The organism is Portibacter lacus, from assembly GCF_021533215.1.
GTDB lineage: Bacteria > Bacteroidota > Bacteroidia > Chitinophagales > Saprospiraceae > Portibacter > Portibacter lacus.
The window spans coordinates 173,015-230,685 of sequence record NZ_JAJNKA010000001.1 but is presented as its reverse complement, the minus strand read 5'-3'; the positions used below and the strand labels follow the sequence as shown (position 1 = coordinate 230,685).

Sequence of the window (57,671 nt, the reverse complement as noted above, 5' to 3'; positions counted from 1 at the left end):
GAGGAAGAGTATGATCCTTTCGATAAGTACTTGCTATTCACTGAATACTGGCAAAGCCCTCGATCCCAATTAGATACGACTACTACTCAACCAAAAATACCTTTCCAAATTACGGAAGAAGGAAATGCACGGTTTTTCCTAAAGGGGAACCAACGAGCTGAAAAAGTAATTCTAGCTGGAACTTTTAACCACTGGAATGAAGAAGAAATCAGTATGATTCAAGTAGATAATGGATGGCAGATAGATCTAGAATTAGCTCCTGGCATTTATGAATACAAATTCATAATTGATGGCAAATGGACTCATGATGTTCTTAACTCTCTCAAATTAAGAAATGAACATCAGACATGGAATTCGATCCTTTTAATCGGAGAAAAAATTAAATTCTCATTCACTTCAGATGAAAATATCAGAAAGGTTTTTCTTGCTGGTAGTTTTAACAATTGGGATGATCAAAGCATTCCCTTAGAAAAGAATGGAAATACCTGGACTACAACTTTAGAACTACCACCAGGCAAACATTATTATAAGTTTATCGTTGGTCGTGAGTGGGTTTTAGACCCTGAAAATGACTTAATGGAGGTAGATAATGAAGGGATTTCTAATTCAGTATTGATCATAAACTAAAAAAGTGGTCATCTATTACGAATGACCACTCCTTTACTAATACGATATGATTTATTTTAAAATATTAATTTTTTGATTTAGTAATACATTCTGATTACTTCCTAGAATTCTTAGTATATACATACCATTATCTAAATCAGCAACTGAAACATTACTATTGTTTGAAACCATTCCGTTTTTAACCAATTGGCCTAACTCGTTGTACAACTGAAATTTCGCCTCTTCATCCAACTCTCTCGATGAAGTTTTGATCACAATGTGATCACTCGCTGGATTCGGGAATACATAATAATCACCATTAGCTCTAAAATCCAGTGTTCTTACATCAGAATATTCGAATGCTCCATTCAGGTCAACTTGTTTCAATCTATAGAAATTGATACCTGTAAAAGGCGCTCTATCTACAAAGTCATAGGTTGACAAGTCGGAAGTAGTACCAGCTCCTAGCACAACACCAATCTTTTCAAAGTTTTTTCCATCGTTAGAACTTTCAACTTCAAAATGCAAGTTGTTTAATTCACTAGAAGTTGCCCAATGCAGCATTCCATAGTCTTTTTCTTTCTCTGCTTCGAACTTAGTTAGTTCTACAGGTAGTAAAGAGCACGATGTAAATGAATTATTTAATGTCAAGCAGGTTTCTGTGGCCACATCATCATAAGTTACATCTGAAAAAGTTACCGTAGTCGTTAGCGCTCCTCCCGCTTGACTTCCACCTACACATATCATTTCTCCATTCAGAGCTCCTGGTGGTGTATTAGCCTCCACAGCAAAACATATTGTATGTACAGTTGCAGGCACATTTGCAACCATGTTAAACGAACCCTCTATTCCAGCTACACGCCATGCACCTTGACTCTCTTCCAAATCCGTATCCTGAGCACCATTACTCATTATGCATGAGTTATCTCCATCTCCTGAATTATCATTAAGAGCCAAATTGTCCCTAGATAACTTACTCTGATCATAAGTTACCCAAATATTATAAGCCTTTAATTCCTTAGCTTCCGAAATCGTCATTACAATGTCGACACACAACACATCATTTTCACAATCTGTTGCTAAACCACATGCACCTCCTGATTCCTCTAGATTAATTGTTAATACCTGTCCAAACAAATTACCTATAGGTAGCGTTAAGGTGATGATTATTATTAGTGTTTTTATACTTTTCATAGTTCTTTTCTTTACTTAAAATATTTTAAACTTCGCAATTGAAAATTGCTATTCTATTTTTTTGTTCTGATTAAAAATTTAATATGTTGAAACGGCTAACATTAATTATGTACAAGAAAAAATCAGCTGAATTCACATCTGCATTTAAATCAAAATCACCATATTTATATTGAAAAATTGTTGAATTATCTTGTAACCAAATTGAGTTATCCGATGAATTAATATCTGTTCTCCCTGATCCTTGAATGCCATTTGCTGCATACATTAAAAACTTTCCATTTGTCAATTTTTGGGTAACTTCTTGAGGAGACCCAATATTAAACTTCCATGAATCCGTAGTTGTGAAGTCTATACTCAAGTTGCCCAATGCCGGACTAATTGCGTTACTCATTATCGGTAGATGATTTCTATGCTCTACTACGACATGGTACACTTCTGACGGATCAAGTTCTAAACATGGACACTCTTCTGGGAATTCAACTGAACCATTTGAAGCTAACATTCCAGCACAAGTCCACATTACATTCGCCGCTGAAATTCCTGCCTCTCTAACTGAAACTAAAACCCAATCAGTTATATTACTTGGGTAAGGTGTGCTACCTGGATTAGTGCTTTCTTCCCCATAATTATTACCTTCTGTCCCATTATAATTCCAAGGGGCAATATTATATGGCTGTCCGATAGGTGTTACAACACCAAGTCCTGGGATAAAATTATCTACATCCTGTCCAGGCAAAAGATGAAATTCATTCAATTTAGTAGTCATTAACCCAGTATTGGCATCATACGGCCCCTCTAAGAACACGCTCAATTCTAGTTCATGACACATTCTCTCAAAGACTGTGAAGTAAACCGTTGCTGTATCACAAACCGTAGGTTCTAAGTCATCACATATCCTATAGACTAATTCATCATTTCCAGAATAATCATTTCCTGGAGTATACGTAATTGTTGAATCTGCATTCACTACAGCGGTACCATTACTAGGACCAGAAATGATTTCAGGGATGGTTGGTGTATCACCTTCTGGGTCAGTGTCATTTTCTAGCACAGGTATGTTAATACTGGAATTAGACCACCCCATCCCTGAATCATCATTGCAGTAGATTTCATTCTCACCATCTGTTTCTGTAACTACTATTGTAAGTATTGCATTATCACACTCACTAGGAGTTCCATCGTCGCAGATTTCGTATTCTACTTTATCTTTACCTACAAATCCAGAATTTGGTGTATAAACAAAATCACCATTTGGATCTATAGTTATTGTTCCGTTCGTCGGTTGCGTTACTACTTGGGTTACGCTAATAGCATCGCCATCTATATCATTATCATTCGACATTACATTTCCGGATAATGCTTCATCATTTGGAGTACGTCCATTATCATCATTAGCTATTGGTGCATTATTCATTTCTATTGGCAGTGGTGAAACATTGATCACCACATCAGCAGTATCACATTTTTCTGGTTCACCTTCATCACATATGATGTATGAAAACTTTTCTTCTCCTATAAATCCAAATAAAGGTGTGAATACGTAGTTACCTCCTGAACCCATAACAAGTGAATTTCCGCTCGGTAATAATATAGAAGAACCTCCTGGGCTAGGATTTAGCGCTCCACCAGTAATGATTTTTGTAATTTCGAAACCATCATTTTCAGGATCACTATCATTTGTCAATACATTTCCTGTTACTGGAATTCCTTTAATGGTTACATTGATATCATTCATAGCATATAGTAAATTACAACCGCTTTGATCAGCTGTTACCGTTGCGGATATATCATCTACGTTATAATCACATGCATCTAATGGATTAGTATTATCACCTCCAGTGCTATAATCGCTATCTGTTCCATTAATCTCATCTGCATCCGTTACGCCATCTCCGTCACAATCGCCTGTGCTTGTTGCATTCTGACTTACATCCGCCAAGTTCAAACTACATGCATCATTTGGATCTGTGTTATCTCCTGGAGTGCTATAATCACCATCTGTTCCATTAATCTCATCTGCATCCGTTACGCCATCTCCGTCACAATCACCTGTGCTTGTTGCATTCTGACTCACATCTGCTAAGTTCAAACTACATGCATCATTCGGATCTGTGTTATCTCCTGGAGTGCTATAATCACCATCTGTTCCATTAATCTCATCTGCATCCGTTACGCCATCTCCGTCACAATCGCCTGTACTTGTTGCATTCTGACTTACATCTGCTAAGTTTAAACTACATGCATTATTCGGATCTGAGTTATCTCCTGGAGTGCTATAATCACCATCTGTTCCATTAATTTCATCTGCATCCGTTACTCCATCTCCGTCACAATCGCCTGTACTTGTTGCATTCTGACTTACATCTGCTAAGTTCAAACTACATGCATCATTCGGATCTGTATTATCTCCGGTGGTTGCTGGATCATCATCTAATCCTGCATACTCATCGCCATTCGTCACACCATCTCCATCACAATCACCTCCTAACCATGCGGCTGACGGTGTGCCTTGATCTGCTACATTGTATTCACATGGATCTAGCGGGTTAGTATTATCTTCTGTTGTTAAAGGATCATCATCTAATCCTGCATATTCATCGCCATTTGTCGCTCCGTCTCCATCACAATCTGCTGTTAACCATTCGGCTGAAGGTATGCCTTGATCAACTAAATTATAATCGCATGGATCTAATGGATTAGTATTATCTCCAGTGGTTGCTGGATCATCGTCTAATCCTGCGTATTCATCACCATTTGTTACGCCGTCTCCATCACAATCTGCTGTTAACCAACCTGCTCCAGGTGTACCTTGATCTTCAATATTAAAATCACATGGATCATTCGGATCGGTATTGTCTCCTGGAGTACTGTAGTCATCATCAAGTCCATTGATCTCATCTGCATCCGTTACGCCATCACCGTCACAATCGCCTGTACTAGTTGCATTCTGACTTACACTTGATAAAACAAAATCGCAAGGATCTAAAATATTAGTCAAATCTGTAAGCTCATCTATATTTGTTACTCCGTCTCCGTCACAATCAAGGTCATCAAAAGCTAATTCTGGTGTAAGCGTCACACTTGTTGGATCGAACTCACAAGGATTATTAGGATTGGTTTCATCGATTGCTTCATCTCCATCCGTTACTCCGTCTCCATCTGTGTCTGGATCATCTGGATCTGTCATATTACCATTAGGATCAGGGATCGTATTAGGATCATCTATTCCTGTTAATTCTTCATTGTTAGTTAATCCATCACTGTCACAATCGACATCTACCGATTGCCCAGCTGGATCACAAGGATCTATCGGTGTTGTAGCAATATTATCATGATTGTTAGCATCATCACTGTCATCTTCATCCCCTGTTACATGAACTGCATTATCATATTCACCACCATAAGCAACTTCTGCTTTAATGGTCAATGTTACACTTTCATTTAAAGCTAGACCACCAATAGTCCACAGACCTGTCGTTTCATCATAACTACCAGAAGCGGTAGATGACTCTACAAAAACATACCCACTTGGAAGTGTATCATAACCTACTACATTCGTAGCTCCATCCGGTCCATTGTTTGTTATTGTTATCGTGAATGTAACTGTATCACCTACTTCTGGTGTTGCTTCATCAACCGCAACTCCTATCTCTAAATCAGCACAATCAATTATGGACACAACAACTTCTTCAGAAGCTGGACTATAACAATCATTTACACTATCATAATAATATGCGTAATAGCTACCTGCTATTGCTTGACCTGGAGTTGCATAAGCTTCTCCTGTAGGTTCATCAGTTGTGAACCAAACTAAAGTTGAATTATTAGGAGCAGTACTTATTTCTAGTGCCGAAATATCAACTGTTTTTGTATCACAAACGTTAGTCAATGTTGTCGCTGAAAGCTCTGGTGCTATAACTGGACAACAATTAAAACCGTCTCCCGTTGCACCTCGAGTATCTACGAATGCTGAATAAACATTTACCTTATTCGTAATTCCCACAAGGCTATTAACAACAATTCTTACTTCATCATAGACTTTTGTCGTTTCGAAACCTAAATTAAAACGACCTTCTAAATCATTGATATATAAGAAGAGTAATTCAACATCTATTAAATTAGAAACTCCTGTTCTACTTTCTTGCAAGTTTCCGTTGAGATAAGTTTCGATAATTATATTATCAAATAGACCAACTCCTAAGTTAAGAATTAAAGGGTCGGTTACTTCTATAACAAAACCAGCTTTACTTCCTATCGGAAAAGAGTCTAATGCATCTAATACTGCTAATGATGCAGGACATGCAACGCCAGCAATTACTGTAATTTCTGCATAACTATTCGGATCATTATTAATAACATTGTCTGTGTTAGTTACTGAATTACCTACACAAGCTACCCCATCAGTTCCTGTTTTAAAATAATCAACAATAACTGGGAAGTTAGTATTCGTTAAGAAAAATGTTGTGTCACAAACTATTTCAATCGCGCAAAACGAAGAAAAGATTACACCGTGAACTTCAATTGTTCCTAAATCTACGGCAACTAAATTTTCAACAACAATCTGAACTTCATCGAACGTTCCCTCTGAAATAAATCCTATTGTTTTTCTTTCACTTGGTGTTAGTAAAGAGGTCTGCGCAGAAACTAATTCACTTTGCCCCGATTTACTATCCACCAACACACCATCTAAATAAGTATTGATTGTTATCTGATCCAGAAGAGTTACATCTAAGAGACCAGTAGTTCTAACATCGAAACCCGCATAGGTTCCTGCTGGATAATCATCTATCTGATTTCTTACTGATAATCCTACATCACTTAACACCCCTACAGTTGTATTAATGTTAGCAAAATCGGTATCGTCATCATTAATAACATTCTGTGCATTACTCACACCACATGCTACACAAACACCACTTAACAATCCGCTTCTATCTGGATTAATATATAATGGATGCTCTGGATTTGCTATTGCTTGCAAATCATTACAACCTAAATCTGGACCACTGCAAAAACGCTGAATCACCAAGCCATACACATTTGTCGATCCTATATCTACACTTGCTAAGTTATAAGTTTCAATTTGTACTTCGTCAAAAGGCAGACTAGTAACAAAGCCAACGATTCTACGTGTACTTCCAAACAATAATCCGCTGCCCACATCTGCTAATTCACTCACACCATTTTTGGTTTCTTGTAGACTACCATCTAAGTAAGTTCTTATTGTTATGTTATCTAATACCCCAATATCGAGAAGGGATGAATTTTCTATATCAAATCCTGCGTAAGTACCTGCTGGATAATCATCTATTTCGTTTTCAACTGAAATTTGTGCTCCTGCTAAGAGTCCTACATCTACATTCAAGGAAGCAAAATCATTCGGAATTGCATTAACAAGATTATTCGGATTACCAACGCTACAGACAAGACATGCGACACCTGTAAGACCAGTATTTTCCTCACTTATTGATAAAGGATGAGCTGGACTCGTTATGGTAGTAACCTCATTACATGGGGTATCTGGTCCAGAACAGAATTTCTGGATTACAGGATGATAGACTTGACCTTCAAATAATCCCACAAGAGCTGTATATGTTATTCTGATCTCATCGAAATCAAAATCTGAGATAAATCCAACCGTTGCTAAGCCATCTGCTCCTACCAAATCTAAGTCTAAACCCAGCAAACTGGAAACAACAACTTGATTATCTACTAAGGTCCCATTATTATACGTAGAAATGGTAACTGTTGACGCGACAGAAACACCAGCAATTAAAGATTCAGTGCCAATTTTATAACCTGCGAAAGTTCCAGCAGGGTAAGTATTTGTGTTATCTCTAACAGCAATTTCTGCTGAACATGCTATTCCATTCATATCAATGAATGCAAAATCAGATACACTGCCTATAACATTAGCTTCATTCTGAACAGTGTTTGAACATAAAACATATCCATCATCCGTAACAGTCACACTCAGACTACTATAATCTGCACTAATCCAAGGCTCTTGAACGTTACAGGCCGCATTTGCAATTTGGGCATTGGCAGAGCCAACACATAACATAAGAAGGATGATTAAAAATAGGGGGGAGTTTAAAAAAAAGTGCTGGGCTTTAATAGTGTTGTAAATCATCATATCGTTAAGTTTTTTGTTCACTAAACCCACAAGAATATCTGCCCGAGTCATGACAACTCAGAAAAACATTCTAAATAGACAGACAAATCACGGTCTAGTCTAATAGATTTAGATTAAAATAATATTGATCCAGGATATGAATTATAAATAAAGTTTGGGCACACGATTTCTAAAATTAGAATCGTAAAGAGGTGTTTATAAGAAAAGGTATAGGGAAAAGTTGTTGTGTTTTGTTTAAAAAGGTTTCAACAATAAATAAAAGGTGGTGTATTTTAAAAAAGGTGGTGTGTATAAAAGGAAACTTTTTTCCTGATTACCCTACCAATATTGTTTATTTTTATTTAAAAAATCAACTTCTTTAACATCTTTTATGTCAAAAAAAATTGACACTTGTCAATAAAATGGTCATACCGCACTAGCATTTACACTCACAAAATACTAATAATCAATAATTTAATACCAAATATTACAAGTATAGAGCCTAGAAAATTGGCTTATATTAAATTTGTATTAAATCTAAAAAAACAGAACTATATCTGAATTCATAGCATGTTTGTCGAAATCGAGGAACAAATCACTATCTTTAAGAGTTAAAAGAATAAAAATATAACATGTCAATATATCCTGGAAATAGAAGAAACAGTGGAAACCCATTCGGAAATTGGCTTGCCATTATAATGATGGCTGTTATTCTAATTGGTTCATTTTTTGTGCTGAGAGGAATCTTTAACTTGCTATATTTTCTTGCACCAATCCTACTGATTGCAACGTTGATTATTGATTATAAGGTTGTTTTAAATTTCATCAAACAACTAGGTGTTTTATTCACTAAAAATCCACTATACGGAATAGGAGCAACAGCGCTAACCTTTTTCCTATACCCAATCGTTTTTGTTGTTTTATTATTCAGAGCATTTACTGGGAAAAAATTAAGGAAATTTCAAAACCCCGGTGATGCAGAAAGGGAAGGTGACTTTGTAGAATATGAAGAATTAGATGAAGAACCACTTGACCTTGATGAATTCGGAAAGGTAAAAGAGAAGAATTATGATAATTATTTCAATAAAGAGCGATAATAAAGGATGCTAATTATCCTTTATTTTGTTTCCATATCAATTGCCTTTGTCTATATATTCATTATCATTCATACCCTTACCAGTTTTAATGAAATCGAAGAATGGGAGACTTCTGAACGATTTACTCCAGAAACCAAGATCAGCATCATAGTCCCATTTCGAAATGAAGAAAATCATATCGAAGAATGTCTAACGCAAATATTACGTAGTAACTATCCAAAACATTTATACGAAGTCATTGCTGTAAATGATCACTCCACAGATCGTTCTCTATCTAAAATTCCTTCTAAAGTAATTCTCCTTGACGCTAAACTAAAAGGAAAGAAAAATGCATTGAGACTCGGCATCGAAAAGGCTAAAGGTCAATTAATCATCACTACCGACGCTGATTGTAAGGTAGAAAAAAATTGGCTTAGAGCAATTGCATCTTATTACGAATACACTAAAAAGCCCATGATCGTGGGAATGGTTGCCCTTACCGGAAATGAGAATGCGCTTGAATCCTTTCAAATCATGGAAACTTGCGGAATAATGGGTTTTCACGGTTCTGGAATCCAATCTGGAACACATTATTTAGCTAACGGAGCAAACCTGATATTTGAAAAGCAACTTTTTCAGGACTTGAATCCTTACGAAGGCAACTCAGACTTTGCCTCTGGCGACGATGTCTTTTTTATTAATAAAGTTGCAATGCAAGATCCTGAGCATATTGGCTTTCTAAAATCACATGATGCCACCGTAGAGAGCAAAGCAGAAGACAGCTGGAAATCGCTATGGAACCAAAGAAAAAGATGGGCCACTAAAACAAAGCAGTTTTCTAGTGGAATTTATAAATGGATGACCGGCAGTATTTGGTTACTGAGTTTAACCATATTAATAAACCTAGTTTTAATTCCTATAACTGGAGGTTTCAGTCTATTCATCCTATTAACCCAGCTATTGATCAAGGGTATAATGGATTATTTATACCTCCAAAACATGTGTGCCTACTTTAACAAAAAACATACTTTCAAATTCTTCTTTTCTATCTTTTTCATTCAAACCATCTACATCTTAATCGCTGGAATTTTCGCAATCTTTGGTGGTAAATATGAATGGAAGGATAGAAATCTATCTTGATAATCAACTGTTTATCAGCCTCCTTTCCGCACTTCCAAAAAAGGAAATTTGTCTTTACCTATAAAACATTTGAATTTCATTAACATATTATAATTCCAAGAAATACACTAATAGTTATCTTATCTTTAAATTGCACGCAATTTCACATAATTGCAATTACAGTTTCTTATTGCAAATAAAGCGCACGAAGAAGTATGAAAAAACATCATGTATTTTTTATCTTTTTGGCAATTGTAGTTTTTTCTATTTCATGCCAAGAAGAACAAAAAAAGACTGAAGCTCCCAAAAATAACGGACCTAAGATCTTAAAAGCGGATGCTATTCTTGCAGAGCGGTCTGATGTCAAACAACAATCTACTTCTACAGGTTCTTTCATCGCTGAAGATGAAGTAGAAATATCTTCAGAAGTATCTGGATATCTTAAAAATATCTATTTCAAAGAAGGTGACTATAAAAAGAAAGGTGAACTTTTAGCTAAGATTAATGATATTGAATTACAGGCACGTCGTAAGAAACTAGAAGTCGATTTAAAATATGCACAACAAGAAATAGCTCGTGCTGAAAAGCTATTGAAAATACAAGCGTTAAGTGTCGAAGAAGGTGACCGATTAAAAAATCTTGCAAAGGTAATCGAAGCTGACATCGCTATAATTGATGCACAAATCACTCAAACGAGTATATATGCGCCCTTTTCTGGTCGTATCGGAATTAAAATGAAAAGTGAAGGCGCTTATCTATCTCCTGGAGTTGGAATCGCCGAATTGCATAAAATCAATCCTATTAAGTTAGAATTCTTCGTACCAGAAAAATTAGCAGGATCAGTAACTCAGGGAGATAAAATCCAATTCACAGTTCCTTCCCAGCAGGATACTTTCGAGGCTTCTATTTATTTAGTCTCTCCTAATTTAGAATCAGAAAATAGGTCCTTAAGAATGAGATGCCGCGTGCCTAATAGTAAAGGTATTTTTATGCCCGGCGGATATGCCGATATCTATTATGATATTCAAGGCGATGAAGGATCACTTTTAATTCCAGCAGAAGCAATCATTCCTATCCTAGATGGACAGAAAGTACTTATTGCAAAGAATGGCAAAGTAAAATCTCAAAAAGTGGAAGTTGGAATGCGTACACCATCAGCGGTTCAAATCCTAGGTGGAATTACAGACACCGATACTATTTTAGTTACTGGGATACTTTCTGCAACCGACGGAATGCTAGTAGAAGCGAATCTAAAATCTAGATAATACCATGAACTTATCATCATTAAATATTGATCGTCCCGTATTATCATCCGTTCTATCTATCGTAATTATCATCTTCGGATTTATTGGTTTCAGTTACTTAGGTGTCCGAGAATATCCATCAGTTGATCCACCTATTATTTCGGTGGTCGCCAATTATCCTGGTGCCAATGCGGATGTTATGGAATCTCAAGTTACGGAGCCACTTGAGGAAAGTATAAACGGAATTTCAGGTATTCGTACGATTTCTTCTGTGAGTGCAGATGGAAGATCAACAGTCACGGTAGAATTCGAACTAGATGTGGATTTAGAAGCCGCAGCAAATGATGTAAGAGATCGAGTTTCTAGAGCCATCCGATCCCTTCCTCCAGATATAGAAACACCGATTGTTAATAAGGCCGATGCGGATGCCACTACGATTATGGCACTTACCCTACAGTCTAACAACAGGTCTTTGCTGGAACTAACGGACATGGCAGATAAGCTCTTCAAAGAAAGATTGCAAACGGTCCAAGGAATAGCAAATATCCGAATCTGGGGTTCTAAGGTTTACTCCATGAGATTAAATCTGGATCCTAGCAAGATGTCTTCCTTGCAGATCGCACCGAATGATGTGAGACTAGCATTACAAAGAGAAAACGTCGAATTACCTACTGGAAAAATAGAAGGTTATCGTCAGGAATTGACCATTAGAACTTTTGGTCGATTAGAATCTGAAGAAGATTTCAACAACTTAATTATCAGTGAGAAAGAAGGAAGTATCATTAGACTGAAAGATATCGGAGTTGCAAGAATCGAAGCCCAAAACAAACGAACACTGCTTCGTGGTAAAGGCATCATACCTATGGTTGGTGTAGCGATCACTCCTCAACCCGGTGCTAATTACATTGAAATAGCTGATGACATTTATGACCGAGTTTCGCGAATAGAAAAAGAAATGCCCGAAGATGTAAAAGTGGGGTATGCCTTTGATAATACAGAACCCATTCGTGCTGCTATAGAAGAAGTTAAAAACACAATTTTTATAGCTTTCTCCTTGGTAGTTTTCGTGATTTTCGCCTTCCTAAGAGATTGGCGGACAACCATCATCCCTGTACTCGTCATGCCTATATCATTGATTGGTACATTCTTTATTTTGTATGTGATGGATTATTCCATCAATATTCTAACCTTACTAGGAATCGTGCTGTCCACAGGACTGGTGGTAGATGATGCCATTGTGATGTTAGAAAACATTTACCAAAAGATTGAAAAAGGAATGGAGCCACTTAAGGCTGCTCATGAAGGTGCTAAAGAAATATTTTTTGCCATTATTGCGACTTCAGTTACCTTGATCGCAGTATTTATGCCTGTAATTTTCTTATCAGGATTATCAGGACGTCTATTTAGAGAATTCGGATTTGTAGTGGGTGGAGCAATTGTTATTTCCACCTTCGTTTCTCTTACATTAACTCCAATGCTTGCTTCTAGAATGTTGAAAAAGCGAGAAAAGCACAATAAGTTTTACAATGTAACTGAGCGTTTTTTCGTGGCCATGACGAATGGATACCGAAAAAGTTTAGCATGGTTTATTAAAGCTAAATGGTTATCTCCACTTCTAATATTACTCGCATTCGTAGCCATATATTTTGTTGTTCAAGTCATACCAACTGAACTTGCACCGAAAGAAGACAAAGGAGCATTTCGAGTTATCGCAACAGCTCCTGAAGGAACTAGTTACGAATTAATGGATGAATACATGGTAGAATTACTTCAAATTCTCGATACCATTCCCGAAAGAAAAGCTTATATTTCAGTGACTTCTCCAGGATTTGGTTCTTCTACTTCTGTAAATTCAGGATTCGTATTTATGAACCTAACTCCTCCGACTGAGAGAGAAAGATCCCAGTCTGAAATCGTGGAGAGTGTTTTCCCATTAATTTCTTCGAAAAACTTCGCAAGATCATTTATCGTAGAGCCAGAGACTATCGAAGTGACTAGGTCAAGGGGCGGATTACCCGTTCAGTATGTTATTCAGGCCCCAACCTTGGAAAAATTAAAAGAAATCATACCTAGCTTTATTAAAAAAGCAGAGGATAATGGTGCATTTAGTGTTGTAGATATCAATCTGAAATTTACAAAGCCAGAATTAACGGTAACCATAGATAGAGACAAGGCTCGAACTTTAGGAATTTCGGTACAAGATGTTGCAGAAACCCTGCAATTGCTTTTTGCTTCTCAACGATACGGCTACTTTATCAGAGATGGTAAACAATACGAGGTAATCGGTGAAGCTGATCGTCCTTATAGAGATGCACCTCTCGATCTTTCTCAAGCTAGCGTCCGGGCAGAAAATGGACAATTGATCAAATTATCTGAAGTCATTAACATGGAAGAGACTTCTTCTCCTCCACAGTTATATCGTTACAACAGGTATGTTTCTGCAACTATCAATGCAGGCTTAAATGATGGATTCACCGTAGGTATGGGAATCGAAGAAATGGATAAAATTGCAGATGAACTGCTAGATGAATCCTTTTCTACCTCTCTTTCGGGAAGTTCTAAAGAATTACAAGAAAGTTCTAGCGGATTATACTTTGCCTTTGGTCTAGCACTTATTCTTGTGTTCTTAACATTAGCAGCACAATTTGAATCTTACATTGACCCAATAATTATAATGGTAACTGTACCACTTGCCCTTCTAGGTGCATTATTAACGCTTTATTTCTATGGCCAAACACTAAATATATTTAGTCAGATAGGAATAATCGTGTTAATCGGAATTGTAACTAAAAATGGAATTCTAATCGTTGAGTTTGCGAATCAGAAACTATTGACATCAAAAACAAAAGCTGAAGCGATATTAGATGCCTCGGCTTCTAGGTTACGTCCTATTTTAATGACTTCTTTAGCTACCGTTCTAGGGACGTTGCCGATTGCACTTGCGATAGGTTCTGCCTCCACTTCTAGAATTCCGATGGGACTTGCCATTATCGGTGGATTGTTATTTTCATTGATCTTGACTTTGTATATTATTCCATCCATGTATTTATTGATTTCGCGAAAGAAACCTCAGATAAAAGAATAGAAATGAGTATAAAAAATATTAAACGCGTCTCTATTTATTGCCTGGCAATCTTTGTAGTGTCCACTTCATCATTAGCAGGTCAACATTTAAGCCTGAAAGATGCCGTGAAAATAGGGATAGAAGAAAATCTATACCTGGAAACTCAAGAGCAAGAAATTGTTATTTCAAAATTGAACACGACGAATGGTGCAGCTGGAATGCTTCCAACTGTGACTGCAGAGGGCAACGTTAATTATAGCATTAGTAATTCAAGGCAGGTATTTCTAGATGGTAGAGAAAATGCGATCAATGGTGGTTCAGCTTTTAATACAGGAGCCTCAGTGCGCTTAGACTGGACTATTTTCGATGGAATGGCGATGTTCGTAAGAAGAGATCGGCTTTTCAATGAATTCGAGTTGGCTTCCCTTGCATTAAAAAAAGAAGCGCAAGCCTTAAGCGCAGACATTTCTGTTACTTACCAAAACTTGGTCTTACAATCATCCTTGATTAAAATTCTAGATGAGAATGCTGATTATTTGTCAGAGTTAGTGGAGTTATCTAAAGCAAAGCTGGAGATTGGATCAGGAACAAAACTGGACGTTCTACAGGCGCAAACTGATCTGAACGAGCTGATCAATGCTAGAGAATTGGCCAAAATGGAATTTGAGATGTCGACTGCGCAGTTAAATATGGATCTGAATCGAGACGCGTCAACAACTTTTGACGTGGACACCTCTTTTGTGATGCCAGACGAACTACTTAACTATGATGGCTGGGTAGCGAAGACTTTAAATTCAAATTTCGATTTGAAAACGTCTCAAAAAACATATGAAATTGCAAAAAAAGATATTGAATTAGCAGAAGCCGCATCACTTCCTACGATTTCCGTAAATTCTGGACTTGACTTCGGCTACCTTAATTCCACTACTGGATTTCTTACGAGCAACCAATCTGTAGGGCCATTTATAGGGCTGACAGCTCGGTATAATATTTTCGATGGGAATCGGGTCAAAAGAGAATTACAGATCGCTGAACTGAGAGCTAAGATTTCTGAAATATCAATAGATCGAGTTAGCTTAGAAACGAAGAATGAACTCTTCATTCTATATCAGAAGTATCAATATTATGTAGCTCAGGCGAAATTAGAAAAAGAGAATCTAGACTTAGCTGCAGAGAACTTCAAATTAGCAAATGCCTTGTTTGAAAATGGAGGAATCACTCAGTATGAATTAAGACAGGTTCGTATCCAACGGTTGGCTATTCAAAGGCGGTTGGTTCAAGCAGAATATCAGATGTCAATAGCTTATATCGGACTAATGGAATTATCAGGAGAGTCTTGGCTATAAGTGCTTTATGAATAAAACAGCAGGTATAGTTATTCAGAAGCGAGCAATGAATTTACAAATCGTTCAAGTATAAGATTGCAAGATGATAAATATAAAGTCTTAAGTTAGATCATCCAAAGAGTGTAGATTTAAACGACTGACATTATCTAGTGGTAGATTTTATATCATTTAAATCTCATTTCTGAATTCGAATGTTCAAATTTATATTAATTTGAGCATTAACAAAGATAGGCTTTTAATAACCTCAAATTACATTCATGAAAAGAGTACATATCGTGCTATTCATCCTTATAGCTTGTGTAGGTAACGCTCAAGAAACATTGCCACACGGAAGTTCTCCAGATCCTATTATTTTCAAACATTTCCCAAGCAGAATGCATGTATTTATATGGCGAAACTGGAACTTAGTTAGTTCAGAAAGGCTAGGAGCAACAATCGGCTGCTCTGCTGAGGAAATTGAAAAAGTGGCTTTGTCTATGGGTTTAGAAAAGGATTTGCAATGGGACGCAATAAGCACACAGCAATTATATATAACCATCATCAGAAGGAACTGGCATCTGTTACCTTATGAACAATTGATGAGTATACTGGAAATGGATGAAGCTGAATTGAATTTCGCGCTCAAAGAGGACGACTTCTTGTATTATAAATTAGGCTCATTAAAACCAAATGCTAGTCGATTAGAATATCATTTACCTACGCCAACTGAAGAACAAAGCGCTATAAAAATAAAGAAAATTGTTCAGGAAAATTTCCCAAAAACTAATCAATTGGGAGAGCCTCGATACGGTTTCCTCAAAGAATTAGAACATGTAATACCTTACCACCCAGAGCGCAATAATGATGGATTACGATTTATATATTCATACTTTGGAGCTTTTGGAGATCCTTTACTGAATGCTGAAACAAATCCATATCCTGAAGGTCTTTTATCTCAGTTAGCCAATCAAGGTGTAAATGGCATATGGTTGCATGTAGTATTGCATCAACTAAGTCCAGAGAATCCAGACTTTCCTGAATTTGGCATCGGCAGTGAGAAACGCTTATCAGAACTTGCTAAAATCGTAGAAAGGGCAGGCAAATATGGCATAAAAGTATACCTCTACATGAATGAACCTAGAGCTATGCCGCTTTCTTTTTTCGACGAAAGAAAGGACTTGCAAGGTGTAACCAGTGGAGATCTAGCTACCATGTGTACAAGCACGGATGAAGTAAAAGAGTGGATTAAATCTTCACTTAAGCATGTATTCACGGAAGTAAATGATTTGGGAGGAGTATTTACTATTACGGCTTCAGAGAACCTGACAAATTGTGCATCACATGGCTTACAAAGCCAATGTATTCGGTGTAGCGAACTGGGGTATTCCAGTGTCATTGCCAATATTAATAAGACTATTGCAGATGGAGTACATGCAGGAAATCCAGGTGCCAAAGTTATTGCGTGGGACTGGGGATGGAATGGACATGGGGATGGCCGCGAAATCATAAAGAAATTGGATAAAGATCTATGGTTTATGTCTGTAAGTGAATGGGCTAAGCCTATAAATAGAGGTAATATAGCAAGCTCTGTGGGAGAATATTCAATATCTGCAATAGGTCCAGGTCCGCGTGCAAAAATGCATTGGAAAGAGGCACAAGAAAAAGAAATGCGAACCGTAGCAAAAGTACAGTTTAATAATACGTGGGAGATTTCATCTGTTCCTTGGATACCTGTATTAGACCTGATTGCTGAACATGCTTCTAATCTAGCAAAATCTGAAGTCGATGGATACATGTTAAGCTGGTCATTGGGCGGATATCCCTCTCCAAATCTAGAAATAGCTAATCAATTCTCCAAGAATCCCAATGCGCTTGTAGAAAATGTACTTAATAATATTGCTGGGGTAAGATATGGGAATGAAAATATAGCTAAAGCACGCTTTGCATGGAAGCAATTTAGCGATGCTTTTAGAGAATTTCCTTATCATATAAATGTGCTCTATTACGCCCCGCAGCAATATGGACCTGCAAACTTATTATTTGCAGAACCTTCAGGATATAATTCTACGATGGTTTGTTTTCCATATGATAATCTAGATGCATGGCGTGGACCATATCCTAGAGATGTTTTTTACGATCAATTTAAGAAAATGACAGAAAAGTGGTCATTAGGAATTGAAGCGTTTGAAGATTTGCTGATGACTGTTCCAACCTCTAAAAGAGCTCTAGCACAAGCAGACTATGGAATAGCTAAGGCTTGTATGTTACATTTTGCTTCAGTAGCCAATCAAATAAAGTTTATAGAACTCAGAGATCAGAATGTAGAACTGATTAATGAACAAGATCGGTTAGCAATGTTAGAAATACTGAAATCCGAAATTGAATTAGCTAAAGCTTTATATAAAGTAACCGCTAATGATTCTAGAATTGGATTTGAAGCAAGCAATCAATATTTTTACCTACCTCAGGATTTAATGGAGAAAGTTATTAATTGTAGATACCTCGAAGAGGAAATTAGTCAATGATTATGATAAAATAGATGTGACTATAAACTTAGTCTGTAGACATTAGATTAAAACAAAATTCTTGAAATGAATTATTTTTCTGAAATGACTTGGAAATTTAGATAATAGAACATTTCATAATGCACAAAAAAATAGCCCGAACTTGTAAACAAGTCCGGACTTTTCGACTAAGGTCTCAAAATAAGAAAACTACTTCTTTAGGCACATATTAGGATTATTTTAAATACAACTATTTAGGATAATTCAGAAACCGTGCCATTATATGTTTAGATATATTATCTTTTACTTTTATATGTGATAAAACGTTATCTACCACTGAATTGTTACGTAAATATATAACTTTCACTTAATATCTTGCAATTAAATATATTAAAAATATAAATATTTATGTTAAAAAGACAATACAACTGAAAGAAAGTTTATTAAATATTAAATTATTTTTGTATGTATAGATCAAATTGAAAAAGAAAATCCACAAAAAAACAACTTATATAACTTCTTTTAGCAAGTTGAAAACGCTTCACATCTAACTACTATTCCACTTGCTAAACTCTTCACTTACCGATAAAAAGGCAGATCTTTCTTAAAATTTAAAATTCATTAATTACCGCCATTTATTTATTTTGCAGTATAACCCACTTTAAAACCCCAATAAATGAAGTTATTCAATAAGGATTCCGCCTTGACTGGTACCATGATAACAGCTGGAACATCCATCGGTGCTGGAATGTTTTCTATACCCATCGTCTGCTCTGGAATGTGGTTCGAACTTAGTATCATTGCATTACTCTTCATCTGGTTTATTAATTACCTCAATGCACTATACTTGCTAGAAGTAAATTTAGGTTTTGAAAGAGGCGATAGTTTTGACAAGATCGTCAAAACTTTATTGGGTGACTTTTGGAATCCGATCTTCGGAATTGGATTTGCTTTTCTAATGGCGATCGTATTATATGCCTATTTTAGTGCATTCGGAAATATGACTTCTACAATACTAGGCTTACCCACATCTGGAGCAAGTAATTGGTTATCTGGAAGTATAAGTTTAATCTTCGGTCTAGGTCTCGCCATCATCGTATGGTGGAGCACAACTCTAGTAGGCAAAATTTCTAGCATTCTCATTATAGGAATGACGATTACATTTTTTCTCTTTATTGGTGGATTTTCATTTCAGGTCGAAATCAATAAACTTTTGGATACTGGAGGAAGTGGGTATTTTAAATATTCCTGGGCATCTCTGTCTTATCTATTAACTGCATTTGCCTTTTCTACAGTGGTGCCGAGCTTGTATAAACATTATGGTAACAAGCCTAAGGTCATCAAAAAAGGGATGCTGATAGGCTCCCTCCTTGCTTTTGTTGTTTATCTCTTATTCATTTTTGTGATTTTTGGGAATATTTCGCGAGATGAATTCGTCCCTATTAATCAAAGTGGAGGTAATATCAGCGACTTAGTTTCAGCACTCCAATCAGGAAGCGAAAACCAATGGGTGAATCAAGCGATAGCTCTATTTTCTAACTTTGCTATTATATCGTCATTTCTGGGAATAGGTCTTTGCCTCTTTGATTATGTAGCTGATAAATTTGAACTTCAAGACAATAGAAAAGGCAGATTCTACAGTGCTTTGATCACTTTTCTTCCTTCAGGAGTATGTAGTTTCTTTTTCCCACATGGCTTTATTACAGCAATAGGTTATGCTGGGTTAGTTGCAGCATTATTGTTTATAGCCTATTTTTTCATCGCACGGAAATTTAGAATATCACAACGAGCAACTTCTTACAGAGTCCCCGGAGGGAATACCTTACTATACTTTTTCTTATTGGCCAATGTTTTAGTGTGCGTTTGCCAATTACTTTCCGTCTTGGGATATTTGCCCGTATGGTAGAATAAACTCTGCGGGTTTCAGCATCCGCAGCCGCTTTCGCGGTTCACTCTCTTCAAGCACTGTCGTACTCGATCCGCTATTCCGCGGATTCGTTCGTTCAGGTTCGTTCGTTATTTTAACTCCGTTAAAATTCCTGCGGACCAGCCTTCCCATCCTGCGGGTATGCCGCATCCGCAGCTGCTTTCGCAGTTCTCTCTCTTCGAGCACTGTCGTACTCGATCCACTATTCAGCGGAGTCGTTCGTTCAGGTTCGTTCGTTATTTTAACTCCGTTAAAATTCCTGCGGACCAGCCTTCCCATCCTGCGGGTATGCCGCAGGTTCGTTCGTTATTTTAACTCCGTTAAAATTCCTGCGGACCACTCACTCATTCAACAATCTCGAAATCTAATTGTCTTGCGTGAAGGTCTGCCTCTATCAGTTTAACTCTTAATTCTTGGCCCATGGACAATACTCGCTTCGTTCTCAATCCTACTGCTTTCAATTTACTCTCTGATAATTCAAAGCTTTCTTTGAAATCACTGAATAAGATCAAACCCTCAGCTTTAGATTCTTTTAACTGAACAAAAATCCCTTTATCAATCATCCCAGATATATTAGCATCAAACTCCTCTCCTTCCTTGCCCTGCATAAACTCTACAGACTTGTATTTAATACTCTCACGTTCCGCAGTCATCGCTTTCCGCTCTTGCGCAGAAATGTGAATCGCCTGATCTTCAAGGGCTGATTTATTATACCTTTTCACGCCACCTAAATTGGCATACAAAATCCTATGTACAAGTACATCGGCATATCTTCTAATTGGACTTGTGAAGTGCGCATAAAAATCAAAGCCTAGTCCATAGTGACCAATGTTGTCGGTTGTATAAACTGCTTTGGCCATCGTCCTAATAGCCAAGGGCTCTAACATTTTTAATAATTCATTTTCCTTCGTTGCACCTGCAAGACTATTAAATGAAGCTACAATTTGCTCTGGTGTATCCGTTTTCATATCAAAACCTAATTCCTTAGCAAATAAAGCAAAATCTCTAATTCGATCTGGATCTGGTTCATCGTGAACTCGGTATACAAATGGAATCTCCACTCCCCCACTCTTCTTATCTATATATTTTGCAACACCTTTATTAGCTAATAACATAAAATCCTCAACTAATAAATGGGCATCTTTTCGCTCTTTAACATAAACGCTAATCGGCTTGCCTTTCTCATCTAACTCAAACTTTACTTCATCAGACTCGAAAGATATCGCTCCATTTTTATACTTATCCTTTCTTAATTTATGTGCTACCTTATTCATCATAAGCACCTCTTCAGCAAAATCTCCCTTGCCTGTTTCTATGACTTCCTGAGCTTCTTCATAAGTGAATCGACGATCTGAATGGATAAAAGTCTTACCAAACCATTCTCTTTTGATTTCAAATTTGTCATCAAATTCAAAAACGGCTGAAAAGGTAAACTTATCTTCATTCGGTCTTAAAGAACACAGTTCATTTGAAATCTTTTCCGGTAACATCGGTGCCACTCTGTCTACTAAGTACACAGAAGTAGATCTTCTGAATGCTTCTTTATCTAATTCAGTCCCCGGAACAACAAAATGAGTCACATCTGCAATGTGAATTCCTATCTCAATATTTCCATTGTCTAATTTTTGATAAGAAAGTGCATCATCAAAATCTTTCGCAGTGTCAGGATCTATTGTAATCGTAGTTACCTTTCTAAAATCACGTCTTTCAGCAATATCTGCTTCAGTAATCTCATCCGTTAACTTTTCAGATTCTTCGATTACCTCAGATGGGAATGCAATATTAAATCCATTATTGATCAATATAGCATTCATCTCTACGTCATTAGATTCCGCCTTTCCTAGGTTAGTTTCTACTTTACCTACTAAAAATTGGTCTTGACCTGGCTTTCCCCATTCTACAACTTTCACGATCGCTTTATCTCCATCATCCGCACCATTCAGATCTCTGAACGGTATTCTGATGTCAATGTTATTATAAGCATTGTCTACCATCAGTAATGCCTGATTCTTAAACATTCTTACTGTTCCTAAGAAGTGGGTAGAAGATCGCTCTATAACTTTAAGGACTTTTCCTTCGGGCTTTCTTCTTCCTCTTGGTGTCCATGAATTAATGAGCACCTTGTCTCCATTCATTGCACCATTCAAGTTCTTTCCTGAAACAAAAATATCGTTATCCTTACCTTCAGCTAAAATATAAGCTGATCCGGATCTGGTCATATCTACTATTCCAGTGAACTGAGTATCTGTTCTTCTAACTTCATTTCTTCGATTCGGTGGAGCCTTATAATCAGGATTTATGGTATACTTTCCTTCTTTAACTTTAATCAATGCTCCTTCACTTGCAAGATCACTCATCGCCATTTCTACAGCATCTACATGATTCGCAACTTTAATTTTCTTAATCACTTGCTTTGCCGAGAATCTAGTTTTAGGTTCTGCGGAAAGTGTTTTTAAAATATAATTTCTCAACGGGCTTCTTTTTAATTTCTGGCCCTTAATTCTTTTTTTCTTAACCATTTATATACTTGGTTTTTTATTTAATTTATTATTTACAAATCGTCATATTTCACATCATCATGCAGGAATGCATGTAATAAAATGTAATCAACAATTTCGTTATCTATAGGAAGTTTATCAGAGTGGAAGATCATCATCACTCAAAGAAAATATTATGTCACCAGTGCTAAGCAACTCCATAGTATAAGCCTTGGTGTTCTCGGCATTATAATTAGGATTTCTTACATCATCTTCACCACTGGCAATATGGATTATCCAATCTTCGTCTATATTGGCAACAGTCTTGATAACAGTATTTCCATTCGTTAAAGTTCCACCTATCACTTTTCCAGTAATAAAATTCCCTTGTAAATCGAAAGTAATCAGTCGATATTCATAAGTCAGTAACTGTGCTTTCCAATAAACAACTGCATAAAAGTTCTCCGTGTTCGGAATCTGAAAACAAGGAACATATTCAGTGAATTCATCCGTTTCAGATTGATCATGTTCTAATATGAATTCTTGCAGTAAAACAACTGGTAATGCTTTATTCTCTTTACTGAAGATAATTAAACTATCATCTGTTAAATTTACGGGAAGCTCCACTGGCGGGAAAAAGTCAAGAAATTGACTAAAACTTGGTTTGTTTCTATTCATTTACGCTACAAAGATATTTATTTTTTTATAAAGTTCAATGCTTTAAAGGATTTCTAACACTGAAATATTTATTCAGTTCAAATTAGACTCGTTCTAAATAAATTCTTTAGATTGGGAATGCAAATTAATTTCTGCTATAAAAATTAAATTTGTGTGAATAAAATAAATTAAAAAACTGATGAGTGGATTTTTAAGTTCGTCAATAGGAAGAAAGATATCGATGTCTCTCTCTGCAATCTTCCTAATGGTATTTCTATTACAACATTTTGTAATCAATTTCACTTCGGTGTTTAGTGAAGATTTATTTAATAGTATATCTCATTTCATGGGAAATAACATTCTTATTCAGTTTGTTATGCAGCCGATACTAATCCTAGGAGTTATTTTCCATTTCGTTATGGGATTTGTCTTAGAAATTAAAAATAGAAATTCTCGAGCTGTAGGATACGCTGAATATGATGGCAGCGCGAATTCTAGTTGGATGAGTAGAAATATGATTATTTCTGGAGCTGCAATTCTAGCATTCATAGGATTGCACTTTTACGATTTTTGGATTCCAGAAATAACAACTAAATATATAGAAGGAGATACTTCGGGAATGATCAATGGTAATTTCAGATATTATGAAGAACTAGTACACAAGTTTCAGCCTCTTTGGAGAGTTGTATTGTATTGCTTGTCTTTCATTTTATTATCACTCCACTTATTACATGGATTTGCATCTGCGTTCCAGTCACTTGGTGTACCTTCTATGAGAAATAAAATCATTAAAACGATAGGAAATATCTATGCGATCGGTATTCCATTAGGATTCATTTTTATCGCTTTATATCATTTTGCAATCCATTAATCTTAATATAATATGTCAGTATTAAATTCAAATGTACCTGAAGGTCCACTAAAAGATAAATGGACAAATCTTAAGAATCACATTGACCTTGTTAATCCAGCCAATAAACGAAACATTGATGTTATCGTAATCGGAACTGGTCTTGCAGGAGGATCTGCATCTGCAACTCTTGCAGAATTAGGTTATAATGTTAAAGCATTTTGCTACCAAGATTCACCAAGAAGAGCACACTCTATTGCTGCTCAAGGAGGAATCAATGCAGCAAAGAACTATCAAGGAGATGGAGACTCTATCTACAGATTGTTCTATGACACGGTAAAAGGTGGTGACTACAGATCTAGAGAGGCGAATGTATATAGACTTGCAGAAGTTTCAGCCAATATAATCGATCAGTGTGTTGCACAAGGTGTCCCATTTGCTAGAGATTATGGTGGACAATTAGACAATAGATCTTTCGGTGGTGTTCTTGTATCAAGAACGTTTTATGCTAAAGGACAAACAGGACAACAATTACTTCTAGGTGCTTATTCTGCAATGAATAGACAAATTTCAAGAGGTAAAATACAAATGCACAATAGACATGAAATGCTTGATGTTGTTCTTGTCAATGGCAAAGCAAGAGGAATCATCGCTAGAAACTTAGAAACTGGAGAAATAGAAAGGCATTCTGCTCATGCAGTTGTCATTGCATCAGGCGGTTATGGAAATGTGTACTACCTTTCTACAAATGCCATGGGAAGTAATGTTACGGCATCATGGAAGATTCATAAAAAAGGTGCTTTCTTCGCTAATCCTTGTTATACACAGATTCACCCAACTTGTATTCCTAGATCAGGAGACTATCAGTCGAAGTTAACTTTGATGTCAGAGTCGCTAAGAAATGATGGTAGAATCTGGGTTCCTAAAAGCAAGGAAGATGCTATTGCAATAAGAGAAGGTAGAAAGAAACCAACAGAGCTTTCTGAAGATGAAAGAGATTATTACTTAGAAAGAAGGTATCCAGCATTTGGAAATCTTGTTCCAAGAGATGTGGCATCAAGAGCAGCGAAGGAAAGATGTGATGCAGGATATGGTGTGAATGCAACAGGAGAAGCAGTATATCTTGATTTTAAAGCAGCAATCGAAAGATACGGTAAAGAGCAATGCCAGATACATGGACATAAAAATCCATCGGAGAAAGAAATCATAGCGGAAGGAGAAAAAGTCATCGAAGCTAAGTATGGCAACCTTTTCCAGATGTATGAAAAGATCGTTGATGAAAATCCATACAAAACACCAATGATGATCTATCCTGCAACGCATTACACAATGGGTGGTGTATGGGTCGATTATAATTTAATGACCACGATCGAAGGGTGCTACTGCATCGGTGAAGCTAATTTCTCAGATCACGGAGCGAATAGGCTTGGTGCATCAGCATTAATGCAAGGACTAGCAGATGGTTACTTTGTGTTACCTTATACCATTGGTAAATATTTATCGAATGAAATTAGAACGGGTGAAATATCTACCGATTCTCCAGAATTCGAAAAAGCAGAACAAGAAGTAAAAGAAAAGATTAATTTCTTTGTCAATAATAAAGGAAGCCATTCTGTAGACCATTACCACAAGCAGTTAGGAAAGATTATGTGGGACAAATGTGGAATGTCTAGAAATGCAGCAGATCTAAAATTGGCGATAGCCGAAATAAAAGCGCTAAGAGAAGATTTCTGGAAAAATGTACTTGTTCCAGGAGGTGCAGATACGACTAATCCTGAATTAGAAAAGGCAGGAAGAGTTGCTGATTTCTTAGAATTAGGTGAATTGTTTGCTAAAGATGCTTTAAATAGAGAAGAATCTTGTGGTGGTCACTTTAGAGAAGAATCAGTAGTTCAAGACGGAGAGCAGAAAGGGGAAGCACTTAGAAATGATGAAGAATTTGCGTACGTTTCTGCATGGGAATACACAGGTGAACCATCAGATGCAATTTTACACAAGGAAGAGTTAGAATTTAACGATATTGAATTAAAACAACGTTCTTACAAATAATAAAGGATATGAATTTAACATTAAAGATTTGGCGTCAAAAAAGTAGTAAAGACAAAGGTGGTTTTGTAGAATACAAGATAGCCGACATCTCTGAACATATGTCTTTTTTAGAAATGATGGACGTTCTTAACGAAGAATTGATAACAAAAGGCGAAGAACCTGTTGTTTTCGATCATGACTGTAGAGAAGGTATTTGTGGCTCTTGCTCGATGTTTATCAATGGCGAAGCTCATGGACCAGATAGAGGCGTTACTACGTGTCAGCTACATATGAGAAAGTTCAAAGATGGTGATAAAATTACTATTGAGCCTTTCCGAGCAAAAGCTTTTCCAGTTATAAAAGACTTAATGGTCGATCGGAGTTCTTTTGATAGAATTCAACAAGCAGGTGGATTTATTTCTGTGAATACATCAGGAAACACTACCGACGCTAATGCGATTCTTATCCCTAAAGAAGATGCGGACTTAGCCATGGATGCTGCAACTTGTATAGGATGTGGTGCGTGTGTTGCAACTTGTAAAAACTCTAGTGCAATGTTATTCGTAGGTGCTAAGGTTAGCCAATATGCATTACTACCACAAGGGAAAGTAGAAGGAAAGGAAAGAGTTAAGAATATGGTTGCTCAAATGGACTTAGAAGGATTCGGTAATTGTACCAATACTGGCGCTTGTGAAGTAGAATGTCCGAAAGGAATTTCACTTGATAATATTGCTAGAATGAATAGAAATTATGTCGGTTCTATATTTGGTTCTTAATCATTCTTCTGTACAAATAAAATCTGCATGAGTAGTGGATTATAGGTAAATATATAGCTAACAATAGTGTAAAGCTTTCAATATATTCCAATACTCATGCACGATCTGTTAATGATTTGCCCTTAATAAGTTTTTTTACTTAAAACGAGATAAAGCTAAAGCCTTTATTCTTCAGTCTTATTGACGCAACACATTTATGTAAGAACCTGACCTTACAATAACAGCTCCACCACTACTCTCTAATTCATTTGTCCTATAAGTATTAGTCATATCAGTAGTCAAAAAACCACTAGACTGAACAGTCGTAGATCCTAATACCGTTACTAACTTCCCTGTAAAATTGGCATAGCCGCCATTCACATATATATTGTTCGGGGTTAGATTAATGGTGACATTTACCGTCAAGTTATCTGAATTCAAAAAATGTACATCATTTGCAGTGGTAGCAGAGGGTACCGTTACGGTTGCTGGAGACGTAGAAAAACTATTGCTGGTAAAATACAGGTTCGGAGCATTTTTAGGATCTTTAGTTGATGGGCAACCACCATCTACTCTCGACCAATTACTATTCACTAGCCAACTTCCACTTTCTCCTATCCAGTATAAGTCACTTGTTGATGTACCATTATCATAATTGATGTCCGTATTATTTCCCGCATCAATTCCAAGAGGTGCATTGAAAACTCCAGAAAGTGCGGCATTAATATCTTCAAATGAAACATAACCTAATACGCAAATATTTCCTGCAACTTTGTCAATATCAACCTGTGTTCCATTTACCCTAGACTTTAAAATACCTGGATTTCCACTACTTGTATTACTAATGATTCCTCCGTTTATGGTCAAAACTTCGCCCATATCTAATGCAAGTGAAGAACCATTGGCTTCGAATACCAAATCCTTTACCGTTAGATCATTCTGTGTATTCACCTGCCCAATGCCTTTCAGAATAAGACTATTAAAATTATAAGCATAATTATCCAGTGTTCTTGAACTAGCATTGTTTAACTGCACATCATATAAATTTGTCACCGTACTCGTAAGTTTCTCACAAGTTATTAAACTTGTTCCTGCACTTACTGTTACGCCACTATTAGTCGTTCTTGAGAGCGCCATTTCACCATTGACAACGATATGTGATGAATTAAATACAAAGTGTTTCGGATTTTCCTCTATACAGCTCCAATAATCAGTTGTAACATCCTCTCCTGCACTATTGAATTGTCCACCTATAAATTCAATCTCATCAGCACTAAAAGGACTTTCCAAATTCCACTCTCCATCATCACCACTAAAACTAACATCCGGTAGCAAAACATCATTTGCAGAAATTGCATTATTCGTTGCAGAAGAAAAGGAGACTTCGTGCCAATTCGCACCTACGAAATTAGCCGATGGATCTGTATAAAAATCACCTGTAACTTTTAGCACACTTTTCAGACTTGATGTTCCGTCAAGTGTTAGGGTAATGCCATCCTTATTCGTCCATAGAAAATCCCTACACTCGGCAGTGTAATTAGGTGGGATGCGAATATCTCCTTTAGATTCATCAGAAATATGTACATCATCAACAATAGATGGAACACAACCATTAGAACCACCACCTACTAACATCCAATTAGTAGGATCATCCCAATCTCCTTGAACACCATTTGGCGAAAACCATAAATAATCAACTGCGTTAGGAGTATTCTGTAGACTCCATCCAGTCGAAGAACCTTGCAGAACACCGTTACTTAATATAAAGTTTGTTCCAGCGCCACCTGATGCTTGAATATTCTCTAGAACCGCATTGCTGATCGTAAGAGTCCCTGATGATCTCATGAGTGATGTAAAATCATTGTGCACATTCTTAAAAACAGTTCGCTGATCACAGCCATTTACTGACGGTGTAACTACAATTCCATTTAGAGTAACTTGATTAGACCTTCCGTTGCCACCACTAAATTCTACACTTACTCCTTCGTTCACCACTGTTAGTTTACCATTGATCGTAAATTTCCCAGCCAATTTTGTTCTCCCTGTATCCTCGATGATCAAATTCTCAATGAGACAATCAGTACATTCAAAGTTATTATGTTCGACTATAGAACCACCCGTTGGATTATCTGGATATTCAAGTAACCGAATTTCATAAAACGAAAATTGATTCCCTTGATATACTGGACTCCCTACAAACTTGGCAGTATTAATAAAGTGGTTTCCAGTCACGGTCAGTGAACCATAAGTCAATCTTGAATCCCAAGAGTCACAATTGATTGTAGAGCTCCCAGCATTAAAAATCTTAGTCAAGGACATTTGCGGAGGATTTATTCCATCATTAAACAAAAGTTTACCCGCATTTACTGTTCTTCCATTCGTATTCCACGTTCCACCATACATTCGTGTTTGAACCGAGGTTGTATAATGACTATTTAGACTGTAAGATGCTCCTGCACTTACTAATTCTACATTTATAAGATCAGTGTTACGGGTATGTATCGTATGGAAAGTATTATCTACGAATCTCCATGCATTCGAAGTAGTGCTCAGACTGGTAAATTCAACACTCAAATTAGAAGGTAAATCAAGATCACCGAATATATTCATTTCAACATCATTACTAATTGAAGTTCCATTGAATAAAAGGGTAAATCCACTTGTATTCGTAACAATTAGATCATGAACAGAATATTCACCTGGAGGAATCGTAATGGTAGATCCGCTATTAAGACCTGAGTTCCCATCAATAATTACGATATAATCCTCATTTGGAATTTCTCCTGTTATGTTACTTCCACCTGAATTTTTCACCCAGTGGTTTGTATCCGTCCAGTCACCTGAGCCACCTACCCAATACACCGCATTCTGAGCGTATGAAGAGATAGAAAACATTAGTATAATCAGGAATACTCCGATATATCTAGATAAGTTCAAAGTATTTCTTGCGACTAGTGACATAATTATCGAATTAGATGACCTCAATATTAACAAATTAACTATTATTTTTTCTCACCCCAGAGGGTGATTTATACCTGAATAGTACCCGATACAATCATATGATGATCATATTAAATTTACAATCAGAAGTGAAGTCACTATTCCTCTATCACGTCTACACTATTGTGTCTAACACTATCCACAATAAGAGAAACTTTAACATTATATCATTGAAGTCATTCCTATACCTACGGATAATAGACTAATAACCTGAGTTTAAAACTAACTTCCATAAAATCGAAATAAAAAAAGAGCACATCGGATAACCGATATGCTCTATATAATTTTAATCGTCCTTCAATTTCTTGTATGAAATTGTCCTTGATTTTTTAGTATCTGTAATATTCTGGTTTGAAAGGTCCTTCTTTCGCAACACCGATGTAATCAGCTTGCTCTTTTGTCAATTCTTCCAACTCTACACCAATTTTTTCTAAGTGAAGTCTTGCTACTTTTTCATCTAAGTGCTTAGGTAGCATATAAACTTCATTCTTATACTTATCCGTATTTTCCCAAAGTTCTAATTGAGCTAATACCTGATTTGTAAATGAATTAGACATTACAAATGAAGGGTGACCTGTTGCACAACCTAGATTCACTAATCTTCCCTCAGCTAGTACAAGAATATCACTTCCATCTATTGTGTACTTATCAACTTGAGGTTTAATCTCAACTTTAGTATCACCGTAAGTTCCGTTTAACCAAGCCATGTCGATTTCATTGTCAAAGTGTCCAATGTTACAAACGATTGCTTTGTCCTTCATCATTCTGAAGTGCTTCTCACTGATAATATTAAAATTACCAGTAGCTGTTACAATGATATTTGCCTGAGGAATAGCATTCTCCATTTTCAATACTGCAAATCCGTCCATCGCAGCTTGTAAAGCACAGATCGGGTCAATCTCAGTTACAATTACTCTTGCACCTGCGCCTTTAAGGGAAGCAGCAGAACCTTTTCCTACGTCACCATATCCAGCAACAACAGCAACCTTACCTGCCATCATAACATCTGTTGCTCTTCTAATTGCATCAACTAATGATTCTTTACATCCGTATTTGTTATCAAACTTAGATTTAGTAACTGAATCATTAATATTAATTGCTGGCAAAGCAAGTGTACCATTAATCTGTCTTTCATAAAGTCTATGAACACCAGTAGTGGTTTCTTCAGAAATTCCTTTGATATCTTTCACTAATTGCGGGAAACGATCTAACACCATATTGGTTAAATCTCCACCGTCATCAAGAATCATATTCAATGGTTCTCCACCTTCGAAAGCATGTAAAGTTTGCTCTATACACCAGTCAAATTCTTCTTCTGTCATTCCTTTCCAAGCAAAAACTGGCACTCCTGTCGCAGCGATTGCAGCCGCAGCTTGATCTTGCGTTGAAAATATATTACAACTAGACCAAGTTACCTCGGCACCTAGCTCTACTAAGGTTTCAATTAACACTGCTGTCTGGATAGTCATATGAAGACAACCAGCGATTCTTGCTCCTTTAAGTGGTTTGCTAGCTCCGAACTCTTCTCTTAGAGCCATTAATCCTGGCATCTCTGCTTCTGCTAATTCAATTTCTTTACGTCCCCAGTCCGCAAGATTAATATCTTTTACTTTATAATTTAATTTTGTTGCTGTACTCATGCTATATTTTAATTTGAGGCTGCAAAAGTACCACATTATCAGTACTTATCCTAAGCTTTTTTAAATTATAACGTCTTCGAAACGATACTTTAGACTGTGCTAAAGTGTAATCTATTAAGCATTTCTATTAACACCTATCCGACATTTCAAGGTAAAGATTAAATGTCTCTAAGGGTCATTCCATTATTTCACATCTATATATTTGTATTAAGGCAATAACCCAAAAAAATCTTTTTATAACATCCTCTAATAGAATTTAAAAATATAACTGATCGGAGCATTCCCACTTCGATCATGCCATACGCTTATATAGGTACTTTGAGATTGGGAAAAATAAGAAACCTTTGGTTTTAAAATCCTGCCGGTGTTTTCGTATGAAAGCACCGGCTTTTTTTATTCTTATTCCTTTCTAAATGCTTATTTCTTTCATCATTCATTTTAATCTAAATGTTTACTGCAAAAAAAATCTAAATAAGTTTTAGATTAGGGTTTGATTCTTTTATAATTTAACACACCACATGAAAAACTTTTTTATTACCCTTTTAATTTTCACCTCTTTCTCTTTATTTGCACAAAACGATAATAATGTTATCCTGATTTCACTAGATGGATTAAGATGGCAAGAGTTATTCGGTGGCGCTGCAGATTCTATGATACTCAATAAAAATCTAACTCATAATAGCAATGTCATTGACAAGTATCAAGCTGAAGACAAAGAAACGGCCCGAAAATTATTAATGCCATGGTTTTGGTCAGAAATAGCAACTAAAGGGCAGATCTATGGTAATCGATGGGAAGGAAATAATATGAATTGTACCAACAGACAGTGGTTTTCATATCCTGGGTATAACGAAATCCTCACTGGGTACAGTGATCCAGAAATCAATAGCAATGCAAAAAAGTACAATCCTAATAAAACGGTATTAGAATGGGTGAATGAACAAGATGGCTTCCAAGGAAAAGTTGCAGCATTCTGCTCTTGGGATGTATTCCCGTATATTATTAATGATAAAAGAAGTGGTATTTATGTCAATGCTGGATTTCAGAAAGCAGAACATGATGAACTAAGCGAAAAAGAAATTTTCCTCAACAAACTACAAACTGAAATTCCAAGCCCGTGGGGAACCGTTCGTTTAGATGCGTTCACACACCACTATATGATGGAGTATGTGAAGAAAAACCATCCTAGATTAGTGTATATTTCATATGGTGAGACAGATGACTTCGCACATGACGGAAGATATGATCATTACCTAAATTCTGCTCATCAGACTGATCAATGGATCAAAGAAATATGGGAGTATGTACAATCAGATCCACATTATAAAGACAATACGACACTTGTAATAACTACTGATCATGGTAGAGGGCACTCTCCGATGACGGAATGGAAAAGTCACGGGACTATCTACAAAGGCTCTGACCAAATCTGGGCCGCGGCCATCGGACCAAATGTTAAAGCAATAGGCGAAGTCAAATCAGAAGGTCAGCTCTATCAAAATCAGATCGCCAAGACGGTCGCTACATTCCTTGGCCTTGATTATAAAGGTGATCGTTATGAAGAGGGCAAGGCAATAGAGTCGATGGTTACAAATAAATAGAATATTTGCAGAATAGCAGAAGACCATAAAAATTTATGGTCTTCTGAATAACGTCATCCTTACTTCTCTTTTTGAAACTCAGTGAAATGTTCATGGGTAATCTTCCATTCTCCTTTGGTTTTCACAAAAACTAGCGTAACATTTGCCCAAATCTGCATTGGTGTCCCGCTAAAAGTTGGCCGAAAATCAGCTTCGAATGTAACTATTGCCACCTCTCCAAAAACATCAATCTTAAGGTCTCCTAAATTATATTCAAACGATTCTGCGCCATTGGCAAATCCTCGTTCATATTCTTCATTGTCTTTAGCATCAAATCGTGGACCATCATTTCTAAATTCTGTGAATTTAGGACCGTACACATGATAAGATATAAGCTTATCTGCATCGTTTTCTTGAATACTTTTAAAAATACCGTCCAGAACTTTCTGAATGGCCACCTTTTCTTCTGGAAACTCATCGTTTAAAATATCAATGTATTTATTTGACATCTTACTTTGAGCTGATGCCATGTTAATTCCAAATAAAAAAATTGCAAGTACTAATAGGTTTAATTTAAAACTCATGATTCTTTGGTTTAATGATTATAAAAATGTGTTTTACGTGTAGCTTTCGATGGTCTTATTGAAAATTTACTCACCACTATTTTCGAATGCATCAACCATAAAGAATTGATGACTTCCTTCAAAAAATGTAAGTTTACTCGCTGGGACAATAATTCCCTCCACATCAATTTCCCCATCGAATAAAACAATTATTCCTTCACTTGATTCACCCCATCCATTATCAAAATGTACTGCATGAATCCTGTAACTTTCTTCAGGAATTACATACAATGTGATCTGAACTCCATAGTAACCTTCCTCGAAATAATTAGGATACTCTGTAAATGTGATTGAGCTACAAAGTTTTCCGAATAAATATTTTTTACTGACACGTTCCAAGGGTTGTGCTCCAGCTTTTTTCAATGCCAATGGAATACTAAAATGAAACATATGGTGTTCCTGGTAGGTAAATGCATAGTGTGTAGACAAACTGTATGGATACTTTTGAAATTTTTCTGGGATTTCATCCGCCTCATATGATTTGCCATCTATACTAAAAAAAGACTTCCCATTTTCAACTCCTTTTATATAAATTCCATCCTCTCGATTTCGAATACATTCGTAAAGATTAGTTTTGTTATTTATGAGAATTGTTTGTGGTGTAAAACTCCCATTTCTTAAGGAAGTCATCAGCAATTTGCCAGAAAATGTATCCCATAGTCCATCCTTATCATAATATTTGATGGTTTCTTCAAAGATTTGTTTAGAAGAGATTTCTGAATTTTCTTGTGAATATGCAAGCTGCTGTACGCCTAGAAAAGCAAGCACAATTAGAATTAAATTCTTCTGTCTGGTGATTAAAAAATTTTCTTTATTCATAATTCAATTTTTTAGATACTTTTTTTTTAATACTTTATGCTGATATCAATCACTTGTTGTGGTTAAGTTTTTAGTCTATATATTTTTCAATATTCTTAATTAATTTTTCGACTTTAGGCTTAACAGCATTCAGTTGAAATTCTCTATTCCTTACGTAATCTCGCAACATTCTAAATTTTGACCTTAGAATTTCGTCTTGCTTCCATTTTTCAACTCGACGCACCTTCTCAATAGAGTCCGTTGGCCAATTGTACATTTTTTCATAAAACATAGGCTTATACTGTTCAGTTGTGAATTTATCTACATCACTTTGATAATCTTGAATGTATAAATAATCGTAACTGTATAATGTAGAAATGCTAGACCTTAGTGAGTCATTGCTTATTAAGTCAATTCCGACTGAAATCAAGTTTTCGTATCCTGAAGTATTAAAAAGAATATCCCAATCATAAGAAATCTCCCAGATTAAACGTCTTACTGAATCTGGTGATATCCCTTGATCAGTGGTCTTTATGTGTATGTTAAAAACTGAATCCGCTCTTAACATATTTTGTAGGTGCAATAAGGCTGGATTTATCTCATGGGTTAAATCAAACTCTAAATTATTTTTGACTTCTCTTAAATATGTTACTTCTTTAGAATATAGGTTTCTTGCATCATTCCATTTATTAACTTGTAAAGCGATTAAAATTCCAATAACTACAAGTATAATTTCTCCGATAGCATATTTAAAATACCTCCCAGTTTTTCCTTCTGAAAGTAAGCTTTGTCTAATTCTTCGAAAAATCTTAATCATAGGTTTGCGTTTCTGATTATAAAGCACAACAAACATTTACATCCTACTCCTTTCCTCTTGTGATCCAGTTACCCTATTTCTCTTTCCTTTTAATTTTTGATCCCCAAAATTGGTAGAATATGTAAGTCTAAAAACTCGTTCTGAAAAATCATTATCTCCTGAGGTTCTTATACCTAATTCTGGTTGGTGGTATTCCCAAAATATCACACCACTGGTATTTGTCGCATCTTGAATATTGAATACGATAGAACCATTTTTTAGATTTTTTACTATACCCGCATTTATATTAAGTCCTACCCTTTGGAACTGATCACCTGAAATAAATGGGCTAGAATATCTTCCGCCTAAATTTGCTCTCCATCCTTTTCCTAGATTAAAAGTGTTGTTCATTTGTATAGTATGGCTGAAAATATTTTCATCAAAAGGTAAGGGCCTATTCGAAGAATCAAATACTCGATAATATCCAGAAGTGAGCGTTACATTAGATTCAAACCATGACCGATAAGTAAAAGGAAAACTAACATTCGCGATTACAGACTCCATCTTATCAAAATTAATCGGTGTACTGGTTTGTGTTCCGCTTTCTTTATCAACTGTATTATAGTAGGAAATTGCATTATTGGTTCTGTTCGCCTCTATGCTGGTCAGAATTGATTTATACTTGTAAGATAATCGAATACTATTGGTAAATGCTGGTCTCAAAGTCATATTAGACCCTACATAAAGCGTAGGATCGAAGAAAAGTTGATAGGCAACCAAACTTCCATAACCAGGCCTGTTTGTTCTTCTGTTAAAAGAAACATTTATGGAGTTAATGGAATCGATTGTGTAGTTTAACCTAATTATTGGAAAGGGATTCCTAAGTTGAATTTCTAGATTTTCGATATCTGCTAGCGTATTCAATTTGTAATTATATTGTTCATATCTCAAGCCAAACTCACCTTCCAAATCTTCACTGAATTTCTTTTTATATGATGAATACGCGGCAAGAATTACTTCCTTTATATAATCATCCCTTCGAAAATCAATGAGTTCTTCATACCTTCCACCTTGATTATCTATTAAATTTGATATACTACTCGTATTATTTAACGTGGCTTTAACTCCTGTTTCTATTGAAGCATTGGCGCCAAAACTTTGCTGATAATCACTCTTTATAGTATAAATTAGAAAGGTTGATTTCCGATTAGATTCTAGAATTCTAGATTCGTTTATTGATGTAAAATATCCATAATTATCAGCTGAAAATTTTGCTCTGTCAATGTCGAAATTAATAGAGTTATTGTTGCTGAGCGTTTTAAATAAATTTACATTTAGAAATTGTCCAATTTTAGGATTGTCAATATTGAATAGATTTTTCGTACTTGAGGTTAAGTTGTTGTCCTTGTAGAAATTTGAATTACTTGTTAGATCACCACCCTTTTCATTCAGCACATTAAAACCACCTAAAACTCCTATAATTGTGCTTTTATTTAAGTTGTAATCCATACCGATAGTCCCATTTACTCCTCGATTGATGTAGTTTGCGAGTACAACACTATTATCAAATCCAAACTGACTGCCCTCAAATTCATATTCCCTCTCATGGTTGACTTGATATTGATCAGCATGACTGTGGTACCCTGAAATATCACCATAGAAATTAAGTTTACTACGTCTATAATTTAACCCAATACTCCCATTAAATTTTTCTTTCTGCCCATATCCTAATGATCCGGTTACATTCCCATTGAATCCAGAGATGTCATTACTTTTTAGAACAATGTGAATAATTCCTGCTGAATTGTCTGAATCGTACTTTGAAGATGGTTGGTGGATTAACTCGATTTTCTCAATGTTTTCCGCCCGAATGCTTCTTAATTGACTGACAAGAATATTTTTTGGTATCCTGGAAATTTTATTGTTAATCATAATAAGTACTTCACCTTTATTATTTAGGTTAATTGTCCCAGAACCTTCGTTTACTAGAACTCCTGGGGACTTACTCAATACCTGCAAGGCATTATCACCGCCAAACGATGGAATACTTCCTACATTGACAATCACTCGATCGGGCTTTAATTCATACAAAGATTTTTTTGCTTCTACTGTTACCTCTGCTAATTGATACGTTGAAAGTTCTAGCGTAATGTGATAATTTGTTTCGGACATTGATAGTTTGTGAACCCTTGTTTTATAACCTAATGCTGAAACTTCTAAGTAAGAATTTACGAACTCAGTCATACCAATTTCAAAATTTCCAAAGTCATCTGTTGTTAATCCAGTAATGAAGCTAGAATCCAATGATGACATGACAACAACATTTGTAAAAGGAAGCGATTCATTGTCCTCATTGCTTACATGGCCAGAAATAGAGAATTGGGCATTTACTTGAAGTGTATAAAGTACAGTTGTAATTAGTATCCACTTGGCTTTCATAGTAAAATTATTAAGTGACTAATAATTCTTGGGGTAGAGAATCCTATTAATTCTTGAAAACCAATTTATTAATATTTAAAAAAAATCACTTTTGAGGATTCTGCATTGACTTTAAGTAGTATTTTTTTGTCAGAAAATAATATTGTTATTTATGCAAAAATAAAAGCTAGTAAATATCTTACTAATTGAATATCAACTAATTACAATAATCAACAAGCTATTAACGAATTATTTACTTGGAAGAGGAAACTTAACTTTTCATCTCCGTTGGGGTAAATCCGAACTCTTCCTTGAAAGCCGTACTAAACCAAGATGGATTCGTAAATCCAACTTCATAAGCTACTTCTGATATATTCATATCTGGCTCTTGCAGCAGATCTTTGGCTTTCTGCAATCGGATGGACCTAATAAAAAGTGCTGTAGATTTACCCGTGATAGATTTCAATTTTCGATATACTTGAGATTCACTGAGCAGTAATTTTTTTGCTAACAAAGGAGGTCCAAAAATGGAATTGTCCATATTCTCTTGAATATGCTTAATAGCCTTTTGTACAAATAAAGCATCTGGATCATGTAACTTTTTCCTCATAAAAGCCTCTACACCATTCTTACTTAATTTATCTAATATTTTCTTTCTAGTCAATAACAACTGGTCAATTCTCGTGAAAAGTTCTGGCTTAGAAAAAGGCTTCGTTAAGTAGGCATCAGCGCCATGGGAATATCCTGCTAATTTATCTCTAGTTTCGACTCTTGCAGTCAATAGAATAATTGGAATATGATCAGTTGTGCTATCATTTTTTAGGTATTCACATACTTCAAAACCATTTTTCCTAGGCATCATCACATCACAAATAATGATATCCGGCTGATGCTCTAAAGCCATTTCGATACCTTCTTGTCCATCTTCTGCATGAATCGTTTCATATTTATTTTCTAAGCATGACATCAAGTAAGTGGCTACATCCTTATTATCCTCTATGATCAAAGCAAGCTCAGCATGCTCCTTCTTTAATCTATGAGTAGACTGACCTTCGATAATTTTATTAGTTATATCATTCTTAGAATTCCAATGATGAATCTGAACCAACTCTGCATGATTCGTAATCGGAATTGTAACGATGAATTCTGAACCAAGACCTACACGACTTTTCACTTCTACTTTACCTGACATTAGATTGATTAATTCCTTGCATAAAGCTAAGCCGACACCTGTTCCACCTCCTTCTAATTGATTATTCCCCACGTTATAAAATCGCTCAAAAATATAAGGCAGATCCTCTTCTGAAATTCCATCACCTTCATCTTTTATTTTAATAACTAAATATGGCTTTTCGTTCTCAAGAGTTCTCTTAAGATGAACGATGATCTGGTCGCCTTTCTTAGAATATTTGATAGCGTTAGCTACCAGATTTGTGATGATCGCACCTAGCTTTTCCTCATCATAATCCATTAACAGTGACTGATCTTCGTTGTAACAAACTAGATCCACCCCTTGAATAGCAGCAAGCGACTTTAGGCTTTCCAGATTATATTTGATAAATGTCGATACATCTGCTTGAATCAGGTGGAGTTTCATTTCTCCATTCTCAATTTTGGAAATATCTAATAACTCATTCACCAACTTCAGCAGATGATTACTATTTCTTTGAATCATATCTAAATCATGCTTCGCATCATCTATTTGCAGAATTTCTTCTTGATCGTATAATTTCTGAGTCATTCCTAAAATGACTGTTAACGGTGTACGAAATTCATGAGTGATATTCGTGTAGAAATGAGATTGGAACTCATTAAGCTCTTTCAATTTAAACGCTTCGTCTTCCTTTCTTTTTTTATTCAATTGAAGAATATAAAAAGTATATAGAATACTAGAAAATAGGAGAACGTAAAAGACAATAGCCCACCATTTCAGGTACCATGGCCAGAAAATCCTAAAGGCATAAGTAGTTATCTCTTCACTTTGCTCTCCTGAATTATTAAATGCAACTACATTAAAGTTATACTTCCCTGGCTTTAATCCTGGATAGGAAGCAGACGTGGAAGTGGTCGGCTTACTCCACTCATGGTCAAGACCTTCTAATTTATAAGAAAATTTATTTTTCTCATTATTAGAATAACTCGTCGCAACAAAATTAAATTTTAGGAAATTTTTATTGTAGGGTAATTTTAAATGATAATCACCCTTATTTTTGCTTGCCAGAGCATTATAATATGGATTTATATCCATCCTCCCTTCGAAGAGCTGCACTTCTTTCACATATACTTGAGGTTTCACCTTATTAACAGGCATATTATAAATAGGAAAGGTGGTAATTCTTGTATTTCCAACAACATACATTTCTCCTTCCTTCGTCTCTAATAAGTCAATGTGCGTCGTTGCCATATGTTCCCACCCATCATATTCATCGTAGCTTCTAATAACATCCTCATTTTCAATATTCTCAATGGAGCAAATTCCATTTTGAGAAAATGTCCATATTTTATTCAGCGTATCTAAGTGGAGATTGAGCACCATATCTGATAGCATTCCATTTAGCTTATTCCATTGTTTTTTAATTATAAAATCTTCTCTTCCGTTCTGTTCAAGATGATATATTCCGTGACCTAAGGTGCTTAATAACAAGCCACCATTTCTATCTGATATCGCCGCTGAAATAATTGGAGCTTCTTGATTTCTAAAAATAGGAAGTCGCTCTAGTGAATGTAGTTTTATTTCATATACATCACGATCACTAATGGCCCAACACCTGTTTTCAGTAGTACATACAACATTTAAAAACCTAGATGTAATACCCGGATTCTGGTTTGAATAAAAATTTTTTAATATAATCTCTCCATTGTTATAAGTAACCTTACTAATACCATTCTCACCTCCACACCATATTCTTCCATACTGATCCTCGTTTACAAAAAAGAGCGTTTTATCAACAAGCCCAGAGTTTTCATCTATTTTGCTAATTTTTCCATTATCGTTTAGAATTAATCCACTCATACTTGTCGCATACCATAAATTTCCATTTCTATCTTCCGTAATGGCCTCCGTTACAGAATTAAATGCAGCAGGTATCTCGTGGCTTAACCGAAAACCATTTCCTTCAATTTCTAATAAATTCTTTTTACTAGAACCAATTATGATTTTACCAGACTGTAGTTGGGTTATACTATGATTTGATTCTAAAAGAGCATTTGAAGTACCAGACCAAGACTGGAAGTAATTAGGTGATACTTTAAATAAATATCCTTCAGCTGCAATCCATAAGTTTCCTTCTCGATCTTGAAGCATTTCTCGTAAATATAAATTATCAACATTCTTAAGATCGGAAAGGGTATCACGCCCATTTTTATCAATTTTTATAAGATCTTTGGTGGTAAGAAATATCAAACTAGAGTCCGTTCTACTTGAAATGGATGTATAAACATTCATTATCAATTCAATTGAATTAGCATTTTTCTTTCTTAAACCCAGATTTTCTCCACCCCAATAAACACTATCTGGATGAATAGCGTCAATGTTAGAAACTTTGACTATTGATTCATTAGTAGTCCAAAGCGGTATAAGGGTATCATGATCAATTCTACCTAACATTCTATCCAATCCCAGCCAAATATTACTTTCATCATCTTCAGTTATTTCCCACACTCTTCTATCAATAAGATGTGATTCCCAAAAACTTGAATCAATCAGAAGTTTTTTATTGAAGCTTTCATCTTTTAAGAGCTTTTTTCTTTCAATGGGAGAAATAGAATAAGGGATAAAATCCACACCACCAATCATAAGGTTATCTCCTGAATCAATGTATAATCGATTGATAGGATTTTTATAGATTGTTGTTGGCAAAAATACTTCACCATCAAAGTAAAAAAGACCATTAACTCCTGCTGCCCAGATTACTCCATCTCCGTCTTCTACGATATCAGAAATGTTAGCAATCAAATTACTATCAGCATAAACGAAATTTTCAAAATCGACTCCATCATACTTGCTAATCCCTGTTGCCGTTCCCATCCAAATAAAACCATCCTTATCTTGGAATAATTTCGTTATTTCTACTGATGCAATTCCCTGACTCGATGTGATAGAATGAATCTCATATTTAGGCAAGTCGATTTCTTGAGCATAAACTTGATGTCCTAAAGCAAGGAAAAAAATCAGGATTAATAATTTGAGATTATTGAAACTCACCAGTTAATAATTTAGACTTTGATATGAAGTTGAAAAAAAACGAACGATCATTTTTAAATTTGAAATTTCACCAAAATTGGTATCTAATCATAGATTAACTACTTCAGCTACTTACGGAAACCAATTGAATAAAACCATTTTAAGCAAAATTTGCCTTTAATAAAAGTTCTGCTCTGAAAAACGAAAACCACCGTAGATGCATAACATAATCAACTGTAAATGAATTTAATATAATTATTTTATAAGTCTTATTGCATGATTACCCGATGAAATAAGTGATTCGGTAAGGAATAAAGAGGTTTAATACCAAATACTTGAATCTTCCTCAATCATAGTTTTATAATTTGATCAAAAAAAATACAGTTCATTTCGCAATTAATTTAAAATAGATATTTATTCTAAACATGGGCAACACTAGTGAAGTAGAATCTACAAATTCCAAAGTCTCAACCTCTAAGGCCAATGCTAATAATGGCAACGAATCTGAAGGTATGACATCATTGTTTCCACCACCGCTACAATTCAAGGGAGCGCCTAATGAACCGAAAGAAGAAGACGGTGAGGAACCTGAAATACTAGGCCTATTTGGTCTTGAATTGAAAACATCCAATCAACTAGGAGCTCTATATTCATACTATGCTCATGAATTACAAGTTCTTGCTCAGCAAATAGGCTCTAAAGGTGTACTTCCCCCGTCTTACGATATGGCTAAATCTGGAATCCTTGATGTTCTTGCTCCTCACTATCTCAATCTTGGTGAGAAGGAACTGACCCCGCAGGATTTAGAAGACCTTAAAATCAACTTAAAAGATATTGAAAAAACCAAAGCCGATTTAGACAAACAGCTCCTAATTCAGAAAAGGAATAACCTAGAACATAATTATTCCGCACTTCGTGAACTTGCCAATGTGAAAATAGATGCTAAAACAAAAGAAGCATATCGACTAGCGTTTCTCAATGATGACACAGAAGCAACTAGTAAAATTGGCACATTGATATTTACCCTGAATAGTGTTTCTTCTGAAATTAATGGAAAAATAGGTACCATCAACAAAGTTCTCCAAAAAGTGAATAAATACATTGACATAGATGATGCGGTCGCACTTATGAGTAACATCGGAGAGCTTACTGGCGACCTAGCAGGTGCATTTGGAAAAATAAGTGGCTTGTATAATAAAGTGACTTCCGCCATGAATATTCTGTCTAAACTATCCCAAAATAATGATTCTTATACCAATGCTAAGAACGGAATTGCATTAATGTCTGAAGGCGCGGGTGCCGTGTACGGATACATCCCAGGTGCTGGATGGTATGGAGATTACATCACTTCCTCCGTCAATATTATTTCTGGTCAAATGGATTACATCAAAGGAAAAAGCATGGAAACAGAAGGAAATTTCAGAAAGGCGTTTGATTCCAAAAAGAAAGATCCTGCCTACTATAGCCATTCCCCTGGTGGTGCACCTGTATTCCTTTTCATGCAAAAAGTGATGCGAGCTCGCTCTCCACAAGACATTAAAACCAAAGACATCAATAAAAATATTACTAGCTTCTTCGAAGATCAAAATGAAGGTAAAATCAACAAATCAATGGGTAAGTCTAAGGATAATAAAATGCCTGTTGATCATGGAATCTTCAATGATACTTTAGATAAGGAAGCATTCAAAGAATACATTTTCAAGAATAAAAAACAAATGTGGTATATGTTATATGGAAGTGAAGACATCGAAAAAGCAACGGCTCCCTAGATTAGATTATAGACTATTGTATCCACAAGACAACTTCCATTACCCTTGACATTAGTACATAAAAAAAGCCCTGCTTTACAGCAGAGCTTTGAATATATTTCTGTATTTACTTAATCTCTATTTAATATAGATAGCAATCTCAATATCTCGATATACAACCATACTAGCGTTACCAACAATCCCATTCCTGCAAACCATTCCATATAACTCGGCATCCCAGCTTCTTCCCCTTTCTCGAAGAAATCGAAATCAAGCAATAAATTCATTGCCGCAACTCCAATAATTACTAGACTAATACCAATTCCAATTGGACCACCAGTATGAAGAAATGGAATATTTATTCCCATAAATCCAAGCACCCATGACAATACATATACTAAAAGTATAGCACCTGTTGCCATCATAATCCCTGATCTTAACTTTTCAGTTACTTTAATAACACCTGTTTTATATAAGATTAACATTGCTAGTAAAACACATATTGTTGCACTAACTGCTTGTATAATTATACCACCAGTCTGAGCAGCATATAAAGCTGAAATCCCACCTACAAATAAACCTTCGAAAGCTGCATACAACGGCGCAGCAATAGGGGATGTTTTAGGCTTAAAACTAGCTACTAGCACAGCAACTAATCCAGCTATAGCTCCTCCCCAAATAAACAATGGTGATGGATTCGCATAACTATAAAATGCGGTTACCATTAATATTCCAGTCAATAAAACCGTCTTATTTATAGAACCTGCTACAGTCATTCTCTCAACGCCAGTATAGTCTATCGTCTTGCTATTATTATAAATAGTCTCTTCTTTCAACATGGGATTATTCCCACCAAAAATTCTCCTTCTAGACATTATTTTATTTTTTTCTTCTAATTAAATTAACAACTTAAGTACATCTTTAAGTTCCTGTCAGATTTCATTTTACTTCAAAATATGGAGCAAAACAATTCCCGAATAATTACTTCTTATATCTTTTAATCGCTTCCCTTATTTGTTCTCTCCGATTTTCTGGGCTAGGGTGTGAACTTTGAATTTCTGGAACCCTAGAACCACCTGAAGCTGCTTCTAATATATCCATTACTCCGATCATCGCTTCTGGATCATATCCGGATTCTAGCATTAATTTTACTCCCCAGTTATCTGATTCTAATTCTTGATCTCTTCCATATTTCATATTGGCATAATTCCCAACTACATTAGCAATTTGAGCCATGGTGGCATCACCCCCAGAACCAATTAATACACTTTGGATGATCCCTTGAATGAATCCCGTCTTCGCCATTCTTTCAGCACCGTGCCGCTCTATGACATGACCTATTTCATGTCCCATAATTCCAGCTAGTTGATCTTCATCTTCTAACTTATTAAAAAGAGCTGCCGTTATGAAAGTTTGTCCACCAGGCAACGCAAAGGCATTAACAACATTCGGATCAGCAAGCAAGTGAAATTCATATGGATATTCAGACAATCTTCCTGTCGGTGTATTCACCAATCTCTCTCCTACTCTATCTAAATAATCTTGTGCTCGTTGATCAGGATGCAAGCCACCGTATTGCTGCGCCATCTGTGGTGCAGACTGAATACCCAAGGCAACTTCCTCCTCTGTACTCCATTGTACTCGCTGAGTTTCCCCTGTAACTGGATTCGTCTGTGTATTTGTAAAATACTTGAAAGCTTGAAAAGCCGCCATTGCAAGACCAATGATAAGCATCAGCTTAAATCGGCTAGTTCCTGCCCCTCTTCCATTTCTACTATATGGATCACCGGTTCCACCGTAGTATCTTCCTTGTTTACTTCTATTTCCTAACATAATTTTACCCTATTGCATGTTTTACTATTAAAAACAACATGTATACAAATGCGAGTCTAATCGAATAATCGATATCTGGAATTTTCTTAACGAAGTAACAATAAACAACAACCGGAATACACGCTATTGCTATTGCAGCCAGTGGTAATCCTACGACCTGTGTTACATACATTAATATAGATTCTTGGTCACCCCAAGGATAAATTACATAGGCGATAACCATCATAATAACAATCATTAGCCAACTACTCCATTCTGTTCTAAAGTCCATTATTTAACTCGTTCAGTTACTTAAATGATAATTTGTTTCGAAAAGTTCTATGAATATATCGAATCTGGACGAATTCAAGTAAAAATTCGCCTAAAAGTCAAATTAATTCGGGGTTTCATGGTCTTCGAAGATTTAGGAATCTGATGTTTCCAATATTTTTGAGTCTCATCTTTCATAATCAATAAACTTCCATGCCCTAATTTTATACTTTCCTTGAGTGGTTTCGATTTATGTTTCAAATGAAATACTCTTTCCTGACCTAAGCTAAGTGAAGCAATAATTGGCTTAGGACCCAATTCTTTCTCATCGTCGCTGTGCCAGCCATTGCTATCTTGGCCATCACGGTATAAGTTTAGCAGCACTGAATTAAAATCTTCCCCTGATACTTTAGAAATCCTATCTCGTAGTTTGAGCAATTCTGCAGTCCATGGTAAGGGTTTTAGGTCAATGTTAGAATATGAATAAAAAGCATTTTCGTCGCCATACCAAGCCTGCATTCTTGGAATATTATATTCTTTCCCGAAAAATTTAATTTTATCTGACCTCCATTTGATATGAGTATAAAGAAAATCGAGTAAGTAATTAGCCTCCTCATCATTTAAAAAATCAGATTGATACTCCACATTGCCATCAGACATATTTAACGAATACCTCATTGTTCTTTATCTTATCCCTTAATGATTAAATGTCGTCATGAACATAAGCATTATGGCACTTATTGCGAAAATATGACGTTTTAATGATAATTCTCTTAAAGAATTTATTTTATTAAATACCCAAAAAAGAAGAAATAACCTTAAGAGAAGCTAATCCATACGCTTAATTATCCTATAACGGAGAAGTGCATAGAATTCAATTCGATGCACTTTTTTAATTTATAAGCTCAACAAAAAAAGGCCACTACGAAATTCGTAGCAGCCTTTGTATCTTTAAAGTAAACTTGCTAATTAAAGCGCGTTAACCATTTTAGTCAATTTTCCTTTAAGGTTTGAAGCCTTATTACTATGCCAGTTTCCTGACTTAGCTAATTTATCAATCATACTAATTACTTTTGGAAGGTATTTAGCTGCTTCATCCTTAACCTCCATTTCCCGTAATTTTCTAATTGCGGTTCTAGTAGATTTTTTATAATATCTATTACTGATTCTTTTTACTGAATCTTGTCTTATTCTTTTCTTAGCTGACGCATGATGAGCCATAAGTATCTTATTTTTTTAAATTGGAGTGCAAATTTACAATAAATATCTAATTAAACAATAATAACTGCAAATATTTCTACTAAATCTATGGAATGGCATTATCTTGGCAGATATTTTGAAAAATTCAACTAAATAGTAAATACGTACGTTATTTTAGAATTGATAAACAATCTAATAAATTATGTCAGATTATTCTTATGTTTTTAATGCCCATCCAACTTATATTGAAGATATGTATTCAAAGTACCAATCTGATCCGGCAACAGTGGATCAAGCTTGGCGTACTTTCTTTGAAGGTTTTGATTTTGGGGCGAGTGCGAATGGGAATGGTGCAATAGAAACTGCTCTTGGGAGTAGCAATACCACTAAAGAGTTTGGAGTTCTTTCCATTATCCACGGATTCAGAAGTAGAGGACATTTATTATCAACTACTAATCCGATTAGAAGTCGAAGAGATAGAAGACCTCATCTAGACCTTAGTGATTATAACTTAGAGGAGTCTGATCTTAATAAGGTCTTCGAAGCTGGTGGTGAGATTGGAATGAAAAATGCCACTTTGCAAGAAATCATAGATCAACTTAGAAAGGTTTACACCAGCGATCTTGGAATCGAGTATGCTCATATCGAAAATAAAGAGAAAAGAATGTGGCTTCGGGATAAAATCGAAGGCAGGAACCTTGAAAACGATTATGGTTTATCTTTAGATAAGAAAAAACGTATTCTTGAAAAGCTAAACGGGGCAAGTATATTTGAGAAATTCTTACATACAAAATATGTTGGTCAGAAAAGATTTTCACTAGAAGGAGGAGAGACTACGATAGCAGCATTAGACGCCATCATTAATACCGGTGCAGCTGATAAGGTACAAGAGGTGATTATCGGAATGGCTCACAGAGGAAGATTAAATGTTCTTGCGAATATTATGAATAAAACTTACGAAACGATCTTCAGTGAATTCGAAGGTACAGCTGTTCCGGATTTAAGTTTCGGGGATGGTGATGTTAAGTACCACTTAGGGTATTCTTCGATGGTGGAAACACCTTCTGGAAAAACGGTCCACCTAAAGCTTACACCAAATCCTTCTCACTTGGAAGCTGTGAATACAGTGGTCGAAGGTTTTGCTAGAGCGAAAGCAGACATTTTATACGGAAGTGATTATGATCAGATTCTACCGATCCTAATACATGGTGACGCTGCTGTGGCAGGTCAAGGAATAGCTTTCGAAACAGTGCAAATGAGTCAGTTAGCTGGTTATTACACGGGTGGAACAATTCATTTTGTAATTAATAATCAAATTGGCTTTACAACTGATTTTGATGATGCTAGATCTTCTACTTACAGTACAGCAGTAGCGAGTATCGTTCAAGCTCCAGTTTTTCATGTAAATGGAGATAATCCTGACGCTGTTGTTTATGCATCAGAATTAGCAACTGAATATCGACAGTTATTCAACAACGATGTCTTTATCGACATGGTTTGTTATAGAAAACATGGACATAATGAAGGAGATGATCCGAAATTTACGCAACCGCAGATGTATGAATTTATAAACGATCATAAAAACCCTCGAGAAGTTTATGTTGATAAATTGACAGCGCACAACGCTGTCGACAAAGACATGGCCGAAAAGCTTGAGGCTGAGTTCTGGGCAACACTTCAAGATAGATTAGACCTTATCAAGGAAAAGGACTTACCGTATAAATACCAAGAGCCAGAACAAGCATGGCGATCGCTTAAGAAAAAGACAGACGCCTCAGATTATAAGATTTCTCCTAAAACTGGAATCACTAAGAAAAATATAGATAAGATATTAAACCATCTTATGACCGTTCCTGATGATTTCAACCTTTTAAGTAAAATTAACAGACTTCAGAAAGGAAAGAAAAAATTACTAGATCAGAACAATTTAGATTGGGCATTAGCTGAATTATTAGCCTATGGATCGATCCTATTAGAAGGAAAGAATGTCAGAATGAGTGGGCAGGATGTTAAGAGAGGAACTTTCTCTCATAGACATGCTATATTTAATGATGCGAAAACTTTCAAGGATTACAACAGACTTAGCAATATTTCTGAAGATCAAGGAAGATTCATGATCTACAATTCTCTGCTTTCAGAATTTGGAGTGCTGGGATTTGAATATGGGTATTCACTCGCTACTCCAGAAGCTTTGGTTCTTTGGGAAGCACAGTTTGGAGATTTTGCTAATGGTGCTCAGACGATATTTGATCAATTTATTAGTGCCGGTGAAAGTAAATGGCAACGAATGAGTGGAATCGTGATGTTACTTCCTCATGGATATGAAGGACAAGGCCCTGAACATTCAAGTGCAAGACTTGAACGTTATCTTTCTGCATGTGCTGAAAACAATCTTACTGTTGCTAATATAACTACACCAGCTAACTTCTTCCACTCACTGAGAAGACAACTGGAAAGACCGTTTAGAAAGCCACTTATCATTATGTCACCTAAGTCACTTTTAAGACACCCATTATGTGTTTCTGATAAAGATGAATTTAGTACAAATAATCGATTCGAAGAAGTATTAGTTGATCATGAAACGGTTGCTAAAACCAAAAGGGTTTTATTGTGCTCAGGAAAAATCTATTATGATCTACTAGAAAAGAAATTAGCAGATAAACGAAATGATGTAGTACTAGTAAGACTAGAGCAATTATATCCATTTCCTACAGATAAAGTCAATGAATTATTTGATAAATACAAAAAAGCAGAATTCCTGTGGGTACAGGAAGAGCCTAAAAATATGGGAGCTTGGTATTTCATCCTCAATGAACTGAGAGATACAAATATTCAATTAGTCTCTAGAAAAGCTAGTGCATCGCCAGCAACTGGATTCAAGAAAGTTCACGACAAAGAACAGGCAGATATTTTAGCTAAAGCATTAGGTTAAATACATATTGGATTACATCTTGGTTTTCTTCTTTTGAGGAATGCCAAGGTGTAATTCTACTTTGAATTTTACGCTAACCTATCATTGATTAATACAATTGCGTAAACACAAAGTGCTACGTTAATCTTAACCTAATAAGAAGTTCAAGAAAATATAATCGGTAATTCTTTTTAGAAGATATTACAATACAAATTCATCGTAGCTTAAACATTGATCAAAACCCTTTTTAGCAAAATAAGCTTTGACATCTTCGCTATCCATTTCAGAAGCTGCTAAAACAAAATCTCCACCCCAAGCGCCTAGTGATTTAATTTCGCCATTAAAATCAGAAAAATGAGTAGACTTGCAAGTTTCCAGCTTAAGTGCTTTAGAAACCATTAATTCATTTTCGGCAATCAACTTAATGAAACCTTTAAGAGATGTACACCTTTCCATTTCTGTGGCCATCTGATTAGATTCTTTGACAAACTCTGCCTTTTTCTTTACCGTTTTAGAATAGTACTTAATTCCATCTTCGGAAGATTGCTTTTTGCCTAAGTGCACGAAATGAAGGTGTTTCTTGAAACTAGGGTTATAGTCTATTTCTTCCCAGTTAATGGTTCCGTCTTCTAATTTATAATAAATAGGACCATCTGCACCTGCACAAGCGACATCATAACCAGAACCATTACTATTTTTAAAGTGCAACAATAAAGGATGAACATCCGCCCACTGAGCGACTAAATAGGTAAGTGTAGAACTGGAACCTAAACCCCAATTATTAGGAAACTCAAGTCTTGTTTCTACTTTAAATCCGTTCCACTTGGAGAGAAATTCTGAATTTAAACGAACGGCATTCTTAAGAAGTTTTTTTAACCGTTGAGCTGTTTCTTCATCTGTTGTTTTGATTGCGGCGAAATCAAACAAAGAAATTTTTGCTGAAAACCACTCTTCACCCAAATGATCATACGCTTTCCATACAATATCGGATCCTTTATTCTGCTTGAATGTTAAAGATTGACCTTTCTTCGTCGGTAAAGCTATCGCCTTAGCGCCGTCTAATACTGCATATTCCCCAGTTAGCAGTACTTTCCCGTGAGCGTAATAGTTACCTTTGATGTCCGTAGGTTTTCGTTTAAAAACTAATGCGAACGAAGGTAATAAATATAAAAATATTATATATTACTTTTTTATATTTATTTTATTTTTAACATATCTATCCTAATTGATTTGAATTTATGTCAAATCAAGAAATATAATTCAAGCATACAGAAATAGGAATATGCTATATTTCGAAATACGAGCACATTCCGAAATATAAAACGCTTTCAACTTATACTCCGTCTTGTTTAGCGAAAACTCTCCTTAACAAGTCTGTACTTCTAGCATTGATATTTTCTCTGATATTCAACTCTTCTTTCTCTACTCTGTCAAACAGACCAGAGAGTGCTTTCTCCGTGATGTATTGCTCGAGTCTCGGATTCATTTTCTGTACAAATGGAATTTTGTTATAAGCATTTACAGCATCCTCCCAATAATCTAGAGCATTATATTTATTTAATGCGGTTATAATCACCGGCTCGAATTCACCTACTAATGGATTATAAGTTTTCTGATTCAAGTAAGATGTTGCGGCATTTTTCTCACCTAGCAATATACCCATTGCATCATTAATTGTCATAGAGGTAATGGCATTCACAAAAATTGGACTCGCCTTTTTCACCGCTTCTTCTGCCGATCTATTTATTTTCTCTAAAATAATCTCTTCTACATTACTGAATCCCGGAATCATCTGTAACTTAGATACGACGTTTTGCGCTTCTTCTGGAAGTAAAATCTTATAAGAAGTCTTATAAAAACCGTCCGTTTTAGACAAATAAGTCACACCTTTTTCTACACCTTGGCCTAATGCTTCCTTTAGTCCTTTTGCTATTTCTTCTGTTGATAATTCGCTTGTTACAGAACCAGCAGCATCTAATATTTTCTGCATAGTAGCTTGATCACACGAAGACATGGTAAACAGCATTACCGTAAATAGTATTATTTTTTTCATTCTATTATTTTATTGTATAACCCCAAAAATCGGAATTTATTCGTTATCTAAATCTTAAAGTTTTATTTAACCTGAATATTCTATGACTGATTGCTTCACTTTTCCGCCCAGCTGAACACCTACTTTTTTTAATTTCAAGTCTACTTTTGCAATGATCTTCTTAGTTGACTTTAATCGATCTACTATAGCATACGCCACTGTTTCGAGCAATTGCCGAGGTTCATCCATTTCTTCCTTACAAATCGCATAAATGTCTTCGTAATTAACTGTGTCATCTATATCTTCTGAATTCGTCAATTCACTTTTCAATTCCACAAATACATCTAGTAAGTATTTATTACCCATCTTCCTTTCCCCTTCATAGTATCCGTGAAAAGCATAAAATTCCATTTCTTCAAGTCCGATTCGTGTCATAATTATTAATTAGAAATCAAATTTAGGATTTTATTTAAAGTTTTTCCTAGTAGATAAAATTTGCAATCTGAAAAAAGGTGATATCATTAAGCCCACACATTTGACTCTACTAGCTGCAATAACCTTGAGATAATAAAAGCGATCAGGATATATTTTGTACGTAGTGCTACGTAATTATCCAACCAATGATCCGTAGCATTTGATTTTATGATTTTATAGTGATATATTTAGATTATATTAAATAACCCTGACAAGTGCTTAACCAAAAGACCCCAAAATAACCACTAGAAAGAGTCTTTCTATAGCCCTTGTTTTTTCCAAAACCCCATCATATGGAAAAAACATCAGACCGGGATGTATTATCATCCTTACAATCTAATGCCAATAGCGTTAGTTTCGAAGCAGCGAACGTTGCTCTAAACCCTCCTGCACTTCAACTTAAAGCCGAAAACTCAGAAAAAGAGGAAAATACGGTAGAACAACAAGTTCAACCCTTTCAATTTGCAGCTGAAGGTAGCGGACCTCCTAGTGATGACAGCTCCGGTTCCGAAGGAAATGATGAACCTTTCACTCCTAATAACACAGGACTTCCCACTCAACTAAAATCAGGGATAGAATCCTTATCAGGATATTCACTCGATGATGTTAATGTTCATTACAATTCAGACAAACCGGCACAGTTAAAGGCGCACGCATATGCACAAGGAACAGATATCCATCTTGCTTCAGGACAAGAAAAGCACCTTCCACACGAAGCTTGGCACGTAGTTCAGCAGAAGCAGGGAAGAGTTCAGCCTACCACTCAGAAAAAGGGAATCGGCGTAAATGATGATTCCAGCTTAGAAAAAGAAGCGGACGTAATGGGTGCGAAAGCAAGTGAATCTAAAACTAAATATTCAGCACGCTCTCTAACTCATACCAATCTAAAAACATCTAATTCTCTCTCTCAATTAAAGATTATCCAAAAGCAAGATTGGGATTTGACAGAATTCAATTCAAAACAGGATCAGAAAAAGTCAAAATTCAATTCTTTTGTTAAAGGTGCCTCTGACAAGATAGGCGGCAAAGCCGCAAAGAAATTTGGTTCAGTTAGTAGTAAAATTCAACAACTTAAAGATGGCCTTGAAACACAAGACCTTCGATTAATTGTTAATAGCCTTGAAAGTCTATTGAATCAATTTAATACAGGTTCACCTCCATACATCTATATTTCTCAGCGATTAGGTGAGTTTAGTGATGATCCAGAACAAGCTCTAGCTAATATGATTGAGCATCATAAAGTAAAAGCATCAACTGCTCCACCACCTAGCTCAGCTGCATCTAGTTCTTCTTCCACTAGTTCTAATCCCACAAGTGAATCCAAGTCAACTACAACAGTAGACAAAGGCAAAGATGTCAAAGAAGAAATTAATACTGGGGAGTCCTGGGAAGCTGATAAAATCAATGAAATGCGTTCTTACATAATTTCCGCAAAAGATGCTTATCAAAATGGTCAATATGAGGAGGCGCATTCACTATTATCTAGTCAAGATTATGCGGCAAACTTTGGATTTAACATTATAGGAATATCGCAAAGTGGTAGAAATTATATATGGTATAACTCATTACAGGAGCTAATCAATAAGTCAATGTCTAAAGTTATGAAGGCGATGGCATTTGAAAACAAAATAAAATTACCATTTGTAATTCCAATGAATATGCAAGAAGATGACGAAAATCGGAAATCTCAATTCTATGAAATTCCTGAACTAGCAAAACTGATAATACCTGTCTATTTAGAAGAATGGATGCATATGTTCCAAAGAAGACTACGAGAACATCATAAATTAGGGTCTCTATCTAGCCGAAAATCATTCTGGTCAGAAAATACTGCAACTTTTCAAGATCTAACGAAAAGTGATTATAAAGATGCACAAAGTGCAGATATTGCAATGAATTATAATGAAATTGATATTCTATCACAATTTCATGATTGGGGATTTCCAGTTTTTGAACTTGGTACAATAAAAGAACCCGGCAATAATTATTATAAAGGAAGAGAACAGTTCTGGAATTGGTTAAGCACAGATAATAAAGAAGATGAAGGGGAAATGGAAGGTGAACATTATCATACTACATCAACTGAAGATGATTCAGCATCTGAAATTATTCAAGAAAAATCTATCAACGCTCCAGGAACACCTCCTTTTCAACTAAAAGAAAAAAACAACACAGGACTTCCCACTCAACTAAAATCAGGGATAGAATCCTTATCAGGATATTCACTCGATGATGTTCATGTTCATTACAATTCAGACAAACCGGCACAGTTAAAGGCGCACGCATATGCACAAGGAACAGATATCCATCTTGCTTCAGGACAAGAAAAGCACCTTCCACACGAAGCTTGGCACGTAGTTCAGCAGAAGCAGGGAAGAGTAAAACCGACTGCACAGCTAAAAGCATATAACATTAATGACGATTCAGGATTAGAGAAGGAGGCGGATGTGATGGGTGCGAAGGCAATGCAGATGAAGACTATTAAAGAAACTACTCAATCACAAAAAACCTTTCAGAATAAGAATGTAAGTCAATTAAAGACTATACAGCTAAAATCTGAATCTGTTTCTATAACTGGCGTTACTCATTTAGTTAAACTAGATGAAGGAAGAACCTCATTATTTGAAGGCGAATATTCAACAGTTTTAAAAAGCGGGGACTTAGTAACTATTGATACTAGTAAGAAATTAAAATCAAGAAGAGGTCCAAATCAAGAAGATGATTCACTTCGAGATGAAGATCGAGATGGCGAACATATCTATAAATATTTTAAAGCCGAAAAGGTCAATGGTAAAGTTTTAGAGGATGATGACATGTATTTAAGAGATGAAACATTTCTAAAGTCAGACTCGGAAAATAATTATAATGCTGCCCATGACACACTAACAGAAAAATTGTCGGATTATAAAAATCTTAAGGTTAAAGTCAAAGAAATCATTAATAAAATCTCTTCTAATATATTTATATCAAATGCAGAAGAAGACCAAGGTGACTTGCAAGCAGAAGTGGATAAAGCGGGTCCTGCTATCAATGATATAAAAGGAAAGCTAGATGAAACAGATCCTAAAACGAGTGACGAAATTGACAGTAGTACTTCGTCTATTATTGATTTACTTAAGAACATTGCCGAAAATCTTGAAAAATATGCCTATTCAGCCAAGAATACTGGAGATACTGGACTTGGTATGAACATCATAAATATTGCACAAGAAACACATGCTTTATTTGTTAAAGAACAATCAGCTCGATCAGTACCCACTGGTATAGAGCATTCAACTGGTAAAGACTTGGCTGGAGATATTTTAGGAGCTGAAGATGTATATCAAACAACAGTTGGGCTTGCTGGAGGAATAGTAGGTGCACCTGGTGTACTTGCAACTGGATCTGTAGCTGCCTCAGTAACTACAGGGGTATCTTATTTCCTAGGTCCAGTGGGAATTTTATTTGGAGCAATAGGCGTTTTTTTAGGGATAAAAGCAATTTATAGAGGTTATAAAAGCGAAAAGGCTCTAGCCAATTTACTTCCAACTCTTGAAACAGAAAAAATTAAAACGATTGCTCGTTTTGCTAAAGAGAAGAAACGCAAAAAGAAACTGGGCGGTGCTATTACAGCCATTGCAGGAGGAGCTGCCATAGCAGGAGGTATTCTTGGGATTGTTGCTCTTTCTATTACTACATTAGGAATAGGTGCTGCAATATTAGGAATAGGTGCTGCACTCATCGGATTAGGAATAGTGATAGGGAAAATTGTCCAACACTTTAAAAAGAGAGCTGCGTGGAGGCATAAAATGGCAGATGCCGTAAAAGGAGCAGTAGGTCAGGGTGAAACAGGAGCATTCCCGCAACACCTTATGGATTTAGGGGCAGCTGCTATAGCTGCAAAAGATAACGATGCAGATGAAGGTGCAGCTAACAAGGCGCTGGAAGATGCTTGTGTAGAAATGGCCGAGTCAAGACGAGAACTACTATCGCAGGAAGCTGTTCATTTTTACTTTGATGGAAATCCTAAAGAAAAATACGAAGCATTGCTCGTTATTGAGGCCCTAAATATCACTAAAGAAAAAATTGAAAGAATAGAAAAGAGAAAAGGAAGAAAAGGAGCCGTTTCCTTGGTTTCGAAGAAAATGAAATCATGGTAATTACTACTTTGAGCTAAAAACTGTAAACCTCCAACACTCTTCCACTTGGACTTATACAGTAAGTGACAAGGGTTTCAGTTCAAGCCTGGAATCTCTACTTTTAGGAAGTTCTAACATTGGCCTACAAATAGATTTCCTAGGGCTAACCGTTCTGTTTATAAATTACTGGTGGAAGAAGATTTCCGCATCCTTAAAAAGAAACAAGACCTAATCTATATCTTTAGTAATAGATGCTTTAGACCATTAAGAATTCTAAAAAACTAGAGAGGCTACGACAGTTTATACTTCCGTAGCCTCTTTTTATCTTATTAATTCGAAGTTTATAAAATTTACCAACTACTTCCTCCACCTCCACCGAAGCCTCCACCACTGAATCCTCCTCCTGATGAAAATCCGCCACCAGAAGAAAACCCTCCGCCGCCAGATGTAAATGCCGGTTCTGGAAAACTTGTAAATACTTCTGTAACTTCTTTGACTTCAAAACCCTTTCTGAACACACCGAAATTTGGCCTGATTAAACTTCCCATATACATAGCTTCATACCAGAATGGAGCTGTATTCCGACTATAACTTTCATAAGTTTGAAGCCATTGGTCATCTAAGCCAAAAGCTACCGCATAAGGCAACATGTGACTAAAGTAGTTCTCATCTTCATCACTCAGTCTTTTTAAATCGTCTTCATGTCCATTTTCTAAGAAATCTGCAAGACCACGCAAGTGATCATGGACTTCTCGGCCATAAGCTGATAAAGGAGCTGTAAAAAAAGAAAATCCAAAGCACATCAAACCCAATAAACCTAACCCAATTCCGAAGATTAAATATCCTTGAAATACAGCTAACAGGAATCCGGACACAATCATTAATGTCGTAATAACTGGCCATCTCCAGGTCTTAAACAACCAAACATAACTGGCATCATAATATCCAGCTGCTTCTATTTCCTTGGTTAATGCTTTTTTGACTTTCATGTAATGCATACCAAATTTGTGCTTAGCATTCGAAAACAAAATAGAATCTGAACCAGCAAAAATGGCGTAGTAAAAATCTTGCTCATACTTAGGAAAATCAGCAGGCAGATCTTTAAGCTTGAATAATTCCATATCCCC

The 57,671-nt window shown here is 35.8% G+C and carries 35 protein-coding genes (2 of these 35 running past the window's edge); 15 read left to right on the top strand and 20 right to left on the bottom strand.

The features are described 5' to 3' along the window. Positions 1 to 627, top strand: partial view of a hypothetical protein gene (locus tag L2586_RS00765; RefSeq protein ID WP_235290847.1) — the 3' portion only. 303 nt of this gene lie to the left of the window's left edge; 627 of the gene's 930 nt are visible here — the last part of the coding sequence; its start codon lies off the left edge, out of view; its stop codon occupies positions 625 to 627. A gap of 51 nt (positions 628 to 678) precedes the next feature. Here L2586_RS00765 and L2586_RS00760 read toward each other — a convergent pair whose 3' ends face one another. Beyond that, positions 679 to 1,800: a T9SS type A sorting domain-containing protein gene (locus tag L2586_RS00760; protein ID WP_235290846.1), complete on the bottom strand. Its 1,122-nt coding sequence runs from the start codon at positions 1,798 to 1,800 to the stop codon at positions 679 to 681. 70 nt (positions 1,801 to 1,870) lie between these two features. Then, entirely contained in the window at positions 1,871 to 7,864 is a 5,994-nt protein-coding gene (locus L2586_RS00755; RefSeq protein WP_235290845.1) for an Ig-like domain-containing protein, read from the bottom strand. A 683-nt stretch (positions 7,865 to 8,547) separates the two neighbouring features. On the opposite strand from L2586_RS00755, the gene L2586_RS00750 reads away from it, so the two are divergent. From L2586_RS00750 to L2586_RS00720, 7 genes are all read left to right on the top strand, one after another. Beyond that, positions 8,548 to 9,012, top strand: a complete 465-nt coding sequence (locus L2586_RS00750; RefSeq protein ID WP_235290844.1) for a hypothetical protein — start codon at positions 8,548 to 8,550, stop codon at positions 9,010 to 9,012. 6 nt (positions 9,013 to 9,018) lie between these two features. Continuing rightward, positions 9,019 to 10,131, top strand: a complete 1,113-nt coding sequence (locus tag L2586_RS00745) for a glycosyltransferase (RefSeq protein WP_235290843.1) — start codon at positions 9,019 to 9,021, stop codon at positions 10,129 to 10,131. Between the two features lie 194 nt (positions 10,132 to 10,325). Beyond that, positions 10,326 to 11,375 carry an efflux RND transporter periplasmic adaptor subunit gene (locus L2586_RS00740; RefSeq protein ID WP_235290842.1) on the top strand — a complete coding sequence of 350 codons (1,050 nt, stop codon included), beginning with the start codon at positions 10,326 to 10,328 and terminating at the stop codon, positions 11,373 to 11,375. Positions 11,376 to 11,379: 4 nt separating this feature from the next. Next, on the top strand, positions 11,380 to 14,439 hold the full coding sequence (locus tag L2586_RS00735) for an efflux RND transporter permease subunit (protein WP_235290841.1): 3,060 nt from the start codon (positions 11,380 to 11,382) through the stop codon (positions 14,437 to 14,439). Between the two features lie 2 nt (positions 14,440 to 14,441). Beyond that, complete coding sequence (locus L2586_RS00730; protein ID WP_235290840.1) at positions 14,442 to 15,764, top strand: TolC family protein; 1,323 nt, start codon at positions 14,442 to 14,444, stop codon at positions 15,762 to 15,764. Positions 15,765 to 16,021: 257 nt separating this feature from the next. Next, positions 16,022 to 18,268 (top strand): hypothetical protein, encoded by a 2,247-nt coding sequence (locus tag L2586_RS00725; RefSeq protein ID WP_235290839.1) that lies wholly within the window; start codon positions 16,022 to 16,024, stop codon positions 18,266 to 18,268. 655 nt (positions 18,269 to 18,923) lie between these two features. Next, complete coding sequence (locus L2586_RS00720) at positions 18,924 to 20,153, top strand: aromatic amino acid transport family protein (RefSeq protein WP_235290838.1); 1,230 nt, start codon at positions 18,924 to 18,926, stop codon at positions 20,151 to 20,153. Positions 20,154 to 20,518: 365 nt separating this feature from the next. Here the strand turns inward: L2586_RS00720 and rnr are convergent, their stop codons facing one another. After that, positions 20,519 to 22,645: a ribonuclease R gene (rnr, locus tag L2586_RS00715; protein ID WP_235290837.1), complete on the bottom strand. Its 2,127-nt coding sequence runs from the start codon at positions 22,643 to 22,645 to the stop codon at positions 20,519 to 20,521. A 165-nt stretch (positions 22,646 to 22,810) separates the two neighbouring features. Continuing rightward, positions 22,811 to 23,329: a hypothetical protein gene (locus L2586_RS00710; protein WP_235290836.1), complete on the bottom strand. Its 519-nt coding sequence runs from the start codon at positions 23,327 to 23,329 to the stop codon at positions 22,811 to 22,813. Positions 23,330 to 23,507: 178 nt separating this feature from the next. Here L2586_RS00710 and L2586_RS00705 point away from each other — a divergent pair, with 178 nt between their 5' ends. Genes L2586_RS00705 through L2586_RS00695 form a run of 3 tightly spaced genes read left to right on the top strand, consistent with a single transcriptional unit; the run spans position 23,508 to position 26,962 of the window. Next, positions 23,508 to 24,179 carry a succinate dehydrogenase cytochrome b subunit gene (locus L2586_RS00705; RefSeq protein WP_235290835.1) on the top strand — a complete coding sequence of 224 codons (672 nt, stop codon included), beginning with the start codon at positions 23,508 to 23,510 and terminating at the stop codon, positions 24,177 to 24,179. A gap of 12 nt (positions 24,180 to 24,191) precedes the next feature. After that, positions 24,192 to 26,207 (top strand): fumarate reductase/succinate dehydrogenase flavoprotein subunit, encoded by a 2,016-nt coding sequence (locus L2586_RS00700; RefSeq protein ID WP_235290834.1) that lies wholly within the window; start codon positions 24,192 to 24,194, stop codon positions 26,205 to 26,207. Positions 26,208 to 26,215: 8 nt separating this feature from the next. After that, positions 26,216 to 26,962, top strand: coding sequence for a succinate dehydrogenase/fumarate reductase iron-sulfur subunit (locus tag L2586_RS00695; protein ID WP_235290833.1), 747 nt, complete (start codon positions 26,216 to 26,218; stop codon positions 26,960 to 26,962). Between the two features lie 177 nt (positions 26,963 to 27,139). On the opposite strand, the gene L2586_RS00690 is transcribed toward L2586_RS00695, so the two are convergent. Together L2586_RS00690 and ahcY are read right to left on the bottom strand one after the other, a co-directional pair. Beyond that, positions 27,140 to 29,902, bottom strand: coding sequence for a hypothetical protein (locus L2586_RS00690; RefSeq protein ID WP_235290832.1), 2,763 nt, complete (start codon positions 29,900 to 29,902; stop codon positions 27,140 to 27,142). A gap of 368 nt (positions 29,903 to 30,270) precedes the next feature. Beyond that, on the bottom strand, positions 30,271 to 31,581 hold the full coding sequence (gene ahcY, locus L2586_RS00685; RefSeq protein ID WP_235290831.1) for an adenosylhomocysteinase: 1,311 nt from the start codon (positions 31,579 to 31,581) through the stop codon (positions 30,271 to 30,273). Positions 31,582 to 32,099: 518 nt separating this feature from the next. Between ahcY and L2586_RS00680 the strand changes: the two genes are divergently transcribed. Next, complete coding sequence (locus L2586_RS00680; RefSeq protein WP_235290830.1) at positions 32,100 to 33,182, top strand: alkaline phosphatase family protein; 1,083 nt, start codon at positions 32,100 to 32,102, stop codon at positions 33,180 to 33,182. Between the two features lie 59 nt (positions 33,183 to 33,241). Here the strand turns inward: L2586_RS00680 and L2586_RS00675 are convergent, their stop codons facing one another. From L2586_RS00675 to L2586_RS00655, 5 genes are all read right to left on the bottom strand, one after another. Next, positions 33,242 to 33,745 carry a YybH family protein gene (locus L2586_RS00675; protein WP_235290829.1) on the bottom strand — a complete coding sequence of 168 codons (504 nt, stop codon included), beginning with the start codon at positions 33,743 to 33,745 and terminating at the stop codon, positions 33,242 to 33,244. Positions 33,746 to 33,811: 66 nt separating this feature from the next. Continuing rightward, on the bottom strand, positions 33,812 to 34,603 hold the full coding sequence (locus L2586_RS00670; RefSeq protein ID WP_235290828.1) for a DUF6503 family protein: 792 nt from the start codon (positions 34,601 to 34,603) through the stop codon (positions 33,812 to 33,814). A 70-nt stretch (positions 34,604 to 34,673) separates the two neighbouring features. Next, positions 34,674 to 35,399 carry a DUF6090 family protein gene (locus L2586_RS00665; RefSeq protein WP_235290827.1) on the bottom strand — a complete coding sequence of 242 codons (726 nt, stop codon included), beginning with the start codon at positions 35,397 to 35,399 and terminating at the stop codon, positions 34,674 to 34,676. A 36-nt stretch (positions 35,400 to 35,435) separates the two neighbouring features. After that, positions 35,436 to 37,817 carry an outer membrane beta-barrel family protein gene (locus tag L2586_RS00660; RefSeq protein WP_235290826.1) on the bottom strand — a complete coding sequence of 794 codons (2,382 nt, stop codon included), beginning with the start codon at positions 37,815 to 37,817 and terminating at the stop codon, positions 35,436 to 35,438. 250 nt (positions 37,818 to 38,067) lie between these two features. Then, positions 38,068 to 42,000: a hybrid sensor histidine kinase/response regulator transcription factor gene (locus tag L2586_RS00655; RefSeq protein WP_235290825.1), complete on the bottom strand. Its 3,933-nt coding sequence runs from the start codon at positions 41,998 to 42,000 to the stop codon at positions 38,068 to 38,070. A gap of 404 nt (positions 42,001 to 42,404) precedes the next feature. On the opposite strand from L2586_RS00655, the gene L2586_RS00650 reads away from it, so the two are divergent. Then, positions 42,405 to 43,748 (top strand): hypothetical protein, encoded by a 1,344-nt coding sequence (locus L2586_RS00650; RefSeq protein ID WP_235290824.1) that lies wholly within the window; start codon positions 42,405 to 42,407, stop codon positions 43,746 to 43,748. A gap of 110 nt (positions 43,749 to 43,858) precedes the next feature. On the opposite strand, the gene L2586_RS00645 is transcribed toward L2586_RS00650, so the two are convergent. The 5 genes from L2586_RS00645 to rpsT form a co-directional block, all read right to left on the bottom strand. After that, a complete protein-coding gene (locus tag L2586_RS00645; protein WP_235290823.1) occupies positions 43,859 to 44,602 on the bottom strand; it encodes a Bax inhibitor-1/YccA family protein in 744 nt (247 codons plus the stop codon). A 106-nt stretch (positions 44,603 to 44,708) separates the two neighbouring features. Beyond that, positions 44,709 to 45,560 carry a M48 family metalloprotease gene (locus L2586_RS00640; protein WP_235290822.1) on the bottom strand — a complete coding sequence of 284 codons (852 nt, stop codon included), beginning with the start codon at positions 45,558 to 45,560 and terminating at the stop codon, positions 44,709 to 44,711. A gap of 4 nt (positions 45,561 to 45,564) precedes the next feature. Then, on the bottom strand, positions 45,565 to 45,831 hold the full coding sequence (locus L2586_RS00635; RefSeq protein WP_235290821.1) for a hypothetical protein: 267 nt from the start codon (positions 45,829 to 45,831) through the stop codon (positions 45,565 to 45,567). Positions 45,832 to 45,905: 74 nt separating this feature from the next. Continuing rightward, entirely contained in the window at positions 45,906 to 46,487 is a 582-nt protein-coding gene (locus L2586_RS00630; RefSeq protein ID WP_235290820.1) for an alpha-ketoglutarate-dependent dioxygenase AlkB family protein, read from the bottom strand. A 291-nt stretch (positions 46,488 to 46,778) separates the two neighbouring features. After that, the gene (gene rpsT, locus L2586_RS00625; protein ID WP_235290819.1) at positions 46,779 to 47,030 is read right to left on the bottom strand and encodes a 30S ribosomal protein S20; all 252 of its coding nucleotides are present in this window, start codon (positions 47,028 to 47,030) and stop codon (positions 46,779 to 46,781) included. A gap of 181 nt (positions 47,031 to 47,211) precedes the next feature. Between rpsT and L2586_RS00620 the strand changes: the two genes are divergently transcribed. Then, positions 47,212 to 49,941 (top strand): 2-oxoglutarate dehydrogenase E1 component, encoded by a 2,730-nt coding sequence (locus L2586_RS00620; protein ID WP_235290818.1) that lies wholly within the window; start codon positions 47,212 to 47,214, stop codon positions 49,939 to 49,941. Positions 49,942 to 50,121: 180 nt separating this feature from the next. On the opposite strand, the gene L2586_RS00615 is transcribed toward L2586_RS00620, so the two are convergent. From L2586_RS00615 to folB, 3 genes are all read right to left on the bottom strand, one after another. After that, entirely contained in the window at positions 50,122 to 51,039 is a 918-nt protein-coding gene (locus L2586_RS00615; protein WP_284283782.1) for a GYDIA family GHMP kinase, read from the bottom strand. Between the two features lie 214 nt (positions 51,040 to 51,253). After that, the gene (locus tag L2586_RS00610; protein WP_235290816.1) at positions 51,254 to 51,973 is read right to left on the bottom strand and encodes a DUF4197 domain-containing protein; all 720 of its coding nucleotides are present in this window, start codon (positions 51,971 to 51,973) and stop codon (positions 51,254 to 51,256) included. Between the two features lie 66 nt (positions 51,974 to 52,039). Beyond that, entirely contained in the window at positions 52,040 to 52,387 is a 348-nt protein-coding gene (gene folB, locus L2586_RS00605; protein WP_235290815.1) for a dihydroneopterin aldolase, read from the bottom strand. Positions 52,388 to 52,719: 332 nt separating this feature from the next. Here folB and L2586_RS00600 point away from each other — a divergent pair, with 332 nt between their 5' ends. Then, positions 52,720 to 56,565, top strand: a complete 3,846-nt coding sequence (locus L2586_RS00600) for an eCIS core domain-containing protein (RefSeq protein WP_235290814.1) — start codon at positions 52,720 to 52,722, stop codon at positions 56,563 to 56,565. A gap of 329 nt (positions 56,566 to 56,894) precedes the next feature. On the opposite strand, the gene L2586_RS00595 is transcribed toward L2586_RS00600, so the two are convergent. Beyond that, positions 56,895 to 57,671, bottom strand: the end of a protein-coding gene (locus tag L2586_RS00595; RefSeq protein WP_235290813.1) for a DUF2207 domain-containing protein. Its footprint extends 930 nt past the window's final position; the window shows 777 of its 1,707 coding nt (coding positions 931–1,707); its start codon lies beyond the right edge, outside the window; its stop codon occupies positions 56,895 to 56,897.

What these genes read in the sequence shown, in the direction of transcription:
- L2586_RS00760 (WP_235290846.1), bottom strand. Translation starts at nt 1,800, where the DNA reads ATGAAAAGTATAAAAACACTAATAATAATCATCACCTTAACGCTACCT.
- L2586_RS00755 (WP_235290845.1), bottom strand. Translation starts at nt 7,864, where the DNA reads ATGTTATGTGTTGGCTCTGCCAATGCCCAAATTGCAAATGCGGCCTGT.
- L2586_RS00750 (WP_235290844.1), top strand. Translation starts at nt 8,548, where the DNA reads ATGTCAATATATCCTGGAAATAGAAGAAACAGTGGAAACCCATTCGGA.
- L2586_RS00745 (WP_235290843.1), top strand. Translation starts at nt 9,019, where the DNA reads ATGCTAATTATCCTTTATTTTGTTTCCATATCAATTGCCTTTGTCTAT.
- L2586_RS00740 (WP_235290842.1), top strand. Translation starts at nt 10,326, where the DNA reads ATGAAAAAACATCATGTATTTTTTATCTTTTTGGCAATTGTAGTTTTT.
- L2586_RS00735 (WP_235290841.1), top strand. Translation starts at nt 11,380, where the DNA reads ATGAACTTATCATCATTAAATATTGATCGTCCCGTATTATCATCCGTT.
- L2586_RS00730 (WP_235290840.1), top strand. Translation starts at nt 14,442, where the DNA reads ATGAGTATAAAAAATATTAAACGCGTCTCTATTTATTGCCTGGCAATC.
- L2586_RS00725 (WP_235290839.1), top strand. Translation starts at nt 16,022, where the DNA reads ATGAAAAGAGTACATATCGTGCTATTCATCCTTATAGCTTGTGTAGGT.
- L2586_RS00720 (WP_235290838.1), top strand. Translation starts at nt 18,924, where the DNA reads ATGAAGTTATTCAATAAGGATTCCGCCTTGACTGGTACCATGATAACA.
- L2586_RS00710 (WP_235290836.1), bottom strand. Translation starts at nt 23,329, where the DNA reads ATGAATAGAAACAAACCAAGTTTTAGTCAATTTCTTGACTTTTTCCCG.
- L2586_RS00705 (WP_235290835.1), top strand. Translation starts at nt 23,508, where the DNA reads ATGAGTGGATTTTTAAGTTCGTCAATAGGAAGAAAGATATCGATGTCT.
- L2586_RS00700 (WP_235290834.1), top strand. Translation starts at nt 24,192, where the DNA reads ATGTCAGTATTAAATTCAAATGTACCTGAAGGTCCACTAAAAGATAAA.
- L2586_RS00695 (WP_235290833.1), top strand. Translation starts at nt 26,216, where the DNA reads ATGAATTTAACATTAAAGATTTGGCGTCAAAAAAGTAGTAAAGACAAA.
- L2586_RS00690 (WP_235290832.1), bottom strand. Translation starts at nt 29,902, where the DNA reads ATGTCACTAGTCGCAAGAAATACTTTGAACTTATCTAGATATATCGGA.
- ahcY (WP_235290831.1), bottom strand. Translation starts at nt 31,581, where the DNA reads ATGAGTACAGCAACAAAATTAAATTATAAAGTAAAAGATATTAATCTT.
- L2586_RS00680 (WP_235290830.1), top strand. Translation starts at nt 32,100, where the DNA reads ATGAAAAACTTTTTTATTACCCTTTTAATTTTCACCTCTTTCTCTTTA.
- L2586_RS00675 (WP_235290829.1), bottom strand. Translation starts at nt 33,745, where the DNA reads ATGAGTTTTAAATTAAACCTATTAGTACTTGCAATTTTTTTATTTGGA.
- L2586_RS00670 (WP_235290828.1), bottom strand. Translation starts at nt 34,603, where the DNA reads ATGAATAAAGAAAATTTTTTAATCACCAGACAGAAGAATTTAATTCTA.
- L2586_RS00665 (WP_235290827.1), bottom strand. Translation starts at nt 35,399, where the DNA reads ATGATTAAGATTTTTCGAAGAATTAGACAAAGCTTACTTTCAGAAGGA.
- L2586_RS00660 (WP_235290826.1), bottom strand. Translation starts at nt 37,817, where the DNA reads ATGAAAGCCAAGTGGATACTAATTACAACTGTACTTTATACACTTCAA.
- L2586_RS00650 (WP_235290824.1), top strand. Translation starts at nt 42,405, where the DNA reads ATGGGCAACACTAGTGAAGTAGAATCTACAAATTCCAAAGTCTCAACC.
- L2586_RS00645 (WP_235290823.1), bottom strand. Translation starts at nt 44,602, where the DNA reads ATGTCTAGAAGGAGAATTTTTGGTGGGAATAATCCCATGTTGAAAGAA.
- L2586_RS00640 (WP_235290822.1), bottom strand. Translation starts at nt 45,560, where the DNA reads ATGTTAGGAAATAGAAGTAAACAAGGAAGATACTACGGTGGAACCGGT.
- L2586_RS00635 (WP_235290821.1), bottom strand. Translation starts at nt 45,831, where the DNA reads ATGGACTTTAGAACAGAATGGAGTAGTTGGCTAATGATTGTTATTATG.
- L2586_RS00630 (WP_235290820.1), bottom strand. Translation starts at nt 46,487, where the DNA reads ATGAGGTATTCGTTAAATATGTCTGATGGCAATGTGGAGTATCAATCT.
- rpsT (WP_235290819.1), bottom strand. Translation starts at nt 47,030, where the DNA reads ATGGCTCATCATGCGTCAGCTAAGAAAAGAATAAGACAAGATTCAGTA.
- L2586_RS00620 (WP_235290818.1), top strand. Translation starts at nt 47,212, where the DNA reads ATGTCAGATTATTCTTATGTTTTTAATGCCCATCCAACTTATATTGAA.
- L2586_RS00610 (WP_235290816.1), bottom strand. Translation starts at nt 51,973, where the DNA reads ATGAAAAAAATAATACTATTTACGGTAATGCTGTTTACCATGTCTTCG.
- folB (WP_235290815.1), bottom strand. Translation starts at nt 52,387, where the DNA reads ATGACACGAATCGGACTTGAAGAAATGGAATTTTATGCTTTTCACGGA.
- L2586_RS00600 (WP_235290814.1), top strand. Translation starts at nt 52,720, where the DNA reads ATGGAAAAAACATCAGACCGGGATGTATTATCATCCTTACAATCTAAT.